66 protein-coding genes, 1 tRNA gene and 1 other RNA gene (2 of these 68 only partly in view) are annotated in these 54788 nt (G+C 47.9%); 34 read left to right on the top strand and 34 right to left on the bottom strand.

All coding sequences use genetic code 11. From position 1 onward, the window contains the following. Window positions 1-411 carry the 3' end of a hypothetical protein gene (locus tag ARCVE_RS03145; RefSeq protein WP_013683330.1) on the top strand. It extends 432 nt beyond the left edge of the window, so only the last 411 of its 843 coding nucleotides appear in the window; the start codon falls outside the window, past its left edge; the stop codon is at window positions 409-411. Here the strand turns inward: ARCVE_RS03145 and ARCVE_RS03140 are convergent. Beyond that, window positions 408-605 carry a ferritin-like domain-containing protein gene (locus ARCVE_RS03140; RefSeq protein ID WP_013683329.1) on the bottom strand — a complete coding sequence of 66 codons (198 nt, stop codon included), beginning with the start codon at window positions 603-605 and terminating at the stop codon, window positions 408-410. The two genes, ARCVE_RS03145 and ARCVE_RS03140, sit on opposite strands and share 4 nt — an antisense overlap. Window positions 606-712: 107 nt before the next feature. Here ARCVE_RS03140 and ARCVE_RS03135 point away from each other — a divergent pair, with 107 nt between their 5' ends. The 5 genes from ARCVE_RS03135 (at window position 713) to ARCVE_RS03115 (ending at window position 4330) form a co-directional block, all read left to right on the top strand. Then, on the top strand, window positions 713-961 hold the full coding sequence (locus ARCVE_RS03135; protein ID WP_013683328.1) for an AF1514 family protein: 249 nt from the start codon (window positions 713-715) through the stop codon (window positions 959-961). Between the two features lie 246 nt (window positions 962-1207). Next, window positions 1208-1570: an ArsR/SmtB family transcription factor gene (locus tag ARCVE_RS11250; RefSeq protein WP_013683327.1), complete on the top strand. Its 363-nt coding sequence runs from the start codon at window positions 1208-1210 to the stop codon at window positions 1568-1570. A 12-nt stretch (window positions 1571-1582) separates the two neighbouring features. Further along, a complete protein-coding gene (locus tag ARCVE_RS03125; protein ID WP_013683326.1) occupies window positions 1583-3430 on the top strand; it encodes a heavy metal translocating P-type ATPase in 1848 nt (615 codons plus the stop codon). Between the two features lie 45 nt (window positions 3431-3475). After that, window positions 3476-3640, top strand: coding sequence for a YHS domain-containing protein (locus ARCVE_RS03120; protein ID WP_083809315.1), 165 nt, complete (start codon window positions 3476-3478; stop codon window positions 3638-3640). Window positions 3641-3733: 93 nt separating this feature from the next. Continuing rightward, entirely contained in the window at window positions 3734-4330 is a 597-nt protein-coding gene (locus ARCVE_RS03115; RefSeq protein WP_013683324.1) for a superoxide dismutase, read from the top strand. A gap of 68 nt (window positions 4331-4398) precedes the next feature. On the opposite strand, the gene argC is transcribed toward ARCVE_RS03115, so the two are convergent. Beyond that, entirely contained in the window at window positions 4399-5400 is a 1002-nt protein-coding gene (gene argC, locus ARCVE_RS03110) for an N-acetyl-gamma-glutamyl-phosphate reductase (protein WP_013683323.1), read from the bottom strand. Window positions 5401-5458: 58 nt separating this feature from the next. Between argC and ARCVE_RS03105 the strand changes: the two genes are divergently transcribed. The 3 genes from ARCVE_RS03105 to ARCVE_RS03095 all read left to right on the top strand — a co-directional run bounded on the left by ARCVE_RS03105 (window position 5459) and on the right by ARCVE_RS03095 (window position 7455). Further along, window positions 5459-5866 (top strand): YkgJ family cysteine cluster protein, encoded by a 408-nt coding sequence (locus ARCVE_RS03105; protein ID WP_013683322.1) that lies wholly within the window; start codon window positions 5459-5461, stop codon window positions 5864-5866. Between the two features lie 240 nt (window positions 5867-6106). Next, window positions 6107-6808, top strand: coding sequence for an HFX_2341 family transcriptional regulator domain-containing protein (locus ARCVE_RS03100; protein ID WP_013683321.1), 702 nt, complete (start codon window positions 6107-6109; stop codon window positions 6806-6808). A 29-nt stretch (window positions 6809-6837) separates the two neighbouring features. After that, window positions 6838-7455 (top strand): hypothetical protein, encoded by a 618-nt coding sequence (locus ARCVE_RS03095; protein ID WP_013683320.1) that lies wholly within the window; start codon window positions 6838-6840, stop codon window positions 7453-7455. An 8-nt stretch (window positions 7456-7463) separates the two neighbouring features. On the opposite strand, the gene udg is transcribed toward ARCVE_RS03095, so the two are convergent. From udg to ARCVE_RS03080, 3 genes are all read right to left on the bottom strand, one after another. Continuing rightward, the gene (gene udg, locus ARCVE_RS03090; protein WP_013683319.1) at window positions 7464-8072 is read right to left on the bottom strand and encodes a type-4 uracil-DNA glycosylase; all 609 of its coding nucleotides are present in this window, start codon (window positions 8070-8072) and stop codon (window positions 7464-7466) included. A gap of 45 nt (window positions 8073-8117) precedes the next feature. Continuing rightward, window positions 8118-9410: an FAD-dependent oxidoreductase gene (locus tag ARCVE_RS03085; RefSeq protein WP_013683318.1), complete on the bottom strand. Its 1293-nt coding sequence runs from the start codon at window positions 9408-9410 to the stop codon at window positions 8118-8120. A 112-nt stretch (window positions 9411-9522) separates the two neighbouring features. Then, the gene (locus ARCVE_RS03080) at window positions 9523-12219 is read right to left on the bottom strand and encodes a DEAD/DEAH box helicase (protein WP_013683317.1); all 2697 of its coding nucleotides are present in this window, start codon (window positions 12217-12219) and stop codon (window positions 9523-9525) included. 111 nt (window positions 12220-12330) lie between these two features. Here ARCVE_RS03080 and ARCVE_RS03075 point away from each other — a divergent pair, with 111 nt between their 5' ends. Both ARCVE_RS03075 and ARCVE_RS03070 read left to right on the top strand, forming a co-directional pair. Beyond that, window positions 12331-13476: a metallophosphoesterase gene (locus ARCVE_RS03075; protein WP_013683316.1), complete on the top strand. Its 1146-nt coding sequence runs from the start codon at window positions 12331-12333 to the stop codon at window positions 13474-13476. Window positions 13477-13497: 21 nt separating this feature from the next. Continuing rightward, the gene (locus ARCVE_RS03070; RefSeq protein WP_013683315.1) at window positions 13498-15006 is read left to right on the top strand and encodes a replication factor C large subunit; all 1509 of its coding nucleotides are present in this window, start codon (window positions 13498-13500) and stop codon (window positions 15004-15006) included. A gap of 21 nt (window positions 15007-15027) precedes the next feature. On the opposite strand, the gene ARCVE_RS03065 is transcribed toward ARCVE_RS03070, so the two are convergent. Both ARCVE_RS03065 and ARCVE_RS03060 read right to left on the bottom strand, forming a co-directional pair. After that, a complete protein-coding gene (locus ARCVE_RS03065; RefSeq protein ID WP_013683314.1) occupies window positions 15028-16155 on the bottom strand; it encodes an aconitase X catalytic domain-containing protein in 1128 nt (375 codons plus the stop codon). Window positions 16156-16180: 25 nt separating this feature from the next. Next, window positions 16181-17416, bottom strand: a complete 1236-nt coding sequence (locus tag ARCVE_RS03060) for a UbiD family decarboxylase (RefSeq protein ID WP_013683313.1) — start codon at window positions 17414-17416, stop codon at window positions 16181-16183. A 110-nt stretch (window positions 17417-17526) separates the two neighbouring features. Here ARCVE_RS03060 and ARCVE_RS03055 point away from each other — a divergent pair, with 110 nt between their 5' ends. Next, a complete protein-coding gene (locus ARCVE_RS03055; RefSeq protein ID WP_048085540.1) occupies window positions 17527-18669 on the top strand; it encodes a cofactor-independent phosphoglycerate mutase in 1143 nt (380 codons plus the stop codon). A gap of 88 nt (window positions 18670-18757) precedes the next feature. After that, a complete protein-coding gene (locus tag ARCVE_RS03050) occupies window positions 18758-19147 on the top strand; it encodes a universal stress protein (RefSeq protein ID WP_013683311.1) in 390 nt (129 codons plus the stop codon). A 4-nt stretch (window positions 19148-19151) separates the two neighbouring features. Here ARCVE_RS03050 and thiL read toward each other — a convergent pair whose 3' ends face one another. Then, window positions 19152-20048 (bottom strand): thiamine-phosphate kinase, encoded by an 897-nt coding sequence (gene thiL / locus ARCVE_RS03045; RefSeq protein ID WP_013683310.1) that lies wholly within the window; start codon window positions 20046-20048, stop codon window positions 19152-19154. Next, window positions 20045-20683 (bottom strand): 16S rRNA methyltransferase, encoded by a 639-nt coding sequence (locus tag ARCVE_RS03040; RefSeq protein WP_013683309.1) that lies wholly within the window; start codon window positions 20681-20683, stop codon window positions 20045-20047. Before ARCVE_RS03040 ends, thiL begins: the two co-directional genes overlap by 4 nt. Before the next feature lie 51 nt (window positions 20684-20734). Between ARCVE_RS03040 and cobS the strand changes: the two genes are divergently transcribed. From cobS to ARCVE_RS03025, 3 genes are read left to right on the top strand one after another with little or no spacing between them, the layout of a single operon-like run. Next, the gene (gene cobS, locus ARCVE_RS03035; protein WP_013683308.1) at window positions 20735-21454 is read left to right on the top strand and encodes an adenosylcobinamide-GDP ribazoletransferase; all 720 of its coding nucleotides are present in this window, start codon (window positions 20735-20737) and stop codon (window positions 21452-21454) included. After that, a complete protein-coding gene (locus tag ARCVE_RS10750) occupies window positions 21439-22008 on the top strand; it encodes an NTP transferase domain-containing protein (RefSeq protein ID WP_013683307.1) in 570 nt (189 codons plus the stop codon). Before cobS ends, ARCVE_RS10750 begins: the two co-directional genes overlap by 16 nt. Next, the gene (locus ARCVE_RS03025; RefSeq protein ID WP_013683306.1) at window positions 21948-22613 is read left to right on the top strand and encodes a protein-L-isoaspartate O-methyltransferase; all 666 of its coding nucleotides are present in this window, start codon (window positions 21948-21950) and stop codon (window positions 22611-22613) included. The genes ARCVE_RS10750 and ARCVE_RS03025 overlap by 61 nt, the downstream gene beginning before the upstream one ends. Window positions 22614-22620: 7 nt before the next feature. Here the strand turns inward: ARCVE_RS03025 and ARCVE_RS03020 are convergent, their stop codons facing one another. The 3 genes from ARCVE_RS03020 to ARCVE_RS03010 all read right to left on the bottom strand — a co-directional run bounded on the left by ARCVE_RS03020 (window position 22621) and on the right by ARCVE_RS03010 (window position 24562). After that, a complete protein-coding gene (locus ARCVE_RS03020; RefSeq protein ID WP_013683305.1) occupies window positions 22621-23775 on the bottom strand; it encodes a glycosyltransferase in 1155 nt (384 codons plus the stop codon). 163 nt (window positions 23776-23938) lie between these two features. Beyond that, a complete protein-coding gene (pth2, locus tag ARCVE_RS03015; protein WP_013683304.1) occupies window positions 23939-24286 on the bottom strand; it encodes a peptidyl-tRNA hydrolase Pth2 in 348 nt (115 codons plus the stop codon). 3 nt (window positions 24287-24289) lie between these two features. Beyond that, entirely contained in the window at window positions 24290-24562 is a 273-nt protein-coding gene (locus tag ARCVE_RS03010) for a DUF5749 family beta-barrel protein (RefSeq protein ID WP_013683303.1), read from the bottom strand. A gap of 254 nt (window positions 24563-24816) precedes the next feature. Here ARCVE_RS03010 and ARCVE_RS03000 point away from each other — a divergent pair. Continuing rightward, window positions 24817-24891, top strand: a tRNA-Arg gene (locus ARCVE_RS03000). Between the two features lie 79 nt (window positions 24892-24970). Here the strand turns inward: ARCVE_RS03000 and ARCVE_RS02995 are convergent. Beyond that, window positions 24971-25264, bottom strand: a complete 294-nt coding sequence (locus tag ARCVE_RS02995) for a hypothetical protein (protein ID WP_013683302.1) — start codon at window positions 25262-25264, stop codon at window positions 24971-24973. 304 nt (window positions 25265-25568) lie between these two features. On the opposite strand from ARCVE_RS02995, the gene ARCVE_RS02990 reads away from it, so the two are divergent. Further along, window positions 25569-26096 (top strand): hypothetical protein, encoded by a 528-nt coding sequence (locus ARCVE_RS02990; protein ID WP_048085533.1) that lies wholly within the window; start codon window positions 25569-25571, stop codon window positions 26094-26096. On the opposite strand, the gene ARCVE_RS02985 is transcribed toward ARCVE_RS02990, so the two are convergent. The 8 genes from ARCVE_RS02985 to ARCVE_RS02950 are packed head-to-tail and all read right to left on the bottom strand — an operon-like array spanning window position 26085 to window position 32789. Then, the gene (locus tag ARCVE_RS02985; RefSeq protein WP_013683300.1) at window positions 26085-26639 is read right to left on the bottom strand and encodes a TIGR00295 family protein; all 555 of its coding nucleotides are present in this window, start codon (window positions 26637-26639) and stop codon (window positions 26085-26087) included. The genes ARCVE_RS02990 and ARCVE_RS02985 overlap by 12 nt on opposite strands. Next, the gene (locus ARCVE_RS02980) at window positions 26627-27706 is read right to left on the bottom strand and encodes a histone deacetylase family protein (RefSeq protein WP_013683299.1); all 1080 of its coding nucleotides are present in this window, start codon (window positions 27704-27706) and stop codon (window positions 26627-26629) included. The genes ARCVE_RS02985 and ARCVE_RS02980 overlap by 13 nt, the downstream gene beginning before the upstream one ends. Window positions 27707-27730: 24 nt before the next feature. Beyond that, a complete protein-coding gene (locus tag ARCVE_RS02975; RefSeq protein WP_013683298.1) occupies window positions 27731-28297 on the bottom strand; it encodes a hypothetical protein in 567 nt (188 codons plus the stop codon). Between the two features lie 3 nt (window positions 28298-28300). After that, window positions 28301-29260 (bottom strand): polyprenyl synthetase family protein, encoded by a 960-nt coding sequence (locus tag ARCVE_RS02970; RefSeq protein ID WP_013683297.1) that lies wholly within the window; start codon window positions 29258-29260, stop codon window positions 28301-28303. 1 nt (window position 29261) lies between these two features. Next, a complete protein-coding gene (gene fni / locus ARCVE_RS02965; RefSeq protein WP_013683296.1) occupies window positions 29262-30338 on the bottom strand; it encodes a type 2 isopentenyl-diphosphate Delta-isomerase in 1077 nt (358 codons plus the stop codon). A 16-nt stretch (window positions 30339-30354) separates the two neighbouring features. Continuing rightward, window positions 30355-31110 (bottom strand): isopentenyl phosphate kinase, encoded by a 756-nt coding sequence (locus ARCVE_RS02960; RefSeq protein ID WP_013683295.1) that lies wholly within the window; start codon window positions 31108-31110, stop codon window positions 30355-30357. Then, entirely contained in the window at window positions 31100-31972 is an 873-nt protein-coding gene (mvk, locus tag ARCVE_RS02955; protein WP_013683294.1) for a mevalonate kinase, read from the bottom strand. The genes ARCVE_RS02960 and mvk overlap by 11 nt, the downstream gene beginning before the upstream one ends. A gap of 31 nt (window positions 31973-32003) precedes the next feature. Beyond that, entirely contained in the window at window positions 32004-32789 is a 786-nt protein-coding gene (locus tag ARCVE_RS02950) for an MEMO1 family protein (protein WP_013683293.1), read from the bottom strand. Window positions 32790-32922: 133 nt separating this feature from the next. Here ARCVE_RS02950 and ARCVE_RS02945 point away from each other — a divergent pair, with 133 nt between their 5' ends. Continuing rightward, window positions 32923-33909 (top strand): 3-isopropylmalate dehydrogenase, encoded by a 987-nt coding sequence (locus ARCVE_RS02945; protein WP_013683292.1) that lies wholly within the window; start codon window positions 32923-32925, stop codon window positions 33907-33909. A gap of 23 nt (window positions 33910-33932) precedes the next feature. Here the strand turns inward: ARCVE_RS02945 and ARCVE_RS02940 are convergent, their stop codons facing one another. Both ARCVE_RS02940 and ARCVE_RS02935 read right to left on the bottom strand, forming a co-directional pair. Beyond that, on the bottom strand, window positions 33933-34709 hold the full coding sequence (locus ARCVE_RS02940; RefSeq protein WP_013683291.1) for a sulfite exporter TauE/SafE family protein: 777 nt from the start codon (window positions 34707-34709) through the stop codon (window positions 33933-33935). Window positions 34710-34875: 166 nt separating this feature from the next. Then, on the bottom strand, window positions 34876-35154 hold the full coding sequence (locus ARCVE_RS02935) for a PRC-barrel domain-containing protein (RefSeq protein ID WP_013683290.1): 279 nt from the start codon (window positions 35152-35154) through the stop codon (window positions 34876-34878). An 85-nt stretch (window positions 35155-35239) separates the two neighbouring features. On the opposite strand from ARCVE_RS02935, the gene ARCVE_RS02930 reads away from it, so the two are divergent. The 6 genes from ARCVE_RS02930 to ARCVE_RS02910 all read left to right on the top strand — a co-directional run bounded on the left by ARCVE_RS02930 (window position 35240) and on the right by ARCVE_RS02910 (window position 40064). Beyond that, window positions 35240-36298, top strand: coding sequence for a CBS domain-containing protein (locus ARCVE_RS02930; RefSeq protein ID WP_013683289.1), 1059 nt, complete (start codon window positions 35240-35242; stop codon window positions 36296-36298). Then, window positions 36291-37544, top strand: a complete 1254-nt coding sequence (locus tag ARCVE_RS02925) for a TraB/GumN family protein (RefSeq protein ID WP_232215824.1) — start codon at window positions 36291-36293, stop codon at window positions 37542-37544. The genes ARCVE_RS02930 and ARCVE_RS02925 overlap by 8 nt, the downstream gene beginning before the upstream one ends. A gap of 19 nt (window positions 37545-37563) precedes the next feature. Next, complete coding sequence (rlmB, locus tag ARCVE_RS02920) at window positions 37564-38247, top strand: 23S rRNA (guanosine(2251)-2'-O)-methyltransferase RlmB (protein ID WP_013683287.1); 684 nt, start codon at window positions 37564-37566, stop codon at window positions 38245-38247. Window positions 38248-38364: 117 nt separating this feature from the next. Then, the gene (locus ARCVE_RS02915) at window positions 38365-38574 is read left to right on the top strand and encodes a hypothetical protein (RefSeq protein WP_156786002.1); all 210 of its coding nucleotides are present in this window, start codon (window positions 38365-38367) and stop codon (window positions 38572-38574) included. A 64-nt stretch (window positions 38575-38638) separates the two neighbouring features. Then, window positions 38639-38888, top strand: an RNA gene (gene rnpB / locus ARCVE_RS10950) — RNase P RNA component. A gap of 102 nt (window positions 38889-38990) precedes the next feature. Then, a complete protein-coding gene (locus ARCVE_RS02910; RefSeq protein WP_013683285.1) occupies window positions 38991-40064 on the top strand; it encodes a formate--phosphoribosylaminoimidazolecarboxamide ligase in 1074 nt (357 codons plus the stop codon). 9 nt (window positions 40065-40073) lie between these two features. Here ARCVE_RS02910 and ARCVE_RS02905 read toward each other — a convergent pair whose 3' ends face one another. From ARCVE_RS02905 to ARCVE_RS02885, 5 genes are all read right to left on the bottom strand, one after another. Then, the gene (locus ARCVE_RS02905) at window positions 40074-40814 is read right to left on the bottom strand and encodes an ABC transporter permease (RefSeq protein ID WP_013683284.1); all 741 of its coding nucleotides are present in this window, start codon (window positions 40812-40814) and stop codon (window positions 40074-40076) included. Next, window positions 40778-41521, bottom strand: coding sequence for an ABC transporter ATP-binding protein (locus ARCVE_RS02900; protein WP_013683283.1), 744 nt, complete (start codon window positions 41519-41521; stop codon window positions 40778-40780). Before ARCVE_RS02900 ends, ARCVE_RS02905 begins: the two co-directional genes overlap by 37 nt. Next, window positions 41509-42471 (bottom strand): MetQ/NlpA family ABC transporter substrate-binding protein, encoded by a 963-nt coding sequence (locus ARCVE_RS02895; RefSeq protein ID WP_013683282.1) that lies wholly within the window; start codon window positions 42469-42471, stop codon window positions 41509-41511. Before ARCVE_RS02895 ends, ARCVE_RS02900 begins: the two co-directional genes overlap by 13 nt. Window positions 42472-42546: 75 nt before the next feature. Then, window positions 42547-43674, bottom strand: coding sequence for a geranylgeranyl reductase family protein (locus ARCVE_RS02890; RefSeq protein ID WP_013683281.1), 1128 nt, complete (start codon window positions 43672-43674; stop codon window positions 42547-42549). Window positions 43675-43776: 102 nt separating this feature from the next. Next, window positions 43777-45018 carry an ATP-binding protein gene (locus ARCVE_RS02885; RefSeq protein WP_013683280.1) on the bottom strand — a complete coding sequence of 414 codons (1242 nt, stop codon included), beginning with the start codon at window positions 45016-45018 and terminating at the stop codon, window positions 43777-43779. Window positions 45019-45110: 92 nt separating this feature from the next. On the opposite strand from ARCVE_RS02885, the gene ARCVE_RS11245 reads away from it, so the two are divergent. From ARCVE_RS11245 to ARCVE_RS02870, 4 genes are read left to right on the top strand one after another with little or no spacing between them, the layout of a single operon-like run. Continuing rightward, window positions 45111-45305 (top strand): hypothetical protein, encoded by a 195-nt coding sequence (locus ARCVE_RS11245; protein ID WP_156786001.1) that lies wholly within the window; start codon window positions 45111-45113, stop codon window positions 45303-45305. Then, the gene (locus tag ARCVE_RS02880; RefSeq protein WP_013683279.1) at window positions 45302-46279 is read left to right on the top strand and encodes a radical SAM protein; all 978 of its coding nucleotides are present in this window, start codon (window positions 45302-45304) and stop codon (window positions 46277-46279) included. Before ARCVE_RS11245 ends, ARCVE_RS02880 begins: the two co-directional genes overlap by 4 nt. 54 nt (window positions 46280-46333) lie before the next feature. Further along, window positions 46334-46852 (top strand): NTPase, encoded by a 519-nt coding sequence (locus ARCVE_RS02875; protein ID WP_013683278.1) that lies wholly within the window; start codon window positions 46334-46336, stop codon window positions 46850-46852. Then, window positions 46833-47891, top strand: a complete 1059-nt coding sequence (locus ARCVE_RS02870) for a tRNA (guanine(10)-N(2))-dimethyltransferase (protein ID WP_013683277.1) — start codon at window positions 46833-46835, stop codon at window positions 47889-47891. Before ARCVE_RS02875 ends, ARCVE_RS02870 begins: the two co-directional genes overlap by 20 nt. Before the next feature lie 15 nt (window positions 47892-47906). Here the strand turns inward: ARCVE_RS02870 and ARCVE_RS02865 are convergent, their stop codons facing one another. Next, window positions 47907-48137 carry a hypothetical protein gene (locus ARCVE_RS02865; protein WP_013683276.1) on the bottom strand — a complete coding sequence of 77 codons (231 nt, stop codon included), beginning with the start codon at window positions 48135-48137 and terminating at the stop codon, window positions 47907-47909. 71 nt (window positions 48138-48208) lie between these two features. On the opposite strand from ARCVE_RS02865, the gene ARCVE_RS02860 reads away from it, so the two are divergent. Both ARCVE_RS02860 and ARCVE_RS02855 read left to right on the top strand, forming a co-directional pair. Then, the gene (locus ARCVE_RS02860) at window positions 48209-49879 is read left to right on the top strand and encodes an ATP-dependent DNA ligase (RefSeq protein WP_013683275.1); all 1671 of its coding nucleotides are present in this window, start codon (window positions 48209-48211) and stop codon (window positions 49877-49879) included. Between the two features lie 93 nt (window positions 49880-49972). Then, window positions 49973-50653: a hypothetical protein gene (locus ARCVE_RS02855; RefSeq protein ID WP_013683274.1), complete on the top strand. Its 681-nt coding sequence runs from the start codon at window positions 49973-49975 to the stop codon at window positions 50651-50653. Window positions 50654-50748: 95 nt separating this feature from the next. Here ARCVE_RS02855 and ARCVE_RS02850 read toward each other — a convergent pair whose 3' ends face one another. Continuing rightward, window positions 50749-51477, bottom strand: coding sequence for a hypothetical protein (locus ARCVE_RS02850; RefSeq protein ID WP_048085526.1), 729 nt, complete (start codon window positions 51475-51477; stop codon window positions 50749-50751). 310 nt (window positions 51478-51787) lie between these two features. Beyond that, window positions 51788-51961: a hypothetical protein gene (locus ARCVE_RS11240; RefSeq protein ID WP_156786000.1), complete on the bottom strand. Its 174-nt coding sequence runs from the start codon at window positions 51959-51961 to the stop codon at window positions 51788-51790. A 282-nt stretch (window positions 51962-52243) separates the two neighbouring features. Between ARCVE_RS11240 and ARCVE_RS02845 the strand changes: the two genes are divergently transcribed. From ARCVE_RS02845 to ARCVE_RS02835, 3 genes are all read left to right on the top strand, one after another. Continuing rightward, window positions 52244-52672, top strand: a complete 429-nt coding sequence (locus ARCVE_RS02845; RefSeq protein ID WP_013683272.1) for a nucleotidyltransferase domain-containing protein — start codon at window positions 52244-52246, stop codon at window positions 52670-52672. Continuing rightward, window positions 52641-53048 carry a type VII toxin-antitoxin system HepT family RNase toxin gene (hepT, locus tag ARCVE_RS02840; protein ID WP_013683271.1) on the top strand — a complete coding sequence of 136 codons (408 nt, stop codon included), beginning with the start codon at window positions 52641-52643 and terminating at the stop codon, window positions 53046-53048. The genes ARCVE_RS02845 and hepT overlap by 32 nt, the downstream gene beginning before the upstream one ends. 338 nt (window positions 53049-53386) lie before the next feature. Then, window positions 53387-54031 carry an IS6 family transposase gene (locus tag ARCVE_RS02835; protein ID WP_013683270.1) on the top strand — a complete coding sequence of 215 codons (645 nt, stop codon included), beginning with the start codon at window positions 53387-53389 and terminating at the stop codon, window positions 54029-54031. Here the strand turns inward: ARCVE_RS02835 and ARCVE_RS02830 are convergent. The 3 genes from ARCVE_RS02830 to ARCVE_RS02820 all read right to left on the bottom strand — a co-directional run. Further along, entirely contained in the window at window positions 54023-54352 is a 330-nt protein-coding gene (locus tag ARCVE_RS02830) for a DUF5615 family PIN-like protein (protein WP_013683269.1), read from the bottom strand. The genes ARCVE_RS02835 and ARCVE_RS02830 overlap by 9 nt on opposite strands. Continuing rightward, entirely contained in the window at window positions 54336-54560 is a 225-nt protein-coding gene (locus ARCVE_RS02825; protein WP_013683268.1) for a DUF433 domain-containing protein, read from the bottom strand. Before ARCVE_RS02825 ends, ARCVE_RS02830 begins: the two co-directional genes overlap by 17 nt. A 199-nt stretch (window positions 54561-54759) precedes the next feature. Further along, window positions 54760-54788 carry the 3' end of a DUF5615 family PIN-like protein gene (locus ARCVE_RS02820; protein ID WP_013683267.1) on the bottom strand. The gene runs 331 nt beyond the window's last position, so 29 of the gene's 360 nt are visible here — the last part of the coding sequence; its start codon lies off the right edge, out of view; it ends in the stop codon at window positions 54760-54762.

Below are 54788 nucleotides of genomic sequence, written 5' to 3'. Positions count from 1 at the left end.
AAGGAGTTTTTTGAGAGATTGAGATACTTCGAATCGAAGTTCGAGCAGACGCTGAACGGAATAAGGGATTTGTTTACACTCATTTCTTTAAGGCTCGATACGCTCAGAAACAGAGAAAACCTGGATTTACAGAGGAGAACTGCATCTCTGCAGGCTGCAGCAGCGATAATTGAATTCGTTGCCATATTTTATTACACCCTGAAGACATGGGATTACTTCACACCTCTCGAAAATGTTCCCACTTCCATCTCGTTTTTGCTGCTACTGGTATTCACAACTTCTGTCGTAGCTTTCACGGAGGTCTTTGGAGAGTGGATAAGAGAAAGAAGAATATCGAAGCGGTTCGTGGTTATGGCAGCCGTTATAGTCGCCGTAACCTTTCTGATGTACTGTATACCTAATATCTTCTAATCTTTCAGAAGCCTGATGGCTTTCAGTCTCTCATTTATCATTTTAATATGCTCCCTCTCCTGCGCTATCAGGAAATCCAGTAAGTCTGCAGTTTCATGATCTGCATCCTTCTTCATTTTCGTGTATTCTTCAATCGCTCCTTTTTCCATCTCCAGAGCTTTTTTGAGGATTTCTTCGGCCTTTATACCTTTCACTCCTTATACTGCATGAATACCTCCATTTCTTCTGGTGTTTATGATTTCTGTAAGTCAATTAGACCATTTAACCCAAAATTAATAAAAGATTAAAGCCAGGTAGAAGTATGGAGGTAGAAGTTAAGATAAAAGACTATGAAATTGATTTCGAAAAAGCGACAAGTCTGGCAAATTCGATAGCATCAAACTTTGGAGAGGCGATGCTACTCTCCTGGTGCGATTATAAAAGAGGAGTGAGAAATCCAGACGTTGAATGCTGCGGTGAAAATAGCTGGGAAATTTACGCTAAGAATAGAGGTGGAAATTTAAAGATTAAGATAAACGAAGACTATGCATTTATGTTCAGAATTCAGTAGCGGTTGGAGAGGCAGGTGGAAAGACGAGTGAAGTGGAATAGCATCGAAACTGCGGGTGAAAAACAGAATGTGACGTCCGGGTCGCTCGAGAAAAGTTCAGAATGCCTGGAATGACCTGTACCGTGGTTGTAAGAGATGCCGGTGCTGAAGACGTTAGTGTAAATCTTACTGGAGAATTTTTTCGATGAATTCTCAATTTGACCTTCACCAGTAAAAGTTATAAAACAATTGAACAATTGTTCAAATATGGAAAAGTTAGAGGATTTGCCAACCTGCCAGGTAAAAGCAAACAAGATAATCAACGAAGTGATGTCAAAGTTACCACCAGATGAAAGAATAGCTGAACTATCTGAATTTCTCGAAGCTTTCAGCGATTTTTCGCGTATAAAGATTCTTCTCGCACTACGACAACGTGAATTACGCCCATGTGATATTTCAGCCATATCAGGCTTATCTGTTTCTGCCGTTTCTCATCAACTCAGGATTTTGCGCGATAAAAAGCTCGTAAAATATCGACGTGAGGGTAAGAACGTTTATTATAGCCTTGATGATGAGCACGTAGCAGCAATTCTGGAAACAGCCCTTGTGCATGTGACTGAAAAGAAATGAAAAGTGGTATTTATGCACGAGCATGGAGAGGATAAGGAAAATGTGGTAAAAGAGCTAATCCCAATTGCCGTTTCTTCCATTTTGTTCATTGTAGGGATGATTTTTAGAGAATCGTTACACGAAATTCCCGTATTTGAATACGGAGTATTCATTACAGCCTACCTCGTAGCAGGCTGGAAAGTGATATGGAATGCTGTAAAAAACGTAAGGACTGGCGTGATATTCGACGAGTACTCCCTGATGACCATTGCAACTGCTGGAGCAATTGCAATACACGAAATGCCGGAAGCTGTTGGAGTCATGTTATTCTTCAGGATCGGTGAGTTTTTTCAGGATTTAGCCGTAGATCGTTCAAGACGCTCTATAAAATCTCTACTTGAGATAAGGCCACCCTTCGCAAATCTCAAGATTGATGAAAGGATTGAGAGGGTAAAACCTGAACAGGTGAAAGTGGGAGATCTGATCATCGTTAAGCCCGGAGAGAGAATCCCGCTGGATGGAGTTGTTATCGAAGGTTCATCAATCGTTGACACTTCAGCCCTCACCGGAGAATCCAGGCCGAGAAAGGTTGGCGCTGGAGACGAAGTTCTGTCGGGCATGGTAAACGTCAGTGGATTGCTAACAGTCAGAGTAACAAAGCCATTCAGCGAATCTACGGTTTCCAGGATACTCGAGCTGGTTGAGAAGGCAGGTGTCAGAAAGGCAAAGGCTGAGAAGTCCATAACGAGATTTGCTCGGTACTACACGCCGGCAGTTATACTGTTAGCAGTAAGTATGGCAGTAATCCCTCCAGTGCTGTTAGCTGAGCCTTTTTCGCCGTGGATTTACAGAGCACTGGTTTTACTGGTTATCTCGTGCCCATGTGCCCTGGTTCTCTCGATACCTCTGAGCTACTTTGCTGGCATCGGCAAAGCCGCTAAGGAAGGTATACTGGTTAAAGGGGCGAACTTCATAGATGCGTTAAGCAAAGCTGGCGTTGTTGCCTTCGACAAAACCGGAACACTGACGAAAGGAAGTTTTAAGGTTGTAGGTGTGATTGCAAAGAACGGATTTAACGAAGACGATGTGCTGAAGTTTGCGGCTCTGGCGGAAATGCACTCAAACCATCCGATAGCGAAGTCGATACTCGAAGCCTGCAAAGTTAGCGGTTCTGTTGAAAGCTATGAGGAGATCGCCGGAATGGGTGTAAAGGTGAAGGTAAACGGAGACACCATAATAGCCGGTAACGATGCCCTTATGCACGCTGAAGAAATAGAGCACGACACGTGCAGGGTTGAAGGAACAGTCGTACATGTCGCTGTCAATGGCGTGTATGCCGGTTACATAATCATATCCGACGAGATAAAGGATGACGCTGCAAAAGCTGTTGAAGAGTTAAAGATGTTGGGATGCAGAGTGGTTATGCTCACTGGCGACAGCAGAGGAGTGGCTGAAATAGTTGCCAGAAAGCTGGGACTGGATGAGTTCTACGCTGAACTTCTGCCAGAAGGTAAGGTGAAGATTGTAGAAAAACTCGAAAGTGAAAATACAGTTGTTTTTGCTGGAGACGGCATAAACGATGCTCCTGCTATTGCCAGAGCAGACGTGGGCGTAGCAATGAGTGGACTTGGAAGCGACGCAGCAATAGAGGTTGCTGACGTTGCGATCATGGACGACATGCCGTCCAAGGTTGCTAAAGTCATCAAACTATCGAGAAAAACTCAGCGCATCGTCTGGCAAAACATAGCCTTCGCCCTGAGCGTGAAGGGACTATTCATAATTTTGGGGTCTTTCGGCATGGCCACCATGTGGGAAGCTGTCTTTGCGGATGTAGGAGTCTCTTTAATTGCTGTTTTCAATGCCATGAGGATACTCAGATAGCAATCGTTAAAATTGTGTTGAACAATTTATGATGGGGGTGAGATTCTGGCAATAGATCCCGTATGCGGAATGGAAGTGGATGAAAAAACTGCAAAATTCAAGACAGAGTATAAGGGCAAAACGTACTATTTCTGCGCCCCGGGTTGCAAGTACATGTTCGAGAAAAATCCCGAGAAGTACCTTAAAGAGGGGCCAGTGGGCATGCACTAATTCTCATTTTTGTATCTATCAATTCTTCTTCAAATTCCCGAGAGATACTCAAAACTTAAATACTTTAAAAAATAATGTGACTTAGGTGATAATATGTCCAGATACGTTTTGCCCGAATTGCCTTATGAGTACAACGCACTCGAACCATACATAAGCGAGGAGATTTTGAAACTGCACCACGACAAGCACCACAGTGCGTATGTGAAGGGGGCAAACGCAGCCCTCGAAAAGCTCGAAAAAGCGAGAAAAGGCGAAATAGAAGTGGACATTAAGGCAGTTCTTAAAGAACTCAGCTTCCACGTTGGTGGACACATCCTCCACACAATATTTTGGAACTGCATGACGCCCGAAAAAGGCGAGCCTTCAGGTGTACTCGCTGAGAAAATAAAAGAAGAATTCGGTAGCGTTGAAAGGTTCAAGGATGAGTTCAGCAAGGCAGCAAACAGCGTTGAAGGTTCTGGCTGGGCAGCTTTGATGTACTGCCCGCTAACGGGAAGGCTGATCATACAGCAAATTGAGAAGCACAACGTAAATCTCGCCCCCGGCCTGCACATTCTTGCGTGCATAGATGTCTGGGAACACGCCTACTATTTACAGTACAAGAATGACAGAGCTTCATTCGTTAAAAACTGGTGGAACGTCGTTAACTGGAATTTCATCGAAGAGAGGCTTAAAGAAGCTATGAAATAAAAATTATATTTAGTCATTAATTTACTATTTTAATTTTAAAAAGTCCAAAACCAAAAAAATCAAAAAAATCACGGAAAGAGTGGCGGGAAATCCAGACCCTCCTTCTCGTCAAATCCGAGCATTATGTTCATGTTCTGAATCGCCTGTCCGCTCGCTCCCTTAACGAGGTTGTCTATGGCAGATGACACAACAACCCTATCTTCTCCAGCGAATACTGCGATGTCGCAGAAGTTGCTGCCCCTCACCCAGCTCAGCCTCACCATATTCTGCATCCTGACGAAGTAGCAGTCTTTGTAGAACTCTTCGTATATTCTTCTAACCTCCTCCAAACTCACGTTCTCCTTCAGGAAGATATGAGCATTCGTCAGAATCCCCCTCGACCCCGGAAAAACCTGTGGTGTGAACGAGACTTTAACTCCATCCTGTAACTCCCCGATTTCCTGAACCATCTCGTAGTAGTGCCTGTGGTTCGTAACCTTGTACGGCACGATTGCCTCATGCAGGTTAGGGTAGTGTGTGAATTCCGTAGGCTTTATGCCTGCTCCAGTGATTCCGCTCTTTGAGTCAAAAACAACCCTTTCGATTAGCCCAGCCTTCGCGAGCGGTGCGGCAGCGAGAATGCATCCCGTCGGATAGCAGCCTGGATTTGCAACGAGGTCTGCTTTCGCAACCTCATCCCTGTGCAGCTCTGGCAGGCCGTAAACAGCCTCTCTGTAAGCCTCGTGCTCGAGCCCGTAGGCTTTTTCGTAAACATCCTTTTGAAGCCTGTAATCTGCAGAGAGGTCAACGACCTTTATCCCAACATCGAGCAGTTGCGGAACGTACTTCATCGCTTCACCATGTGGAACTGCCGTGAAAACGATATCACAGCCGTCAAAGTTCTTAATTTCCGGAGAGACGAACGTGAGATCGCAGAAACCCTTAAGAAATGGATGACACTCCCACACGGGCTTCCCTTCCCACTTCCTCGACGTTACTGCCACCACTTCGGCTTTGGGATGCTTGTAGAGTAGCCTGAGGAGTTCGGAGCCCGTATAACCGCTCCCACCAACTATTCCCACCTTCACCATACAGGCCACCTCAATGCCCTTGGTAAAAAGCTTTCTGTTTAGTCAACGCCATTTCTTTATGTACCTCTCTCCGCTGAATCTGATCCCCTGGAAGAAGATAGAGAGCTGGGCGTGTGTGCATTGCGGGAAATGCTGCTCAAGCTACGACATCCCCGTAACGTTTGAAGAAGAGGAGAGGCTAAAAAAGTATGGAAACGTTTTCAAAAAGGCTAAAATCGGCCTCTACCTCAGAAAAAAGAAGGGAAAATGTGTCTTCTGGAGAAAAAACAGGGGATGCACGATTTACGCAGAGAGACCTAAGGCGTGCAGGAGCTACCCATTTTACGTGAGGAAAGAGGGGGAAGAGGACGCGTACTTCGACGGATTCTTTATATACATCGATGCTGAATGCAGAGGAATTAATAAAGGGGACCCAAATAGTTTATTGCAATGGATAAAATACGCAATCGAGATAAAAAATAGTTAAATTGACGTAATGATTGGTTGTCAGATGTTCCACAAAATTGAATAACCTACCACAAAATGGAAAACTTAATATACTGTAATTTTAACGAGGATCAAATCTGCATATGAATACACATGTGAACATCATCAACAGGAAGAATCTGATGGGTTACTTTATCGGATTAATATTCTCTACCTTCATGTCTTTCTGATTTTTAGAAACATAGAAAAGTTTATTTAGTTGATATTGCAAAGCATTACTATGAGCAAAGTAGTACACATAATGCCGGTTGGTTTAAACAAAGAGAGGTTGCTCGAAAGCATAAGAAGAAGCGGTTACCCGATTCAAAAGGTATATCTGGTTCTGGGAAATGACAAGGGACTTAGCGGTGAAGAAGACGTTCACAAAGCTGCAGAAGAGATCGAGAAGACGCTGAATGTACTCGTAGAGGTAGAGAAGATTTACGTTGATAAACTCGACGTCTACTCTGCAGCGCTCGACATGTTGAAGGTAATAAAGACGGAGCTGGACGAGGGTAACGAGATACTCATCAACGCAAGCGATGCGCCGAGGACGCTCTGCATCGCGTGCTATATAGCTGCCCAGCTTTCGGGAAGCAGGCTGTACATAGCAATGCCGAAATATGAGGGTGGCAAGGAAGTCGGCATCGAAAAGATCGTAGAGATACCGATTCCACCGCTCAAGAGGATTAGCGACGACAAGATAGTGATAGTGAAGACAATTCAGGAGCAGGGTGGAGAGGTAGAGTCCATCAACAAGCTCATCGAACTCCTCGAGGGCAAGACCGAAGACCAGAAGAAGTACATGGCCCAGAGAGCAAGAATGAGCTATCACCTCAAGGGACTTGAAGAGGACGGACTTGTTGAGATGCGCAGAGAGGGCAAGAACGTCAAGATAAAGCTGACTGAGCTTGGTAAGGCCTACGCCCTGATGGCCGCTTAATTTTTATACCTCTTTTTTAATTTTTGTGTATGCTTAACTGTGCCATCATCGGCGATGGATTCAGAGAATTGGAGGAGCTTTTGCTTGCTCACGATTTTACCGTCGAAGTATGTAATATCAGCAAAAAGCTTGAGTTTGAAGCAGATGTTGTTTTTCTCCTTCAGGAACCGCTCGAATCTGAAATACCCCTCGTTTCGAGACTCGTGAAGTACAAACCCATTATATGCCAGCCCGATGCGTTCACACTCCTCGAAAAGTCAAAAAGAAGGGAGCACTGGCTGAACATGCATGGCATACGCCTGGAAGAAATCCTGTGGGTTGACGGTGATGAAGTTCTCCTTTCAGCAGCTTCAATGAGAGGAAAGCACACATACTTTGCAGGAGTTGAATACATCGCAGCGATAAAACCATACCACCTCTACTCCGGCTGGGAGGTCGTGCTTAACGGTAGCGAGGGATGTAAGGCGATGCTTGGAGACCTTGCTGTTAGAACGGGGAAAGACGTCATCCTCGGTCAAAGGAAAGGAAATCTCGTCGTATTTTCCGCAGACATTCTGTCCGACAGAGCCTTCAAACTCGGAGATAACGACCGCTTCGTGCTTAATCTACTTTCGGATATGCTCGGAAGTGCCGAAGTTTTTGGTTAATCAGAACATCAGTCAAAGAAGTCCAGCAGAGTTGGACTTCTCTTTTTCTCCCTGAGCAGCCCTGCTATGACCGCGAAATCCTCCTCAAACATCTCCCTGAGCTGAGGCCGGTAGAGGATTGCCGCCGGATGGTATATTGCTATCAGCCTTACCTTCTTCCCCCACCGCTCAACCTCCTTAACTCTCCCCCTCTCCTTCGAAATTCCTCTGAACTCGATGCCGAAGAAGTTGAAAAGGAATGATGCTGAGTGTCTGCCAAGGCACACAATTATTGAAGGCTTTATAACATCGAGCTGTCTTATCAGGTACGGGCTGCACGCTTCAATCTCCTCGGGCAGAGGATCCCTGTTATTCGGCGGTCTGCACTTCAGTATGTTACCGATGAAGACATCTTCTCTCCTGAGTCCGAGTTTTTCAATCATTTCTGTAAGGATCTTACCGGCGTTGCCAACGAAAGGTCTGCCCTGCCTGTCCTCCTCCCTGCCAGGAGCTTCACCAACAAAAACGACCTCTGCTTTTGGATTTCCCTCTCCCGGGACGTAGTTAGTCTTTGTTTTCCACAGATTACACTTTTTGCAGCTCCGTATTTCTGCCTCGATGTCTTCAAGGCTTTCCATGACAGACGGGGAACTTAGCTCAATAAAAGCTTTGAGCTTTGCTCACTAAAACCTGAGCTTTCTCGCCGCAACAATCAACGGGTCCCACACAGGTGAGAAAGGTGGTGCGTAAGGTAGGTCTGAGAAAAAGACGTCTTTAGTAGTCAGTCCGTTTTGAATTGCGATGGCTGCAGCGTTAATCCTTGGAAAAACGCTTTTTCCAACGGCCTGAACTCCCAGTAGCCGTTTGTTTTCGTCAACCACCATTTTGAGCCATATCTCACCGCTTCCGCAGTAGTGCGCCTCTGCCCGGGTCTTTATCATCACAGACTGTACATCAAGTCCTTCTTTTTTCGCCTCCGTCTCGCTCAAACCCGCCTTACCTATTTCCAAATCGTGGAACCTCGTTATCTGTGCTCCTATCGCTCCTGGAAATTCCAGACTTCCGCCACACGCGTTCACTCCTGCTACGTATCCCATTTTGTTCGCCACGGGTGCGAGGGGAATCCAGTCCTTCTTTCCGGTCACGAGGTTAGTCGTCTCCACACAGTCACCTGCTGCAAAAACCTCATCAATGTTCGTTCTCATGTGCTCGTCGACTTCTATCGCCCCGGTTTCACCCAGTCTGACGCCTATCTGCTTCGCCAGCTCTACATTCGGCTCTGCCCCCACGGCCAGAATAACAAAGTCGGCTTTGTACTCCCCCTTATCCGTAATAACCCTCTCAACCCTGTCCTTACCCTCAAAGGCCACAACTCTTTCATTCAACCTCAGATTTACTTTTTTCTTCACCTCTTTTGTAACAACAGACGCAATATCTGCATCAAAATTGGGGAGAGGGTGCTCGAGCGTCTCGATTACGGTCACTTTTTTGTTAGAGAGTGCTTCCGCCATCTCAAGGCCAATGTAACCCGAACCAACGATAACAACGTTTTCTCCTCTGGCCCGGATTATTCGCTCTGCATCTGGCGGTAAGTCAACGGTGAATATATTTTCAAGCCCTACACCATCTATGCGAGGTATCACGGGCGAAGCTCCAGTTGCAAGAATTAGAACGTCCCACCAGTACTTTTTCTCTTTTCCGCCTTCTTCAACCAGCAAATAGCCGTAGCCTGCTTCAACAACCTTTGCGTTAGTGTGAAGGTCAATTCCCCTTTCCTTAACGAAAAACTCTGGTGGGTAGTACATGAGGCCATCAACATCAGTAATTCCCGCTACTGCATATGGGATTCCACAGGGAGCGTGGCTAACAAAGCTCGATGCTTCAAATACAGACACCTTCCACTCCGGTTTTATGGCTCTGATTCTCGACGCAGCGGTCATGCCTGCTGCGCCACCACCAACTACGGCTACATGCATACTGATAGTACGCCTTCAAAATACAAAAGTGTGCTGCTATAATTATTCTAAATCACAATTAAAGCTCAAAATTAAAACCACAAGCCATTAAATTCGTCATATACAATACCCGTCAATCCCAGAACTTCCTCGTCCTGATGTACCTTTTCTCCGCCTCCAGCAGTTCCAGGAAAAAGTCTCTTTCGCTTGGATAAAACCTTGCAAGTATCCTCGCAGCGTTCTCAGCCCCAACGCCGTGGGTGTTCATCGCATAAACGGCCTTTTTGCCGTAGCTCATCACGAGATTTGCGATCCTGAAGAGTTCCTCCTTTTTGAACTCCTCGATGCTCCTCCTCGCGTTTACGCATGCGACGAGCTTAGATCCGCACCTAATACACCTGACTTCATCTATAGAGCCTACCCTTTCTCGAATCGTGCAACCGCAGTTAAGGCAGTGGAGGATGCAGAACTCCTCGTCGAGTCTCCTCCTGAAAACAGCAAGAATCGCTTCTGTAGGCTTTGATGGCATTAGCAGGTCGAAGGCCTGTTGCCTCGGAACGAGAGAGATAGGACTCAGGCTGCCGTAAACAGAGATGCCAATTTCACTTCCAAGCTTTGAGACGATTTCTTTTACCCTTTCAACATCGAATCTCTCGACAAATATTTCCCTGACCGCCTCGCTGTATATTGGCGTGTCCTTTAGCCTCAAAACGAGGTTTCTGAGGTTCATCCTGCTCAAATCAGCATCCTTGCTCAGGTATCCGAACTTCCTCGCAGCGTTGATTACCTTCCACTGCAGGAGCTTCGTGTCAATCAAAGCCCTTTCCGCAAGCCATTCAACCGCATCGCTATCTATCGAAAGCAAAACTTCTTTAACTTCTTCTGCCCTTGCGGGCGAGAGCTTTATCCTGTATGGGTCGATCTCAACGGCAACGTTGCTGCCCCTCCTTGCAGACAGAAGCATTGCCACGATTCTACCGAGTGCCTCGTTTACTCTGTGCCCGAAGCAGGCGTTGATGATTGCCACCCCGCCCGACGATTCAATGGTTATATGCCTGTCAGAAGACACTTCGAAGTTCTTTATGTGCTCCTCGATTACGTCAAAAACCTCCAGGCATGCAGCCCTGTTCGTTCTGAACTTCTCCATAAGAGCTTTGATGGTCTCCTCTCTGCCTTCGTTCCTCAGCATGTTTGCAATCCACAGTCGGAGCAAGCCAACATCCTGGGCAACTTCGTAGGGTACAGGAATTTCCTCGCCAGCCCACGACGGGATATCACCCTCTTTTGCCACAGGCTCAACTTTTACGACGTCATCAACGGATACAACTCTCCAGAGCTCGCCTTTCATGGCAAATACTTCACCGCTGAAGGTTGAGAGGAAGCTCTCGTCGAGAACACCTATCGTTTTACCCGTCGTGATGTCAACGACCCTGTAGTGCTTCTCATCGGGAATCATCGATATGTTGTCGTAGAAATACCTCCTCGTCTTTCTCAAAGGCGCTATTTCCTCGCCGTCGAAGGCAATTACGTTCCCGTCTGCGAGGAACTCGCATATCTCAACGAACTTCTCGTAGCTCAAACCCCTGTAGGGATACGCCCGTCTTATAATCGAATAGACCTTTTCAGCCCTAATCCGGCCATATTCGAGGGCTATGGCAGCTATCTGATTTGCGAGGGTGTCAAGGCTCATCACGTGCATCGTTTCGTCTTCTATCAGCCCCTCCTCAGCCCTTTTGACGATTACCCACGACTCAAGGATTTCGTCGAAGCTCGAGGCAATTATACAGCCCTTCGAAACTTTGCCAGCCTTATGCCCGCTCCTGCCAACCCTCTGGATAAGCCTCGAAACTTGCCTCGGGCTGTTGTACTGGATAACGACATCGACGTGGCCGATATCTATACCGAGCTCCATGGAGGATGTACAGATCAGGGCTTTGAGGTCTCCTCTGGCAAATCTATTCTCGCTCTCAATCCTCGCCTCCTTCGACAGAGATCCGTGGTGAACTTCAACGCTTAATAGCTTTTTCAGCTTCAAACCGAGAGCTTCGGCGGTCTGGCGGGTATTGACGAAGATTAAAGCGGACGTGTGTTTCTCAGCAATTTCCCTGATAAGTCTGAGCTGTGCAGCTATTTCGGCATCAACGAACAGCTCTTCTGCAAGCTTTGAGTCCTCTTCGCAAACTTCCGGCTTTACAACCTCGTACTGGTAGAGCTTCTCCTCTCCGCCCTCAATTACCTCCACATTTCTACCAAGGAAGGCTGCAATCCTCTTTGGATTGCTTACTGTTGCGGAAAGGCCGATAGTCTGGAATCTCGCAAGCTCCCTAAGCCTTTCAAGGGCAACGCTGAGCTGTATACCCCTCTCGCTGTCTGCAAGCTCATGAACCTCATCAACGACAACGTATCTTACGTTTTTCAAAGCATTCCTGAGATTCTTTCCGAGAAACAGAATCTGAAGGGTTTCGGGTGTCGTTACGAGGATGTGGGGAGGTTTTCTGGATTGCTTTGATCGCTCGGACTGGCTCGTATCGCCGTGCCTTACGGCAATTTTAAAGCCGAGTTCTTCGGCAATAGCTTTGAGCCTGCGGAGCATGTCACGGTTGAGGGCTCGCAGCGGGGTTATGTAGACGAGAGCTATACCCTCTGGTCTCTCCTCAACCATCCGCTGCAGAATGGGGGTTATTGCAGCTTCCGTTTTTCCAGAGCCTGTGGGAGCTATTATGAGCAGGTTCCTTCCTTCAAGTACTCTTTTCGCCGCCTCCTCCTGCAACCTGCTGAGCTTTTCAATTCCTGCATGCTTCAGAGCTTCGAGGACCTGCTGGGAAAGCATCGTAATCTGTTTGTATGCTAATATGGTTTTTAAAAATGTACTGCTGGCCTGCTGTTCTAACACGGAAATGTTAAGTGTCACAAAATACAACTATTGCAGTTGGTGGTTGTTATGAAGATCGTTCACATCTCAGACATTCATTTTGGTGAAGAGCTCGTTAGAGATAAGGTCAGAAAGGCTGTAAGGCAGATAAACGAGATGGACCCTGACCTAGTCATAATAACCGGTGACTTAACATGCTGGGGGACTCACCACGAAATGAGGGATGCTTACGAGGAGCTGTCCAACCTCACGCCCGAGTTCGTTGCGCTGCCCGGCAACCATGATGCGAGAAACATAGGTTACGAGTACTTCAAGCTTTACTTTGGAAAGACGAAGAAAGTTCTCGATTTCGAGGATTTCAGGCTGATAACGGCGGATAGCACCCAGCCAGACATCGACGAGGGACACATTGGGATAGAGCAGAGAGAGTGGATTGAAGGGAACATAAAGAAGGGAAAGATCAACGCAATAGCCCTGCACCACCACATCGTGCCGATTCCGGAGACAGGAAGGGAGAGGAACGTTCTGATTGATGCTGGGGAGATGGTCGAACTGCTCATAAGGAACGGTGTCAGCTTCGTGCTTGCCGGTCACCGCCACATGCCATACTCCATAAGGCTGATGAGGACGCACATAATACATGCTGGCTCTCTCGGCTCCTTCAAAATCCTCGGCATGCCCGATCACAACTACAACATCATAGAGATAGAAGACGACAAAATCTCGTTAACACTCAAATTCGTCGATTACGGAGAGGTGAAGATAGGCGAGTACAGCATCCATACAACTGTTCCTGAGTCCGTGGACATATACCGCAGGATAGCTAAGCCCAAGAAGATACTCTTCGTTTCCAGAAGAAACGCCTGCAGAACCCAGATAGCTGAAGCGCTGTTCAACAGGCTCTCTCCTCACAACATGCTCGCAGTAAGCTCGGGACTGGAGCCGGCGGAGAGGATAGACGATTCTGCAAAAGCTCTACTTGCTGAACTTGGCTTAAATTCGGACAGAAGGCCAAAGAAGCTTCCCGAAGGCGAGGACTTCGATCTCGTAGTATCCTTTGATGAAGATGTGAATGCAGACGAGTACTGGAAAGTCAAGAGTCCGGAAAATCTGGATGAGTGTAGAAAAGCTGCGAAAGAAATTGAGAGAAGAGTCAGGGATTTAATATCGAGACTGATAGCTTGGGAATATCCTGCGAAAGCCAAACCCTTTTAACCCCCTGCGACAAGTAGATGTGTGCTCTGGGTTGAGAAGTACCGGCCGAAGACGATAAAGGACGTGGTTGCGGATAAGAAAGTATTGGAGAAAGTCGTTACGTGGGCGAAGAACTGGGAAAAAGGTATAGTTCAAAAGCCCCTGCTTTTCGCCGGTCCTCCGGGAACCGGCAAGACATCCCTTGCGCTCGCCATAGCCAACACCTTCGGATGGGAAGTTGTGGAGCTTAACGCCAGCGATCAGAGGAACTGGAGGATAATCTATCATATAGTTGGAGAGGGAGCGTTCAGTGAGACGATAAGCGATGAAGGAGAGTTTCTCTCCATCAGACAGGGTAGGCTCAAACTGATCATACTCGATGAGGTTGACAACATTCACAAAAAGGAAGATGCTGGTGGAGAAGGAGCCCTTATCAGGCTGCTCAAGAAGAAACCGAGGCAGCCTATAATTCTCACTGCAAACGAACCCTACAATCTCTCTGCAGAGCTGAGAAACCTCTGTGAGATGATTACTTTCAGGCGTCTCGATGTCAGGAGAGTTGTAGCAGTTCTCGAAAGAATCTGCGCCCAAGAAGGAATCAGGGCGGACAGAAGGGCGCTCGAATCGATAGCGAGGAACGCTGGAGGAGATTTGAGAGCGGCGATAAACGACCTTCAGGCGATTGCAGAAGGGAAGACTGAGATAAGAGTTGAAGATGTCGTAACAGCAAAAAGAACCCAGGAGACTGACGTTTTCAAGGTAATGCAGAAGATCTTCAAAACCACGAGTTCGGCAGTTTACAGCGAGGCGATGCTCCTGGACGAATCGCCCGACGATTTCATAAACTGGATAGATGAAAATCTCCCACTTGAGTACAGCGGAGAAGACCTCCTGAAGGGATACCTCGTCCTTTCGAGAGCCGACATATTCCTCGGAAGGGTCAGAAGGAGGCAGTTCTACAGGCTGTGGAAGTACGCCACGTACCTCATGACTGCTGGTGTGCAGCAGGTGAAGAAGGAGGCAAGAAGGGGCTTCACCCGCTATCGAAGACCGGCAATATGGCAGATGCTTGCTGCGAGCAGGCAGAGAAGAGAGAAAATGAAGACAATCCTCGCAAAGATTGGTCGCTATTCCCACCTTTCGAAGAAGAAAGCTTCGACGGAAATGTATTTCACCATCAAATTCCTGCTGTCAAAGACCGAAATCCCGATTGCTGCAAGTGTTGCTGCTTTTTACGATTTCAGTGAAGACGACATCAAGTTCATTACTGGTGACGAGGAGAGAGCAAAGGAGATTATGAAGTATGTAAAAGAGCACAGGCTCCACAGAGTTGAGGACGAGAGCTTCCTCACAGCGTTTGAAATGCTCGAGAGAGAAGAAGAGCTTGCTACGGCAGCCGAAGCGGAAGAAGAAAAGCTTATCGAAGTTGTTAGCGAAGAAGGAGATGAGAGCGAGGAAGAGACAGAAGAAAAGGTGAAAAGAGAAAGAAGAGAAAAGCGAAGGAAGAAAAAGTCGAAGGGGAAGGAAGTCACCCTCGACTTCTTCTCTTAATTATCTCTGAGTTACAAAAACTTATGAAATTGCCACTTTTATGCATTCCTCGAGGCTTCCAAAAACTGCCTTTACCCCCCTGAGTTTTGGAATGTACTCCAGAGCTTTTCCTGAATTCACCATTACACACTCGAAGTTCTCCGTTGCTGGCGACACAACCATGCATGTATCGCAGAAGACCTTCGCTCCACTCCTTTCGATGCTCTCAACGATGCTCCTGCATTCCTCTGCAAGCTTTCTCGAAGTGAAGACCCAGAATTCCCTTTTCACCTTTTTACCTCTCAGTAATTCCACAATCCTCAAAAGCTCTTCCCTGGATAGATGAGGGCAGCCAATAGCAACCAGATCCGGCTCGCAGGTTTTTTCAACCTCTTTCACGTCGATTTCGAGCTTCTCCGACGGTCTTTCGAAGTCATCCCACTCGGGTGTCTGACCCTCAACATGGAAAATTGCCTTGTTCCCCGTTGCAGCCATCGCCGCCCCCATGAGCTTCAGCTCGTCGTTGCTGAACTTTCTATCTGCGACTATGAGGGGGATTTCGTCGTGCTTCAACAGCTTTCCAATTTCGTAGCCTATGAGGGATGCGTTATCCCCCCCCACTTTCACGAGAACGTTTGGTGCTCTGTTCCCCTTTACGTGCATGCCGTAGCGGGGAGTTTTTCCTGTTATTCCCGCAGCTATCGCACTTATCCCGCTCTCCCTGTTCGTTCTTGCCCCCAGAACAGAGTTTGCGTAAATAACGGCGTTGCTTTCCGCCCACGCAAGGTGGTCACCTTTAGATACATCAGAGAAGTAGTAGGGTGTGCACGTCAGGCTCATTTCTGCCCCTATTCTTTCGAGGGCCTTTAAAATCCGCATCTGCTTTCTGTAGAAGCCCTCATCGATTCCCATTTCCTTCCATCTAATTACATCCATGCCCGCGGGGTTTACAGTGGTGGGAACAGCAACCCTTGCGTTCAGACCTTCGAGCCACTCAAGGCCCGCATCACCTATATTCTGGTAAGATATACCTGACACGTGGGCCGATTTGATATCCACAAGGCGGTCAGCTCCGTATATTTCGCCGAGGGCTACGAGAATCTCCATTGATTTCGCAACCGTTGGGTTATCGCTTTCGAGCAGTTTCTCCTCTTCCCTGCTGAGGTACAATCAGACCACCTTTCAGACCGCCTTCTCAGACAACTCTCTCGAAGTCCTCACGCCTCGAGAGCTCCTTGGTTGCGTCGATACCCCACTTTGCCGTCAGGCCCTTATTCGACGATGGGTCGAGACTGCTACCCCTCGCGTTCGGAACTATTACGAGGTCTCTGTCTGCCTGGAAGCGCGTCGCTATTGCGTATTCAACATCCTCGCTGCTGTAGATGTCTATGTCATCGTCTACTACTACAACATGTTTCAGGCTGTGATGGGCTGCAAAGGCTGCAAGGATTGCGTTCTTCCCGTCTCCCTCACTGTGTTTTTCGATTTGAACCACGGCATGGAAGTAGTGCATTCCTCCGGGGCTCATGGCAACGTTCTTTACCCTGCACACCTTCGCAACGGCTCTGTATATCTCCGGCTCGTACGGAATGCCCATGAGTACCTGATGCTCGCTGCTCGCCGGAGTTATGGAGTAGTAAATTGGGTCGTCCTTCGCGTAGATTGCGTCGATTTCGATGACAGGCTCCTTCCTTACGAGGTCGTAGGTTCCGGTTATGTCCACAAACGGCCCTTCGTCCGCAAGCTCTTTGGTTATCCTTCCCACGAGGACTATCTCAGCGCTGGGGACGAGCATATCCTCGATTATGTTCAGGTCGAGACCGTTCATGAGCGAGGCAGCATAACCAAACTCCTTACCTTCCGGCACCCTCGTGGCTGAGGCGAAGAGGAAGAGGGGGTGCACGCCTATTGCTATGGCAACGGGCAAGTCCTCGCCCCTTTCAACGGCCTTTTTCCAGAGCAGATACGTGTGTCTCGGCTTAACGAGTCTCGCAACGAGTCTCTTTTCATCGAGGAGCATCAGGCGGTGAATGCACGCGTTGTACGAGTTTGTGTCCTCTACATCCCCCCACCTCGCTATGACAACTCCAGCAGTAACGTACCTACCGCCGTCGCGGGGGAAGTACCTGAGAATTGGAAGATCGAGAAGATTCCAGTTCTTTCTGCTGAGTTCTGCCTTTCCAATTCGTATTGGGCCATCGTAACCAGATTTTGCGAGGTAGGGGGCAAGCTCCTCCTTTTTTATGCCGAGGTAGCTGCAAAGCCTTTCTCTCGTTGAGATGAAGTTCATGGCAACCCTCTTTCCCTCAACGTTGAGAATGAGCGGAGTTTTCTCATATCCATGCTCTTTTACAAAGTTCGCAACCTCGTCGTGCTTGAGCTCTTCATCATGGACAACGACATCTGGAGGGATTGCATCTCTCAAGCTCATACTGTTCCGTTTTCCGGTCAATATTTAACGTTATGCCGATTGCGGGCCTGATGCTGATAACGTCAGGCAAGACCAGTAACAGTTATCTACCCCTGAACAATCGGAGGGCTATGAAAAGGCTCATTCTCATCCCTGACGGCATGGCTGACTGGAAAAGTGAAAAGCTCAATGGAAAAACCCCCCTTGAATATGCTGATACTCCAAACATGGATTATATCGCGGACGAGGGAGCATGTGGCTTAGCCAAGACCGTTCCCGACGGTTTTGAGCCGGGAAGCGACATAGCAAACCTCACGATTCTCGGGGTTGACGTTGCGAAGTACTACACGGGCAGGGGGCCGATCGAGGCCCTTGCGAGGGGTGTAGAGGCAAAGATGGCATTTCGGTGTAACCTCGTTTACGTTGAAAACGGCGTAATGGTGGATTACAGCGGGAGAAGGATAGGCGACGATGAAGCAAGGAAGGTAATAGAGGTGCTGAACAAGGAGCTCGCAACTGACTGGCTTCACTTTCACGCCGGGCGGGGATACAGACACATCCTCGCTTTTGACAGAGAGTTTGAACCTGTTAAAACAACACCTCCTCACGACATAACGGGAAAGGAAATTTCTTCCTACCTGCCCCGGGATGGAGAGCTCGCAGAATTGCTCAGAAACCTCATGGAGAAATCGACAGAGATCATGCAGAGTGTAACGGAGAAGGCAAACATGATATGGCCCTGGAGTGGTGGAAAAATACCCTCTTTCCCGGACTTCGAAAAAACGAGGGGTGTTAGAGGGGTAATGATCTCGGAAGTGGATTTACTTCAGGGGATAGGCAGGGGCCTCGGATTTGAAGTGGTTGAGGTTGAAGGGGCAACAGGCTACGTTGACACCAACTACAAGGGCCTCGCAAAGGCAGCACTGAGGGCCCTGAAAAGAAGAGACTTCGTGGTTCTGCACACCGAAGGAATCGATGAAATAAGTCACGAGGGCGACCTGGATGGTAAAATCGAGGCAATCGAAATTTACGACGAAAAAATAGTTGGCTACCTGCTCGACAGGCTCGACCTCGAAGAAGTGAAAATACTGCTGCTACCCGACCACCCTACGCCGGTTAAAGTGAGAACGCATGTTGCTGAGCCTGTACCATTTGCCATCCACGGCGTTAAGAGGGATGACGTGAAGAATTTCTCGGAAAGAGCATGTAAAAAGGGCAGATTTGGCCTGATTGATGGGTTAAAGCTTATGGACGTCTTTTTTGATTCCCGTTAGATTTTATCTTCCCTGCATACTCAATGCTGTCTTCAACCATCATCCACTAAACAAAAAAATTATATCTGACAGACCTCAGGAGCATAATATGATACTTGTTGGCCTCGACGGAAGCAACGCGAGCTTCGCTGCCCTCGATTTTGCAATAGAGGAAGCAAAGATAAGAAACACAAAGGTTGTTGCAATACATTCCCTTTTTGGCGGGGACAGAACAAAGTCCGAAGACGTTATCAGAGGTGAAGAGATTCTTGAAGAAGCGAGAAAGCGGGCTGAGGAGGCGGGAGTTGAAATAGAAACCCACCTCCTCGTCAGGGGCAACGAGCCGGGATACGACATAGTTAGTTACGCGGAGGAAATCGACGCATCACTCATCGTCGTGGGTGTGAGAAGGAGAAGTGCCGTGGGAAAGCTTATCCTTGGAAGTGTTGCTCAGTACGTTATTCTGAATGCGAAGCGGCCGGTTGTTGCCGTCAAGTAGTTGTTCAGTCTGGTTTATGCATGTATCCCCTGAACTCGATTTCCTCGCCATCGATCCTGACACCTTTTTCTTCCACGACCCTTCCGATAACAAATCCGTGAGTGCATTCATTTGAGGTGTAAACAAGCTCGTAATCTCCTCCAGAGTACAGAAAGAGCTCAAGGGCTTTTTCTTCACCAACGTAGGGAGTCAGGTGGTCAAGTGGAAGCAGATCACTCCTGATTTCAATTCCTACCCTGCTCTTCTCTGCAATGAGATGTAGCGATATTGCGAGGCTGTCGCTTATGTCTGTCATTGCACCCGCATGCTTTGCTACCTCCATCCCCTCCCTTACCCTTGGTTCCGGCGTAAAGAGGCTTTCGGGATACGCTATCTTCTCTCTACTCATGCCGGAGAATAGCTGTTCCAAGCTAAGCTGGGCCTTTCCGAGGGGGCCGGTAAGGCAGACGAATTCGCCAGGCTTAGCACCGCTCTGAGTAACGAATCTATCGGCAACCCCAACTGCAAAGCCTGCAATGCTGAGCTCATCACCAAAGTCTATGTCTCCTCCTACAACCGCCACGCCGTACCTCTCTGCGAGCTTTTTCATCCCTTTCATCATATCTTCGAACTCGTTAATCCACTTCCGGCTTAGTGTTACAGTGTGGATAAAGTAAAGGGGTTTTGCACCCATGGCTGCAAGATCACTCAGGTTCACAGCAAGGCTGAGGTGGCCTATCTCTTCAGCCTTTATGCCTTCGGGAAAGTCAGTCTTCTCGTGCAGGACGTCTGCAGTGAGCACGATGTTTTTTCCGTTTATCTCTACAACCGCGCAGTCGTCTTCTCCCGGGCCTACGATGACGTCTTGCCTGTCTGTGGAGAAGATTCTCGATGCTATTCGTATCAGCTCGAACTCGTTCATAGGATCACCTCATAGCTGCATATTACCTTGTACGTGACGTAGAGGCTCGTGTAGTGCCTGTTTCCTATGGATGCCTGCCTGGCATTGCACCTTTCGAGGACTTCGAGAGTTGAAGGATCAAAATCACCGTGTGGGAACGCACCTATGCATACGGTTCTGGCATCAGGCCTGAAAGCCTCACCACCCTCCCTCATCAGAACAGTAGGCTGGAGGATAATGCTTTCAAGGCTTGAATCCAGGATTTCCAGCAGTCTAACGCCGTCAGCCTCTATAACCCTCTTCCTGAAAAGGTCTTCCATAAGACCCACGAACCTGTTGTAGTTCCTCGGAATCCTTGTCTCACCACTTACTCTTATTATCTCCCCTCCGATGGTGTGGATGAAGATTTCGAGCTGGCCTGCCTGATTCAGCTCCGAATCGAGGGCAGCGAGCAGACATGCGTGGACTATGTCCGGCCTTCCCCTCTTTTCCCTGTTTGGCAGGTTCTTCATCGCCGCATGATGCTTCGAGTCGTCGAGTATAATCTCAGTGGGCTTTTTCTTCCTCCTCCTGGCGTCGCTAACCACTGCAGGATGTCTCGCTATGGATGCGGGAACCCTTTCGAGGGAAGCTTCGAGAAGCACGAGTCTGAGCATCCAGTGATAATGGCCGGAAAACCATATTAATGTATTTGTCCAAGTCGTGCCGTGGATGCTTTGCGCGGAGCTCTTGGCTTTTTCACGACACTACCCGTGGGGAGAGATATTGAAAGTTATGAGAGTCTCCGCAGAAAGCTCTTCGTAATACCCATTGCGGGCTTTATTGCCGGTATCATCGCCGGTGTTGCTGCATATGGTCTTGCGCTTGCCAGCCTCGGTTTCCTGTCTATCGTGGCTATCCTGCTGGTTGAGGGGATAAACCACATTGATGGCCTTGCAGATTTTGGTGACGCGCTCTTCGTCGATAGGTCGAGGAAGAAAGAGGTTTTGAAGGACACCCGCCTTGGAACTGGAGGGTGTCTCTCCATCTGTCTGTACATAGTAGCAGTCTCTTTTTCATCCGCATTACTTGAACCCATCCAGCTCTGTCTCACCTTGATAGTCCTTGAGGTTTCAGCAAAGCTCGCAATGCTGCTTTTACTTACCACATCGAAACCGCTATGGAGTGGTCTTGCCAGCAGCATTATGGAGTTCGCAAACGTGAGGCAGTTCATTTACGGCCTGATCATCGCTGTCATCCTTTTGATACCCATTCAGCTCACATTTCCAGCCCTTCAGCTCCTGGCCTTTTCCATTGCCCTTGCCCTTGCATTTAGAGCGTACGTGATGCGCGCATTCGGCGGCATTAACGGAGACATCGCTGGAGCGCTTAACTGCCTGACCATTGCTGCTGGCCTTTGCGTGGTGGTTGCATGCTCGCACTTGTAATGTGCGGTGGAAAGGGCTCACGCCTCGGCATGGGCGAGAAACCCCTCGTGAAGGTCTGTGGAAAGAGACTCATCGAGCACGTTCTCGATGCTCTATGGCCGTGCGAAGAGGTGCTTGGGGCAGTAACCGATTACACGCCCGAGACCGCAGCATTCCTGAGAAGAGAAGGAATAGAGGTCGTCAAAACGTCTGGAGCTGGATTTGTTGAGGACATGTGCGAGGCAATCACCAGCCTGTCCATTGCCGAGCCTGTTCTTGTTGTTGCGGCAGACCTCTTCTTTCTGAAGGACGTGATTCCCGAAGTGATCAACGCGTACTATACGGTTTCAACACGGGCTCTCGCCACAGCCTATCCCGATGGAGAATATGCTGGCATTAATGTTGTAGACGGAATGTTTTTAGGGGATGAGCAGGAAGAAGTAATTTACAGAGTTGGAAGGAATGAAGTGCTGAACATCAACACACCCGACGATTTGATAAGGGCTGAGGAATTATGGAAGGCGTGGAAGACAAGCTTTACGATGAGAAAAGAAGGAGAATGGTGGAAAGACTGAAGGACGAGCTCAACCTGAGCGACAGGGTAGCCCAAGCTCTGCTTAAGGTTCCACGTCACCTCTTTGTACCTTACCAGTACCGCAGCGAATCTTATGTCGATACACCCCTTCCCATTGGAAGCGGGCAGACCATAAGCGCGCCACACATGGTGGCCATAATGTGCGAACTCCTCGATCTCAAGCCTGGAGAGAAGGTTTTAGAGGTTGGTGGTGGAAGCGGCTACCACGCTGCCGTGGTTGCGGAAATTGTTGGCAAAGAGGGAAAGGTTATTGCAATTGAGCGCTATCCGGAGCTTGCAGAAAGAGCGAAAAAACTGCTGGAGGAGTTAGGCTACGACAACATCGAAATAGTCGTTGGAGACGGAAGTAAAGGCTACGAGAAGGAGGCACCCTATGACAAGATATACGTGACCGCTGCAGCACCAGACATTCCTGAACCGTTGATAGAACAGCTAAAGCCTGGAGGTAGAATGCTAATCCCCGTAGGCGACTATGTACAGTACCTATACATAGTTGACAAAAAACCAGACGGGAGCATTGAAAAGAAGAGATGGGGTCCTGTTCGATTCGTGCCCTTGGTTGGAGAGTACGGTTTCAGACGTTAAACGCCAGTCAAATACTGGAACACGTCAGCAAGTTCTGATATAGTTTCAGGTGGCGGTGAGCCATCCTTATCCACTGGGTTCTCGCAGCATATCCATAAAGTTCGGTCATGTAAGCTACGGCATAATCGTAATTTTCCACAAGCCAGGCTATTTTTCTGGCGAGCTCTCCAGGCTCTCCGGGAGGAACTGTCAGGCGGGGGGCGAATTGATATAGCTCCACGAGCCTTGGAGTTCTGCTGCCAACTATTGGCTTCAGCCCTCCCATGGACAGATGAAGTATCCCGCTGACAGCGTAAGCTCCGTGCCTGTCCCTGTATGGCAGAACTATTGCATCGGCCAGCGCTACAACACGCAGTATTTCGTCACTGGAGAGGTACTTCTCCATAATTATGGTCTTGGCCGAAGTGCTTGCAGACACGAGGTCGTGCACCTTCGGGTCTTTGGACTCGCCGGCTATTAGAAGGGTGAACCTCATGTCTCTGAGCATTTCCAAGGCATCGAGCAGTACATCTATGCCCTTATCCCTTCGTAGAAAGCCGGGCACAGCAAGCACGACTCCACTGAACTCATCCTGCAAGCCGAGACTTTTTGCTAAATAGCTTCTCGTGTAGCAGAGGTATGGGTTGATGAGCGTTCCGTGCGGTATCCTGTGCAGTCTTGGGGCTTCGACTCCCTGTATCTGCAGCTCGAACTCCTGTAGAGGGCTGTGAACGATTACAGCATCTACACTGTTGAGAGAGGCCTGAAACTTCAGTGTATCCTTCCTTTCAGTGTATGGATGGTCTACAGTGTGCATGGTTACAACGGTCTTTTTTGCAAGTCCCTCCTCTTTCGCCTTCGAGAGAGCGTTGATTACTTCCCTGCCCATTCCATAGATACCGTACTCGTGCTGGAGGTGGAGAACATCAACGGAAACTTCCGACAGTGCGTTGAGCAGCATGGAGTAGTCAGATGCAAATCGGGGATAGCATGGTATAACATGAACACCAAGCTCATCCTGCCAAGCCTCATTGCCCGCTTCATCAGTCGAGAAGACGTACACTTCAAGCCGGGGATTGAGGGAGCGAAGGGCCGATACTACCATCTTCGTGTATTCCGCTACGCCGCAATGCACGGGAGGGTACCTTGAAACGAGGCCCACCTTCTTGATTGAATGTTCCAAAGGAGCACACCTCCAGAAAATAATAGAATTTCTTGCTCTTAAGTTTATGCCTCTGGCTAAACAAGATCTTGAAGAGTGATGAATCGTGGCTGCAGTGACTTACAGCTTTCGGTATATCTTTGGCTCAGCTACGAAATTTATAGATATATACAGCCAACTTCAATTATTTTAAAAGAGGAAGATTTCCCGTTATTTTATCGATGCGCCTTTCTTCGTCCGGGCCGATAACCACCGCAGTAACGGTTCCGGGTGGAACTTCAGTAAGACCAGCATCTCTAACAACAGCCGTCGGAAGGCCAGATTTTGCAGCCTTCTCTTTTATCTCCATGAGCTTCTGAATATTTTCAACCCTCAGAACTATCTTTTTCTGGCCCTCTCTTTTCCACTCCTCAACAGCCCTCCTGTCTGCAAGCTCGTAGCCGAGTATGGCTGCGTGCGCAACCTGAACGGCGAGCTTACCCCTTGACAGATTCAGGTCGTCTCTTACGACGATGACCTGCTTGTACCCCATAGTTCAGCTTTCCTCACCGAACCCATAGGCTTTGAGCTCTTCGAGACTTACAGGCTTCGATTTTTCCTCAATCCACTTCTTGCCCTCTTCTATAGCTTCCTTGCTGTCAAAGTCCTTGATGTATACCTTATCGCCCTCAACCTTCTCCACCCTATCGAGAGAAACGGCGAAAAAGTCCGTGCCAACCTTGATGATTAATCTATCTTTGTAAACGTCTATACTCTCTCCGAACTCCTTGCCGTCCTTATACACGTATTTGCAGATTAAGTCCTGCATGGCTCCACCTCTCTGGCTCTTAAATGCCTATGCAAAGGCCAATATAAGTTTTTTCGAAGTTGCTTTACGAGATTGTTTTGGGGGGTGGCATAAGGGTCTACAGCTTGGTCTTTTAAATCTATACTTGAGTCTGGACAATCTTACAACAGGCCCTCAACTCTTCAGGAGCAAGATACCGGTGTGTTATGATGCACCACACGAGAGAAAAATCTTAAATTGCGAGGGTTAAGGAGTAGTCGTAACACAAATTCAAAGGGCCCGTGGCTTAGCATGGATAAAGCACCGGCCTTCTAAGCCGGGGATCGCGGGTTCAAATCCCGCCGGGTCCGCTTTTGTTTTTATTCAGTTTTGCATTCGTTCAACAGGCCAGCATTAGAAATTTTGAAGATGGTTACTGAGACAAAAACTTCAGGCCTTATCAACGAGTCTAACGCTAACCTCGACGACATCTCCGACCTTCAGCTCAAGTTCATAGTACTCGTCGTAGCTCATGGTAAGCACAGCATCGTCGCTAACTGCACTCTCGATTGCCTTCATATACGCCATGCCCATCTGCTTGCTCAACTCCATAAACTTGAACGGGTCTCTGAGAGCCTCACTCACGTCAGCCGTTGCTATTGCATTGCTGCTTTCCACGCGCTTCATGTGCACAGCAACGCATTCCTCATCCTTCATCTCGATCTTCACAACTCTATACTTCATCTTTGCATCTCCTCCTTATTACGTCGAGAAGTCTGTCACTCTCCTTCTGGAGAGTCAGGGCAAGAACGAGTCCGTCCATAGATATACATCCATCCTTCCATTATTAACGCTTATAGGTGCTCCACAGGAAATCGACTTCATTGCACGGAGCATCATAATCATCCTTCTAATTCATAGTTTTTAAGAAGTTATATATTATGGCAGTACGTTAGCCCGTGCAGATATGTCAATCCCCCTGCAGTCTGTCCTCTCAAACCTACGGCCTGGTGTAAGCGTATTAGTAGAGTACAGCACAGTAACACCAGTGCCAGCGATCCTCAAGAAAATTACAGACTTCTTTTCAGAAAAAGAGATTTCGTTCATATTTCTAAGTGAAACCGCCGTAAAAAAGGCCAGAAACTTTGTAGAGAATTTCGAACGCATTCCAGAGTTCGTAAAAAGGGCAAACTACTACATCGTTGGCGGAGACTTCCCCTTTGGAAATGTTACGCTGATAGAGCCAGACGTGTGCAGAACGATACTCGATGCGAAAGGAGAAGTCGTCTTCTGCTTTGGTCTAAACTATCACCTTACTTTCGATGAGATTGAAACCACCAGACAACTTCTTTCCGCAATTTCCAGACTTAACGATAAAATCCTCGTCACATTTATACTCAGAGAACTTCTTAATTCGAGGACAGGGCTACTTATAAGGCAATCTCACGACCTCGTTATTCGCCTGACGAGCCAGCTCGACGGATACATGCTTGAAATAGTTGATTCAGTCATCCCAGGGGTTCCGTCGGTTTCAATTGATTTCATTGGAGGGAAACACAGGCATTCAAAACTTTAATCCAGAAACTCTCTCGATTTCTGCCTTCAGTCTTACCGCCCTTTCCTTGCTTCTCTCAACTATCCACCTGTTCTCCTGTATGCTGTCGAGTCTCTTCATAAACTCCTCGAAGCTACCCACCCTATCGCCAAAGATGAGGTTGTCGGCAAACGCGACGATTTTTTCTTCGAGGGTTTCAGGCATGAAATCTTTCGCTGGCAAACCGAGAGCTTTCGCCTCCTCTGCAGTTATTCCGGAAGAAAAGTGCCTTTCAGCAATTCTGATTATCTTTTCGTCCAGTCCTTCCTTCCTGAGTATTTCCCCGCTTATCACGAAGTGATCGAGTCCATGGCTGTAGGCTCTTCCTATATCGTGCAGCAGAGCGCCAAGTCTCACCGCTTCGATGTCAACGTCGTAGCCCCTTACCCTCGCAGCCTCCGCTATCCTGACCGCAAGTTCCGCAACAGCCCTGCAGTGCATCCTAACGTTCTCAGGCAGATTGTACTTATCCCAGAGTCTCCCAACGACCTCAGGAAGCTCTAAGCGAGGTTTCAGAAGAAGCACCCCCAGTAGGTGGAATGTATTCTCTTTACCTCCTGAATTGTCGCTCTAACTGTTTCGATTGCACTCTCCTTTTTTCTCCACTTCAGCTCATCGGCATAGCTTTCCGGTTCCCTGATGCACGAGATGTCCATCTCTGCCATGGCTGCTATTATTGCCAAGTTCGTATAGGGCAAAGCCTTCTCGACGCTGTAACCTCCTTCAAGGACTGCAAAAAGTCGCCCATCGCAGAGCTTCTCCGCAAGTCTCCTCGCCCTCACCATAAGCTCCGCGTAGCCTCTTGCGGTTAAAGCGAGGCTCGTCAGCGGGTCGGTGAAGTGGTTGTCCTGTCCTGCAGATACAGCTATGAAATCCGGCTCGAAGTCGATGGCAACAGGTTCGATTATCTCATCGAAGACCGTAAGGTAGCACTCGTCACCTGCACCGGGCGGCAAGGGGACGTTTATTGTGTAGCCCTCCCCTTCACCCTTTCCATATTCATGAGGGTAGCCCGTGCCCGGATACAGTGGCATCTGGTGAAGAGATATGAAAAGAACCGAAGAGTCTTCGTAAAATATCTCCTGCGTCCCGTCACCGTGGTGCGCATCCCAGTCGAGAATGAGTATTTTCTTAAAGCCGTTGCGCTGCAGCCATTTCGTCGCTATCGCAATATTGTTGAGGTAGCAGAATCCTGCGCCCGTGTACGGTCTCGCGTGATGTCCGGGAGGCCTGACCATGGCGAATGCGTTGTCCACCTCGCCTTCTGCCACTGCCTTTGCAGCCCTTATCGCACCGCCGGCTGCAAGCAGAGCCACATCTATTAGGCCAACTGGAATGCTCGTGTCCCAGTCAATTACACCGCCCTTTCTGCTTTCCCTCTTGAGAAACTCGAAGTATTCGGGTGTGTGAACGGCAAGAACATCGCTTTCTGAAGCTTTAAAAGGTTCGAGAAGAACGATTTCCCGGTTTTCGAAAATTCCTTCCTCCATAAGCTGGTCGAGTGTGTACGCAAGGCGCTCTTTCCTCTCCGGATGCGTCGGCGTCTGCTCGTGCTCGAGGTATTTTGGATGGAAGACAATTCCAGTTACCATTGCTCAACTATCGCCTTAACGCTATTAATCTTTAACCGTAGGGCGAGGAGTTCTGAATCCAAGTTTTCGTAGAATCTCTTCAAAATCTTTCTCGGCATATGTGAGCTTGTACTTTCCGAGAACCTCTTTTATATCGTCAAAATCCACTCCAAGTCTCTTCGCTACATAAACGGCGAACTGAGTCACGTTCGACGGCTTGCTTGTTTCATGGGCTCTTTCGAAGTCTATGAAGTAAGGCTTGCCGTTCCTTACGATGATATGTCTGTCGGGTCTGTGCATCTCCTCCTTCTGAATTCCAAGCCTGTCGAGAGTATAGCATATTTCGAAGCACCTCTCCACTATTTTCCTGCCCTCTTCGCTTCCCATATCGATGTCTCTGATATACTGGCCTTCTATGAACTCCATTTCAATTTCGAGGTTGCGATCATCGTAACCGTAAAGTCTGGGGACAAAACCGTAGGGCTGAAGCTTTTCGAGGAAATAAACCTCTTTCCTGAAATTAACCTCAAGTCCGGGTTTAAACCTCTTGATAGCTCTATCTCCAACTCTAAAAACCGTGGAGTGTCTTCCCCGATACGCCCCACCGTCCATTCCTCAATACTCCCTCGTCACGAGGTAATCGGCAAGCTCAATTAGCAGGGACTTCGCCTTCGAATCGGGAAGTACATCCAGCTCCCTCTTCCCTCTTTCCACGTACTCCTGTGCCTTCTGCCTCGCGTAGTCAAGAGCTCCGCACTCTTTAAGCTTCTCTACGGCCTCTTCTATCTCTTCCACGCTCGCACTGCCTCTGCCGAAGATTTCAATCTCAACGCCAAGCTCCATCGCCTTTATCATGATGAGTGTCTTCTTTCCCTCGACGATGTCGCTTCCCCAGTCCTTCCCAATCTTGTCCTTCCCCGTTATATCCAGAACGTCGTCGTGTATCTGGAATCCAATGCCGCTGTATATTCCGAAGTTCCAGAGAGCTTTAGCGTAGCTGTCCATTCCGAACAGAACTGCGGGCATGGCGCATGCGCTGGCTATAAGCACAGCAGTCTTCTTCCTTACCATTTCGAGGTACTCACTCTCGCTTATCTTTTCCCTTTTTTCGAAGCTCATGTCGAGGTACTGCCCCTCACAAATTTCTATGCAGACGTCTGCGAGCATTCTGCTCGCCTTAACGAGGTTTTCCGCCTCGACGTTGCAGGAAGAGAGTATCTTGAATGCTTCAGCAAACAAAGTGTCGCCAGCAAGAATTGCCGTAGGCTCGTCGTAGGCAACATGAACTGTAGGAACTCCTCTTCTTAATTCATCTCTGTCCATAATGTCATCGTGAATGAGAGTGAAGTTGTGTATAGTCTCAATAGCCACTGCAGCAGGAATAACACTTTCAACATCTCCTCCAACAGCCTCGGCAGAGATTAGGCACATAACCGGCCTTAATCTCTTCCCTCCAGCGTTTATGAGGTGCCTCGCTGCATTGTACAGGCCTTCCGGTTCTTTAACAGGCAAGTACTCTGATATAGCCCTGTTTATGATTTCAGACCTTTTGAGTACCTCTTCTTTTATGGACATCTTAACTCCTCCCCTGCCTCTTCAGGCAGAACTCTCTGGTATTAATACCTCTCAGCTCAAGCCATTCTTTAAACTTACCAAACACACAGAGCTCCGCCTTTCTGAGTTCCTCAATTTTTTGGCATCCGGTCAGGAACATCGCAACCTTCAGGCCGTGGAGGAAGTACTCGAGTTCGAGCTTAACTTCTTCGGCCGACTGCGTGGCTGGGCGGAGGAACGGCAGAGCAGCACTTGCAGCAAAGGCCCCTATTGCAATGGCCTTGGCCGCATCAAGACCACTCCTTATTCCCCCAGTCGCAATTGTCGGCAGCACATCACCACATTCTACGACGCTGAATGCAGTCGGAATCCCCCAGTCCCAGAAGTCGAGGCCCACGTTCTTTGCTATGATATCGCTGGTTCTGTAAACCTCCACTCCGCTCCAGCTCGTACCGCCCTTTCCTCCAACATCTATTGCCTCAACGCCTACCTCCTTAAGCTTCAACGCAACGCTTCTCGATATGCCCGCTCCGGTCTCCTTCACAATAACGGGCACCTTTACAGCTTCACAGACTTCCTTTATCGCCTCAATACAGCCCTTCGCATCAACGTCTCCTTCCGGCTGAATTACTTCCTGAAGGAAGTTAAGGTGAATTGCAACTGCATCGGCATCAATCATCTCAACAGCCTTTTCGACGAATTCTATACTCTGCTTAACCTGTGCCACACCCACATTCGCGTAGATAAAGGCATTGGGAGCAGCATCCCTAACAACCGTAAAGCTGTCCGCAAGCTTCTCGTCTTCGATGGCAGCTCTCTGGCTGCCAACACCCATACCGAGGCCGAGTTCTTCAACTGCAATTGCAAGGTTTCTGTTGATTTCCTTTGTGTCTGGATGTCCACCCGTCATGGAGGCTATGATGAAAGGAGCCGAGAGTTTTTTCCCAAACATCTCGACGCTTGTATCTATTTCCTCGAAATCGACCTCAGGAAGGGCGTTGTGTACGAGCATGATATCTTCGAATCCTGTGTAGCTCGATTCAACTTCCTCTTCGAGACATATCCTTATGTGGTCGAGCTTTCTGTTTGACGTGTTCATTTCACTCACAACCTATTTACAGCCTGATTTTGGTGCCTACGTGCTCTCCAGCAAGAAACTTCGCAACGTTTCCAGGCTCAAGGCCGCTAAATATAAAGACTTCTGATGCCCTCGCGACTTCGAGGATAGCGATGACCTTGCCCCTCATACCTCCCGTAACGTCCGATTTGCTCGTTTCGCTGTTAAGTTCGGCCAGAACAGAATCGACGTTGGCTGCAGTAACCTCCTCAACGATTTTACCCCCAGCGACTATGGCTGTATCGCTCGCAAAACCAATCTTTTCGGCTTTGAACACTCTTGCAAGTTCAACAGCGATTTTATCTCCCGAAAGAACCTCGTAGCCATCGTGTGAGCGAACCATGTCGCCGTGGATGACGGGAATGAAACCATCATTAACGAGGTCTGCAATGAATCCGGCATCGAATTCAAGAGAATCTGTTAGCCTGAAGGACGAGAAGGGATGAATTGGAGCCGGATTCAGGCCGGATTCTGCCAGAGCTTTGCATACGATGCAGCAGAGCCTCTCACACGCCAGGTGTGTTTCTGCAACACCTCTTACATTTCTCCTGTCCTGCTTTAAATTGTACTTCTCCACATAGGGATGGCCAAATGAGCCAACTCCATGGATGAGAATGAGTTTTTCCGGGTTTGTGGCTATTTCCTTTGCTATTTTCTCGATGACATCTTCCTTAGCTCTATCGAAGACGCCCCGCGATTTATCGGTGATCAGTGCTCCGCCAATCTTCAGAATTCTCAGGCCATCAATCTTCAACCCTCGCTCCCTCCCTTTCAGGCTCGACAATTATGCCGCTAAATAGCTTAGCAGCACGCTGAAGAGCTTCATCGCTACCAACTCCGACAACGCTACCTCCTCCTCCCGCTCCGGTTATCTTGGCAGCGATCCCGAGTCCTTCGAGCTCTTCTACAATTTCGTCAATTCGCTTTGTGCTGACACCAATCGCTTTAAGCATGCACTGGTTTACGGCCATCAAGCGGCTGATTTCTCCTTCTCCCGCGAAGGCTTTGAGTGAAATTGTATCAATAACGTCGAATATCCTCTCGACGACGTCTCCAAGCTCATCTCTCAGTCTTGCAACTTTTGCAACCATCTCAGAGGTTATCGACTCCTCTCCGCTGTTTACAATGAGCATCCTGAACTCTCCCAGATCAAGGGGCTTTCTTTCAGGAATGAGCCACGCGCCTCCATACGTGGAGACGAAGGGGTCTGTTCCGCTCCCCCTGCCCTGTACATCCAGCTCAACTTTTCTCGCGAGCTCAAACAGCTCCTCGTCGCTCAATCCAGCATCGAATTCAGCATCGAGGGCCTTGAGAACAGCAACTGTAACTGCTGCAGAGCTTCCAAGGCCAGAAGCGATTGGAATCTCACTTTCAATTTTTATTTTAACTCCATCTATAGGCTTTACTTCCATGAACCTCTTTATCGCATAGCTAACATAGGGATGCTTCTCAAAATCGAGGGATGTTGTGGCGATTGGTGACTCTATTCTGAAGGTACTGCTTTTTAATGCCTCAGCATAGCATCTTAGATTGATTGCAGTCACGACAGCGTGTCTGCCGTAGACCACCGCGTGCTCGCCAAAGAGGATTACTTTTCCCGGAGCCGAAGCTTTCATTTGCCCCGCATTGCCGGTAGAAAACTTAAGCTTATCGCCTGAAGGCGATTGCAGCATATCCAACAACGCTGCTCTTATCCGCAACGTCTCCGCTCGTTGAGTAGTCCACGAGGCTCGCGTAGCAGTTGTGGTGCTTTGCGTAGATCATTACAACGCCTATTGCCCCATACCCGCAGACACTCGCCTGCATGTCGTATATCGTCTGGTAGTATCTCGCGACATCCATCGAGAGAATGGCATCGATAACCTTCGCATCCGCCTCTCTGCAGGTTCTGTCAGGCAGATAGTGGTGCATGTCGCTCGAAGCTATGACTACTATCTTTCTGCCCGTCCTCTCCTCAGCGGTCAGGATCTCGTGGGCTACTTCTCTTGCAGTCTCCTCATCCTGCATGCCGAGGCATATGGGTACTATCTTGAAGTCCTTGTGAACATACTGGAGGAACGGTAGCTGTACCTCTATGGAGTGCTCATAGCGATGAGCTATCTCGTCCATGTCAACGATGACCTTTGGCATCGCCTCAATGAACTCAACGTCTGGCTCAATTTCGCCAAGAGGAGTAAGCCAGGTGTCTGTTGAAACGGCAACCATAGAGCCGTAGCCCGTGTGATTTGGGCCGAGAATGACGTACGTTTCGGCTTTGGGTATGAGAGAATAGATCTTGCCCGCGGTTCTGCCCGAATACATGTAACCCGCATGTGGAGCCACGCACGCAGCTATCGTAGGATCGGGACTCGGGCGGACGAATTCTGCAAGCATCGCGAGCAGGGAGTCCGGATTTGACGGGTAGAACGAGCCCGCTACAACCGGATGTCTCATGGCATATTATTGTCCGGTTTCTACTTAAGCTTTGCCTGCTGCTGTGCTGTCGCCACTATTCAGCCGCAGCTTTTGAACCAGAGAAATCCATAACATCACAACTTTTTTATTTTCCGCAGCAATCGTGGGTTTAATGAAGCGGATAACGGTCATTCCGGGCGACGGAATCGGCAAAGAAGTAATGCAGGCCGCGATGCTCGTTCTGGAAGAGCTCAACCTTCCGTTTGAGTACGTATGGATGGAGGCAGGAGATGAAGCATACGAGAAGTACGGAAAAGCATTGCCGGATGAAACTCTTGAAGAGTGTAAAAAGAGTGATGCTGTCCTTTTCGGCGCTGCAGGCGAAACTGCAGCAGATGTTATCGTCAGGCTCAGGTTTGAGCTCGAAACTTTTGCCAACATAAGGCCCGCAAAGTCCTACAGGGGCGTGAAGTGCCTTTACGATGGTGTGGACATAGTCATTGTAAGGGAGAACACCGAGTGCCTTTACAAGGGGCTTGAGTTCGAAGTTGCGGAAGGTGTTACGGAAGGTATAAGGGTGATAACTCGAAAGGGCAGCGAGCGCATTGCCCGCTTCGCCTTCGAGCTTGCGAGGAGAGAGGGCAGAAAAAAGGTGACTGCATTACATAAAGCAAACGTCATGAAGAAGACGTGCGGACTGTTCAGAGACGTCTGCAGAGAAGTTGCCAGAGATTACAGCGACATCGAATTCAACGATTACTACATAGATGCAGCCTGCATGTACCTTGTAATGGACCCGCATCGATTTGACGTCATCGTAACGACGAACATGTTCGGCGACATCGTCAGCGACCTCGCTGCCGGCCTCGTAGGCGGACTCGGCATGGCTCCGTCTGCCAACATTGGAGAAAGGCATGCGATATTCGAGCCAGTCCATGGCTCGGCTCCGGACATAGCGGGTAAAGGCATTGCAAATCCTTCGGCGATGATTCTGACTGCAGTTATGATGCTTAGACACTTCGGCTATCTCGACGAGGCTGCGAGAGTGGAGAAGGCTCTCGAGGAGGTCATAGTCGAAGGGAGGACCACTCCAGACCTCGGTGGAAACCTAAAAACCATGGAGATGGCCCAGGAAGTCGTTAATAAGCTGAAGGAATAAAAAACAAAGTTCAGGCCAAAAAATCAGGTGAGGCAGGAGTATCCCTGCCAAACAAATTTAAGCGACACGTACAGGAACACAAACCCGAAAATAGCCTTAATGACCCACGGAGGTACAGCTTTTGTTAGCCTTGCTCCTATCTGCGCACCTGCTGCCGTTCCCACTCCAAGACACACCGCTGCTACGATGTCAACGAACCCCTGATAGAGCTTGAAAGCCCCGCTCACCACAGCCATACTGATGAACGATGCGAGGGAAGTCCCAACGGCTATTTTAATGGGCGAGCCAAGCAGATAGATGAAGGAGGGAACTAGTGCGTAACCACCTCCAAGTCCGACGATTCCTGTTATCACCCCTATGCAGAAACCTATAACACCTTTCGCTGCTGCTGAGCCGGGAACTTCCTTTCCATCCATTGCCCCCATCTTCCTCCTGAAAAGTCCCTCGTATATCATCCTGATCGATACGTAGAGGAAAGCGAAGCCGAGCACAAAGTTCAGAAGCCATAACCGGTTTGCTATGTAGAAGAACATGATTGAGCCCACTGCAGCACCAGCAGCCCCAGTTGTGGCCACAACCCTTGCCGTTGAAAAATCAACGTTTCTCATCTTGATATGCCCAATCGCTCCAGAGGATGCTGTTATTATCACCGCCGTTATCGTCGTGCCTATTGCAAACGGAAGTGGGTAATCAAAGAGAAACGTGAGTGCAGGAAGCATTATTACGCATCCGCCTATTCCAAGCAGTCCACCAAGTATTCCGGCCATCAGACCTGTTATGAACAATAATATTTCGATCACTCCGTCACCTCCACTGTTCCAATGGTTCCTGTTTACTTTCTAATTTTATTAAATTTTTTTGGTTTAAAAATTAAACTACAAAAAAAGACATTCCAGAGCTTTCTTTAAAGCCGAACAAAGTAAGTATGAATTTTTGAAATTATTATTTATAAAAATAACTATTTACTTAAGCTTCGACAACCTGTGGTTCTTCTTTTTTCCTCTCCTTCTTGAACTTAAAAATGTCCTTTACAATTACAATGTCACCCACGGACTTTACGAGTCTGTAGGGGATTATTATTCCGGGTGCACGAGAGTCTATGAGGCTCCTGTTGAAGTCACCGAGGGCGAGCCCCCTTATCTGCCTCCTCTCGAGGTCGATCACCACATCGTCAACCCTGCCTACGTACCTGCCCTCGTCAGTGTACACCCGAAGCCCGAAAAGCGTTGAGATTTCACTAATCATCACACTCACCAATTTTTGTTTAAGGAGACAATATATTAACTTTTTTGCCCGTACACTTTTATACTCCATACTCTAAGTTGAAGTTATGGAGTTATCCTTCAGCATTGGTAAAATTGCTGGAATAGAGGTCAGAGTGCACGTAACTCTCTTCATCATACTCCCAATATTCAGCTATCTTCTCTACTACAACCCATATCCCTACGGGTTTCAAGATGTCAGCCCAGAGTCGCTGAGAATTGCCCTGTCCATTGCCGCCTCGATTTCCCTATTTGTTGCAGTCCTTATTCACGAACTATCTCACTCAATTCTGAGCATGAAGAGTGGTATTAAAGTTAAAGGGATCATCCTCTTCATTTTCGGCGGAGTTTCGATGCTCGAAGAAATGCCGAAGGAGCCGAATAAGGAGATTTCCATCGCCGCTGTTGGCCCTCTATCGAGTCTCGCCCTTGCAGCCCTTAGCTACGGAGTAGCCTATATCGGAGTTATCCCGACATTCTTTACTGTATTCGGAAACTTCAATCTGATTCTCGCAATCTTTAATCTTATACCGGCATTCCCCCTTGATGGCGGTAGAATCCTTAGAGGCCTTATCGCTAAAAGGACGAGCTTTTTAAGGGCAACCCAGATTGCTGCCGAAACTGGCAAGGCATTCGCAATAGCCATGGGCGTTCTTGGCCTCTTTACGAGTCCCTGGCTTATCCTTATAGCTCTGTTCATATACATGGGGGCGAGCGAGGAGGAGAAGGTTGCTTTGATTGAAAACGTCCTGAAAAAGATAAAAATCGCGGACATAATGACTCCCAATCCTATATGTGTCACACCTGATATGAAGGCCAGCGAGGTTCTCGAGATGATGCTGAAGTACAAGCATCTCGGCTATCCGGTCGTCGAAGATGGCAAACTCGTAGGGATAGTTACTCTCAACGATGTGGCGAAGGCAAAGGACGCTTTGGTCAGAGACGTGATGACGAGGGAAGTCGTGACTATTGGCCCCTTCGACTCCGCTTTTAAGGCCTTCAGATTGATAAATGAGTACCGTGTTGGAAGACTGCCGGTCGTCGAAGATGGCAAACTCGTAGGGATAGTTTCAAGAACCGACCTCGTGAGAACACTGGAGATAGTAGGGGCGATCGGCAGTGAGTGAAGGGCCAAAAGTCTGCAGACCAGAGTCAGAGGGTATGAGCGAGGAGAGAGTGGATAGTCAAGAGGAAAGGGAAAAGAGGATAATCATAGTCGGTACAGCACACGTCTCTCCAAAGAGCATAAAGGATGTTGAAGAAACAATCGAGAGGGAAAAACCGCAGGCCGTAGCTGTCGAGCTGTGCATGCGCAGATACCTTGCCCTGAAGGGCGAGAAGCAGGACATCCCTGTTGTTGACATCATAAAGAGGGGCGAGGCACACCTTCTCCTTTTCCAGCTTCTCCTCAGCTACTTCCAGCGTAAGATTGGCGAAGAATACGGAGTAAAGCCAGGCGACGAGATGCTTGCAGCAATTAAAAAGGCTGAAGAGGTCGGTGCGGATGTCCTTCTCATAGACAGAGATATCGCCATCACCTTCAGGCGGTTCTGGAACTCCCTTTCCTTCGTTGAAAAGCTTAAAATCGTTTACAACCTCCTGAAGGGCTTATTTAGCAAGGACGACGTTGATGTGGACGAAATGCTAAAGGAGGATGTTCTCGAAGTGATGGTGAAGGAGTTCAGAGACATAGCCCCCTCCGCAGCGAAAACACTCATAGATGAGAGAGACGCGTTTATGGCCGCAAATCTGATAGCAGCACTCAAAAAGTACGACAAAATTGTCGCTGTCGTCGGAGCAGGTCATAAAAAGGGACTTGAGAGGTTTATATCCAATCCTGCATCCATCCCACCCATCGAGAAACTTCTCGAAGTCAAGAAGGGCATCAACGTTATGAATATCTTGGGGTACACAATTGTTGCCTTTGTAATCATGCTGTTCATCGCGGTCATCGCTACCCTCAACACCGGCATAATTCTCAAAGCCTTCGCGTACTGGTTCCTCATAAACGGCATCCTTTCAGCCATAGGTGCAGCAATAGCCGGAGCACATCCGCTTTCGATACTCACAGCCTTCTGCGTTGCGTGGCTCACATCCCTTAATCCGGCAATTGCGGCCGGATGGGTTTCGGGACTCGTGGAGGCGTGGAAGAGAAGCCCAACATCCAGAGACATTGAGGAACTCTCGAAAGCTGAAAGTCTTTCCCAGCTCGTGCGAAACAGAGTTTTCAGAATTCTGCTCGTCGCAGCCCTCACAAACGTTGGCAGCATAGCCGGAACAATCATTGGAGCATGGTATGTTATGCAGGTTACTGGTATTGACATCGTCGAAATTCTGAGGGAAAACTTCACCCACCTCCTGCAAATTCTTTAACGCCAGCAGGTGAGGATACATGAGAGTCTACGGAGTCAACAGCGTCGTCGAAGCCCTAAAAGCCAAGAAGGCAAACAAAGTTTACTTAGCTACCGGGAACAGACGGGATAGGCTGGAGCGGATGGCAAGAAGGGCAGGCGTGCCGATAGTTTATGTCCCAAAGGAAAAACTGCCTCCCGACTCACAGGGCGTGGCAGCGGACATTTCACCCATCAGATACCATGATGTTGATTACCTCATAGAATTGTGCCTTCGTAAAAACTCCTTTCTTCTGTTTCTCGATGGTGTTGAAGATCCCAGAAATCTGGGAGCTGCGATCCGTACTGCCGAGTTTTTCGGATGTGCCGGGGTGGTTATTCCAAAAAGGAGAGCTGTACAGGTAAATGAGACCGTAGTCAAGGTATCTGCCGGTGCAGCGCTACACGTCAGCATAGCGAGGGACAACATCACAAATGCGCTAAAAAAGGCGAAAAAGTTCGGAATAAAGGTTATAGGGGCCGAACTTGATGGAGAAAACATAGAAAATGCCGACCTCACTCCCCCTGCCGCTCTCGTTATTGGTGGAGAGGACAGAGGGATATCCCAGCCTGTCAGAAAGCTCTGCGATTTCCTCGTAAAGATACCTGGGAGAGGCAAAGTCGGAAGCCTCAACCTCTCGGTAGCGGCTGGGATACTCATGTACGAATTTTCAAAGAGTTTATAGATATCATTCACAGAAATTTATTGTCTTCATGCATTCAATCAGGTTAAACTGTCAAAGTTGCCAGCACAACAATATATTTCGAAAAGCTTATATACTATTAATGATGATGATTTGTAAGTGATGGTTATGATGAGTAGCGTGATGAGTGACGTTATGAAGAAGTTTGCCGAAGAACTTGGAAAGATTGCCGAGGGCAAAAGCAACGGAAAGGAGCCAGAAGAACAGCTTGCAGAGCTCCTCGAGTACATGGGCATACTCGAAAAAAGTGAGGAAGGTTACAGGCTTACAGAAGTCGGAGTTAAGTTCCTTAAACTTACAGAAGCATAATTTTTATTTTAGACAGACAAGGAGTAAAACGTTATTAAGCACTTCTGAGAAATCATACTGTGGGGAGCGGCGGTGGGCGGCTGACCCGAAAGGGAGGAAAGTCCCCCCACCGCTAAAAGGCGGATCCCTGCAAGGGGATACCCCGAGAGGGGTGGCAACGGCACAGAAACGACACCGGCTGGAGGAAATGCGAGGAGGCCGAAAGGCTGAGGTCACTCCAGCCGGATGAAACGCGCCGACCCCGCCGGTGCAAGGGCGTAAGCCCGCTAAGACTAATGCCGCCTGAAACAAAAGGGGGCTTACTACCGCCACTCCCCTTTCCAAGCTTTTATTTGCTTTTTATTGGAAACCTCTCAAGCTCGTTAATTTAGCAATTAATCCCGAATATTTTAATACAACCCCTCCCAACTCCGGCCATGGACAGAAGCAGGATCATCGAGGTTCTCAGCCAGTACGACAAGGAAAGACTCACCATCGCAACTCTCGGCAGCCACTCAGCCCTCAACATCCTTAGAGGGGCAAAGGATGAGGGGTTCAGGACGATCTGCCTCTGCAGAGAAAGGGAGAGGATAATTTACGAGTCTTTCGGCGTTGCTGACGAGATAATCGAGCTTGGGGATTACTCCGATTTGCTTGATAAAAGCATGCAGGACGAACTCATTGAGAAGAATGCCATTATCATCCCACACGGCACATTCAACGCATACATCGGCAGGCTCGACGAGCTGAGAGTTCCCGTTTTTGGAAACAGAGTGCTCATGCTGTGGGAGGTGGACAGAGAAAAGCAGAGGAAGTGGCTGCTCGACGCTGGTTTAACCCTCCCCAGAACCTTCGAAAGACCAGAGGATATAGACAGGCTTGTAATCGTCAAGTACCCCGGAGCGAAGGGCGGAATGGGCTACTTCCTCGCATCAAGTCCCGAAGAGTTCTACGAGAAGGCGAAACAGATGGTCGAAAAGGGTCTCATCGATGCAGGAGATGTCGAGAATGCACACATTCAGGAGTACATCGTCGGGGCGAACGTTTACTTCTCATTCTTCTACTCCCCCGTCTTTGGCAGAGTGGAGCTGATAGCCGTCGACAGGCGTTACGAGTCGAGTGCAGACGGGCTTGGCAGGATTCCTGCAGAGCAGCAGCTCAAGGCAGAGATTACGCCCACGTACACAGTAATAGGGAACTTTCCCGTCGTGCTGAGGGAGAGCCTTCTTGCTCAGGCCATAAAAGCTGCGAGGAGCGTCGTTGAGGTGTCAAAGCAGATAGCATATCCGGGAATGGTCGGCCCCTTCTGCCTCGAAGCAGTTTTCGACGAGAACGCCCGCATGGTTGTTTTCGAGATATCTGCGAGGATAGTTGCGGGGAGCAACGTCGGCATACCTGCCTCACCGTACTCCTACGTGCTGTTCGGAGAACCAATGTACATGGGCAGGAGGATTGCAAGAGAAATCAGGCTTGCAGCCGAGAAGAACATGCTCGAAGAGGTAATCTACTAACCTTGCTGGCTACACCCACCTGCAGAGTCTTCTTTCAATCACCTCGAGAGCCATGTACAGGCTGAAGCCGAGGAGGGCCATGGCAACTATGCCCGCATAAAGGGATACGTAGTCAGCCCTGCTCCACGCTGTCATTATCAGGTAGCCCAAACCAGTTGTGGTGGCGAAGGATTCGGCAAAGAACAGCACTGCTATTGCCGTTCCAACGCTTATGCGTAAAGCCGTAAGAATCTTTGGCAAGCACGCGGGAAAAACCACGTGTCTGTAGATGTCCTTCTTGTCCGCACCCAGCGATAGAAGGGAGTAGACGTAATACTCGTCGATATTCCTTGCAGCATCTCTCGTCGTTACGAGTATCTGGAAGAAGACTATCATTCCTATCAGGATAACCTTTGAAACATCGCCGATACCAAAGAGGAGAATTATGAGTGGAAGCAGAACAATGTGGGGGATCGGGTAGAGGAGGTACAGGAAAGGAGCAATGAATCTGTCGATTTTCCTCTCGTGACACAGCAGCCCGATTGGAATCGCAAGAGACAAAGCGAGGAGTATGGAGTATATCGCTCTGCAAGCGCTTATGGCCATGTGGATAGCCAAACCTTCTCCAAGCTGCGCTATAAACGCTGCAAAAACCGTCGAAGGATACGGAAGAGCGGGCGATTTTACAAAGTAGGCGAGAACGTGCCAGATGATAAAAAGAACTGCTCCTGCTACTACGTAGCCCCAACGCTTCTCCTCACTTCCCGGCATTTCTCGAAAAACTCCCCCCTGTTTCTGAATTCTACGCTTCCGGCCATGGGGTTTTCTATTACCTTCACCACCCTCCCCGGTCTGTGCGAAAGGACAACTATCCGCTTCCCGAGAAAGACCGCCTCCTCTATGCTGTGGGTAACGAGGAGCATGGTCATTCTTTCCTTCATCCACAGCTCAAGCAAAAAGTTCTGCAGTTTTTCCCTCGAAAGCGCGTCGAGAGACGAAAAGGGCTCGTCCATGAGCATTATCCTCGGTTTTATGGCAAGAGCCCTTGCAAACGCAACCCTCTGCTGCATCCCTCCAGAGAGCTGCTTCGGATAGTGATTCTCGAAGCCCTCGAGTCCAAGCTCCCTGAGTATTGGTTTTACAGCCTTTCTTGCATCCCTCGCCTTCACCCCCCTGATTTCAAGGCCCAGGGCAGCGTTCTCAATTACCGTTTTCCATGGGAAGAGTCCGTAGTTCTGGAGTATCAGGGCAGCATTTTTCGGCGGAGCAACGACCTCCTTTCCCTCTATGAGGGCTATACCCTCCGTTGGCCTCAGAAGTCCTGAAAAAATGAAGAGAAGTGTTGTTTTCCCGCATCCCGAAGGCCCGATGATGGCGCAGCTTTCCCCCTCTTCGACGCTGAAGCTAACGCCTTCGATAGCCCTCGTCCCATCGGGATAGACCATTCCGAGCTTTCTTGCTTCGATTACTGGAGCCATACCACTGCTTCTTCGTAGGGTATCTCCTTGCTCAGCAGCCCCTTCTCCACAGCCCACTCGTGCACCTCTTCGTAGAACTCCTTCGGATACTGCTGCGGATGCGGATAGTGAGGCATCTTGTAGTTTTCGGCTATGTCCTTCGGTATTCTTGCTTTCTCTATGAACTCTTCTCTATAGCTCTCAGGGTTTGCGTTTATTTTCTCCGCAGCTTCTCCGTAGGCCTTGAGGAATGCATTAACCGCATCGGGCTTCGAATCGACGAGTTCTCCTCTGAACACTATGACTGTCTGGCTTATGCTCCTGTCCATCATGGCATCGCTTAAAACGAGCTTCGCCCCTCTGAAGGCTGCGAGGCTTGCGAGCGGCTCTGGAAGTGTGGCAGCATCGACCTGTCCGGCGAGGAGTGTCTGCATTCTGACAGGAATCTGCTTTATCTCAACCTTCTCGACGTTTTCAACTCCGTAGCTCTTCAGCATGATGTCCGTAACGTACTCGATTATTGTGTTGCTCGATATCGCAATCTTCCTGCCTTCGAGGTCTTTCACGCTGTTTATGCTGGAGTTGGGGGCTGCAAGGATTGCAAAGACTCCTTCCTCAGGCGTAGCCCCAAGGCACAGCGAGACTATGCGGACATCGTAGCCTGCGTTGCGGAGCAGAATGACAGCAAGGGGGTCAGCAATGCATGCGTCGATTTCTCCTGCCTGCAGAGCAGCATCTCTTTCAAGAGCGCTCTGGAATGGAACGATTTCAACTTCTACACCGTACTTCTCGAACAGTCCTCCCTCTTTCGCAACTGTTACGGGAAAAGTGTCCTCGATTGGCAGCAGTCCAATCCTTATCTTTACTTTTTCAGTAGCTTTTTCACTCGTAACACTTTCAGGCTTCTCTGTCTGACAGCCAGCAAACAGCACGGCGATGGCCAGCAGCGCAATAATCAATTTCCAGCGCATGGAGAATGCTCGCCTGCATGACTATAATATTTGCGCAAAGATTTTGGTAGAATCTCTGGTCAAAACTACTGGCACCTAAAGCCCCATTAAAAGCGCCCTGCCAAACTTTGCGGAAAGCCTTGGGTTTGTGAGCAGGCGGATGAACCTGGGTATTACCTTCAGGAGAGATGACGGCGAGTCCATGTGCAGCTCTGCAGCAAGCTCTTCGGCCCCCTTTCCAATTTTTACGAGGTTTACGTAGTCGTCGTCAGTCAGCAGGCTGTAAAGCCTGGCTATCCTCTCACCCATCTTGTACTCGTAACCCATCTTCTTCATGTATATGCGTCGGTAGGCGTCGAGGTCTGGAAATGTCTCGCCGAGTGTCTGGGCTGCAATGTAGTGATAGTAAATCCCGCCGCCTGTGTAGGGCTTAACCATGCCAGCCGCATCTCCTATAAGTGCGACGTTGCCCCTTGCAAAGTTTATGGGCTTGACGGGAATTGCTCCGGTGTTAAGCTCGATAACTCCCCCCTTCACCCTTTTAGAGACGGACGGATGTTTTTCGAGCAGGTTCATGAGGTATTGCTGGGGATTCTCTGATGCTACAACGCCAATACGGGCGGTATCGCCCAGAGGCACTGCATACCCGAAAAAGCAGTCTGAATAGTCCTTTCCAAAGTAAAGCTCCACCATGTGTTCGTCCATTGCTTCGAACCTGCACTCCACCTGCATGGCCAGCAGCGTTCGGGGGCGAGGAAAACCGAAGACCTTAGCTACAGTCGATGCCACACCATCTGCCCCGATTATTGCGTCGTACTGCAGAAGTTCTTCGCCATTCATCCCTCTAACGAGGGCCTTCTTCCCGTTACAGTTCATGAACCTCGTCTTGATCCGTACGTCGATGCGATCCATTTCCGCAGCCTTTCTTAGGAGTTCGCTGTCGAAGATCTTCCGTTCCACAACAACGGCTTTGCTTCTCCCCTTCAGCTCCACGTAGCTCCCGTCGGGAGCGAGAACAAACGCACCCTCGATCCTGTTCAGGAGGCATCTATCAGAAACGTAATTTCTCAGTTCGGAGTAGCACGTATCGCTGATGAGGCCAGCACACTGAACGGGGAAGCCCGCTGAAGGGTGCTCCTCCACAATGGTCACGTCTGCCTTCTCAGCGAGATGCAAGGCTGCGAGGCTTCCAGCTGGCCCTCCACCTACAACGAGTACTCGCATCTGCTTGACGTTGGAGCACGGGTATATAAAACTTTATAACGTGATTCTAAAAATTCGAAATCGGAATATACTTTTAAAGCACGACAAAGGCAATCACCGTTCTCAAGCCCCCGACATCAGCCACCTCCAGAGAGGTACGACTTTGATTTCCTTGCTGTTTTCTCTGAGTACATCATCCAGATTCCATGTTATTATCAGCAGATTATCACATCTCAGCTTTTTGCTTGCCTTAACCAGTCCTTTCACCTCCCTCTCATAGTTTTCTCCATTAAGTTCGTATGTCACTTGAATGAGCTGCTTTGTCTGGTTCCCTTCCCTAACAACAAAATCAACCTCACAGTCTTCAGACATGTAATAGTAAAACTCCAGAAGTTTGTTTTCGTAGTGCTTTTTTCTCAACAACTCTATGAAAACTATATTTTCCATCTTCCTCCCCGTATCCAAGCCCTTGAAGAACAGGTTGGAAAAACAGGTATCCACGATGTAAACTTTCCTTGGACTTACCATTTTTTCTTTTTCGGAATAGCTAAATTTGTAAAGAGGAAAGATCAAAAAGGCATCTTGCATGTATTTCAAATAACTCATAACCGTTTTCGTGTCGAGCTTTACTCCAAGTGCCCCAAGGCTTCTCCTTAAAGCATTGTAGGTCATCCTGTTGGCGTAATTAGATATGACATAATAGAAAACCTCCTCAAACAATTTCACATTCCTTACACGGAATCTCTCAATAATGTCCCTGTAAAAAATGGTCTCCAGAATGGATATTATTTTCTCTCTGGATCTCGTTGTCCAGACTTCAGGGAACCCACCGAACTTGACGTAATCTTCCATGAGCCTTAGAGCTTTTCCTTTTTCTCTAAAAGTTTTCAACTCGAAGTCTGCTATTTCAGAGAAGGACAGGGGCAAAAGGAGTTTTGAAGTGTACCTCCCTCTGAGTCTTGAAGGTATCTCCGAGGACATCAGGACTGAAGAGGAGCCAGAAACGAAGATTGTAAAATCCTTAACGTCATGAAGCCACCTCAGATTAAAATCCCAATCCTTCCATTCCTGTATTTCGTCCAGAAACAGGTACACTTTCCCTTCGGGATACTCTTTCCTGACAAGGGTTGCGAAGTCCCTCACTGGAATGTTCTTTAATCCCGGTTCATCAAAGCTAACGTAGATTACATTTTTTTCCATGTTCAATAACTCATCTGCTTTTTTCAGCATTAAAAAGGTCTTTCCAACTCTCCTGGGGCCCATCAGTGCATAGATGTCCGGGCTCACCATTAACTGGACATTTCTCTTAATTTCATCTACAAACTTCAGCGAGTCTATGTATTCGAATGTAATCTCCTTTAGCATATGGAGTGATATTCCATAAGATTTTTAAAATTTATGGAGTTCTACTCCAAACTCTACATTGAACAACTTGCAGCTTGGAGGGATATCCGTGCTTGGCAGAGTTAACACCGGAGGTGTATTCCCTCGCCGATTTTCACGACCTCGCCATTGAACTATTATTTAAGGTAGTCAACAACCTTGCCGTGAGGGAGCTTAAACATCTGGTTGACGAAGTCTGGCAGACCCAACATTCGAACCTGCCAATCAGGAAAACCTTATCTCCATCAAAAACCAACTTCAGGAGATGAAGCTGGGATACATACAGGTTGAGGTTACTTCGAGATGTGGCATGAACTGCCTGATGTGCCCAACACGGCTCGAAGAGTGGGAAGGCAGTGATATGGACTTCAATCTTTTCAAGAGAGTCAGCGAGAGCTTCTCAAACGCTAAACTCATCCATCTGCAGGGCTGGGGAGAACCTATCCTGCATCCAGACTTTGAAAAGATGGTCAGAATTGCTGCGAAGCACGCAGCGGTAAGCTTCACAACGAACGGTTACCTTATCGACAGGCTTTCAGATGAAACCCTTGAATTGTGCGATTTCGTCGTGATTTCCATTGCAGGGGCAAGCGAGGAAACGCACAGAAAGATAAGAAAGTGTAGCTTAAAACCATTAATCGAGAATGCCAAGAGAGTGAACAGGCTGACGAACCTCAAGCTGTCATATATGCTCACAAAAACGAATATACATGAGCTGGCAAACGCTGTTGAGCTTGCCGCAAATCTCAACGCCGACTTCTTTGCAACAAACCTTGATTATGTTTTCGATAAGATGAGCGATGAGCTCAGAGTTTTCTCCACACCAGGAATGGAAAAATTTGTTGAAAAAGCAAGGGAAAGGGCAAAGGAGTTTGGTGTAAAAACGAACTTTCCACCACTCGAACCCGGAGAAGTGCTTGTGTGTGCGGAAAACCCTGTTGAGAACGTTGTTATCTCATCCGATGGTCTCGTCTTCCCCTGTGTATACCTTGCACTCCACCTGAATCCGATTCCAAGGCTTTTCAACGGAAAGATGTATTACATCGAACGCAGGAGTTTTGGAGATCTGAATACAGAAAGGCTGGATGACGTATTGGATAAAGAATCCTACAGAACATTAAGGGAGACGTTCAGGAAGAGGCTCTGGGGTCTTGAACAGATAGCCATATGGCCTGGAACACAACCAAGAATTCCTCAACTCCCTGAAACCTGCAGAACCTGCTACAAGGCTTACGATCTCTGATTTTTTCCTGCCAGCACTCGCAACAGATAAATTGTCCCCTGCACTACAGCAGGTATGCTCAGAATTGCTGTGACTGGCAGGCCGGGAATCGGAAAGACCACATTCTGCCTTCGCGTTTATGAGAAGCTCAAAGACACCCTCGACATCACTGGCTTCATAACAGTGGAGGTCAGAGAAAGGGGTAAAAGAGTTGGCTTCAGACTGAGAGACCTGAGGACTGGCGAGGAAGCGTGGCTCGCAAGAGTTGGCCTTCCCGGGCCTGCCGTTGGTAAGTACGGCGTTGACGTTGCTGCAGTCGAATCCTTCGCTTCGAAGCTCAAATGCGATTGCGAGCTCGTTATTCTGGACGAAGTTGGGCCAATGGAGCTCAAGAGCGGTGCGTTCATCAAAGCCGTCGAAGAGCTGATAAACGCTCCAGTTTGCTGCCTTTTCTCTATACACCTCAAGGCGAGGCACAGGCTGCTCGAGCGCATAAGAAGGGAATTTAAAGTGATAACTCTCGATGAGAGCAACAGAGATGCGCTGGTTGATGACGTTGCCGGGAGGCTGATAGATGCTTGTAAGGGAAGGTAAGGCAGAGGTTTTCGTGGAAAACGGCGTTTTCTACAACCCCCGCATGAAGTTTTGCAGAGATGCGGATATGGTCGTTTTTTCCTGCATGGATAGCCACGAGTACCTCGACGCTCTGGCGGCTACGGGCATAAGGGGGATAAGGGCATGTCTCGAAGCGGACTTTAGGGCAATTTTTAACGACAGAAACCCGAACGCCGTCAGGCTCCTAAGGAAAAACCTCGAACACAACGGGCTCGAGTGTGAGGTCCTGAGAAGGGACGCTGCCGCACTGATGAGGGAGAGAGGCTTCGAGCACATAGACCTCGACCCCTTCGGCTCTCCAGCAGAGTTCATAGACTCTGCCTGCTCCTCCGTAAAGCGATACCTGAGTGTTACAGCAACCGACACTGCTGCTCTGTGCGGCTCCGCAACTGTTTCAGGGCTTCGCAAGTACTCGAGTTACGCGGAAAAGACAGAGTTCTACCCTGAGCTTGGACTGAGAGTTTTAGCTGGAAAAATTGCGAGAGAGGCTACAAAGTACGACAAAGCGATGGAAGTCCTCATTTCGTGGGCAAGGGAGCACTATTATCGCATCCACGTCTTCTTCAGGCGCTCTCCTCGGAGAGCTGGAAAGGTTTACGAGAAGCTTGGCTACCTGTTCTACTGCACAAAGTGCCTCAGGAGAGAGTGGAGGCCAATGGATGGAAGCGTAGTTGAGAAATGTGTGTGCGGTAACAAATATACAATGATGGGGCCGCTGTGGCTTGGAGAGCTACACAACGAGGAGTTTGTATCAAAAGCTGTTGAAAAAGCCGTGGAGATAAGCAGTGATGAGGTGAGAAACCTTTTCACGAGGATTGCAGAGGAGATAGATGTACCATTCTACTATGAACTCCACATCCTTGCAAAACTCGCAGGAAAATCGCCTCCACCCCTGCAAAATGTCATCGAGGGGTTGAAAGATAGAGGCTTCAAAGCTTCGAGGACGAGGTGTTCCGGAACCGGGTTCAAAACCGATGCGGACATTGAGGACATCATGTCCATACTGGAAAAATTGTAATACTACTGCCGAACTTCAGGCTGAATCCATCATGAGCTTCAGCTCTCTCAGCTTTCGCTCGCAGAATTCGAATATTTCTATACCTTCTTCCTTCGTAAGGCTTCCATCAGCAAGATACGAGCCTATACTCGGATACACGATGTAGTCGAGTTCCCATCTCACCCTCTCGTAATCGACGTTGTCTCTCGCAAAGCTCTCAAAAAGCTCCTCGACAGCCCTGAGGATTTCTCTTTTCACGTCTTCCATGTTCTCCTGCCAACGCGGATGAAGTTAAAGCTATCGAAAAAAGCATAAACATTCAGCACCCAGAGATATACATGCTATTCAAAGAGTTCGCTGAATTCTGCTCAGTGATAGAAAAAATTTCATCAACTCTCGAACTTGCCGCGAGAATTGCTGCCTTTATAAAGGGCATTGAGGACGATAACGACCTGTACAACGTCGTTCTCTTTCTCATGGGCAAGGTTTACCCGCCGTGGGATGAGAGAGAACTTGGCGTTGGTGTTGGGCTCATCTACGAGGCGTTACGTGTGGCAACGGGGACGAACAGAAGCAAGATTGAAGAACTGATAAAAGAGACAGGCGATCTCGGAATCGCTGCAGAAAAGCTTCTCCAGACGAAAACGCAGCTTACACTCTTCGAAGAGGAGCTTACCGTAGCGAAGGTTAGGGAAGTGTTCGACACCATGAGCTCTCTGACCGGAGAGGGTAGCCAGAAGAGGAAAATCAGGTTGCTTGCAGATCTCTACTTCTCCGCAACACCGATTGAGGCGAGGTATCTGACGAGGCTCATATTGAGCGAAATGAGGCTCGGAGTTGGTGAGGGTATTGTTAGGGATGCGATAGCGAGGGCGTGGGGAATCGAGGAAGCGCTGGTGGAAAGGGCTTACATGATAACCAACGACTTTGGGAAGGTTGCCGTCGTTGCGAAGAATGAAGGGAAGGAAGGTCTCGAGAAGATGAAAATAGAACTGCACGTGCCTGTGAGAATGATGCTCGCCCAGGTTGCTGAGAGCATAGACCAGGCAATAAGAGAGATGAGTAGAGTTGCTGTAGAATGGAAGTTTGACGGCACGAGGGTTCAGGTTCACTGGGGGAATGGAAAGGTAACGATATACTCGAGGAGACTGGAGAACGTAACGAGGGCGCTGCCGGAGATAGTGGAGGAGATAAAGAGTAACGTGAAAGAGGGCGTTATACTCGACGGCGAGGTTGTTGCCATGAAGGAGGGCAGACCAATGCCCTTCCAGCACATTCTGCGACGTTTCAGGCGGAAATACGAGGTCAGCAAAATGATGGAGAAAATCCCCATTCACGCGCAGTTCTTTGACATCCTCTACTGCGACGGCAAGGAAGTGATAGACCTGCCCCTTGAGGAGCGCAGAAAGCTTCTCGAGTCTGTCGTAAGAAGTTCAGACAGAATATGGGTTGCGAAGCAGGTTGTTACGAGCGACGCTGCCGTCATAGAGCAGGTTTACAACGAAGCCTTAAACGCTGGCCATGAGGGAGCGATGCTGAAAAATCCCAAGTCGCCGTATATACCGGGGAAGAGGGGCAAGCACTGGCTGAAGCTAAAGCCAGTGATGGAAACCCTCGACCTCGTTGTTATTGGTGGAGAGTGGGGAGAGGGCAAGAGGAGCCACGTGATAAGCTCTTACGAGATTGCGTGTCTCGACCCCACAACGGGAAAACTCTTACCCGTTGGAAAGGTTGCAACCGGATTCACGGACGAGGAACTCGAGGAGTTCACCGAACTTTTCAGACCCTTGATAGAGTACGAGGAAGGGAAGAAGATTGTTCTCCAGCCAAAGTACGTGTTTGAGGTAGCGTATCAGGAGATACAGAAGAGCCCGAAGTACGAAAGTGGATATGCGCTTCGCTTTCCACGTTTTGTGAGGCTGAGGGAAGACAAGGACGTTGGCGAGGCTGACACGATAGACAGGGTAGCGAGGCTCTACGAAAGCCAGTTTAAAGGTAAAAAGACCTGACTTAAATTATACACTCTTTTGATTTCATTCCAATTACTTAATTAACTAAGGAAAAAACAAAAAATATTTAATAATTAATCTGCTAAAAATAATATGGAACTTGCAGAACTTGTTCCGAAACTTGAAAACAGAAGGGTACGAATAGCCTACGATTCGCCCTACGCCGCTATAAACCTCCTCTTCTACCACATCCTCCCAAACTTCCCACCCGAAAGAGTTCACTTCGTAATCTACTCGGACGTTGTCTGCAGAAGGCTCAGGGAGACCTACGAGTCCATTAGAAGGGAGTCACCAGAGGTTGCGGAAACTCTTGAGGGTGTTAAGCTCGTTAAGATAGGAGAGAAGAAGTGCTTCCCTTTTGGAAGTGAGTGTGTGAAGAACGACGGTATTTCTATTCCTGAGAGCAAGTTCTTCGGCGAAGAATTTCTCAGGATCGCCAGGAGGGCCAGAGACGACGACGTATTCGTTTTCGTTGGCTTCTACATAATTCCCGCTATATACGGTATAGATGCCGTCAGGCACATCTACAGGTTTTTCAGCTGCCTTCCAGAGAAGATTACCGTATTCTCCCTATACTCAGAGGATTCCCTCGACAACTTAACGAACAAGCTGATGGAAAAGCTGTACGATGTTGTTATCCGAATCAACAAGGAGAGTCACTCTTTTGGTGAGGACGTTTACTTGCTCGGAATAGAACAGAGTATAGTGAGAGAGATACGGCCGGGATTTGCAAGGTTCAGGATTGGAAAGAACGGAAGACTTGAATCCATATAGATTATACTGCCTTGCCAGCAGATTCCTCTTGCTTTTTTCTGTCTGACAAGCCCCGGCCTCAAATTTCTCACTAATCAATAAAATAAAAATATCATTTAAGAACGTACCAAAGTCCCAATTCTTTCAAGTCTGAGCTCGGGAATGACTCGAACCCGCATGTATCCAATAGGGATTTTGGGTGTGAAACTCTGCACTATTCCCACAAGGAATGTATCTTCTCCGAAAGCTACGAATTCTTCTTCAGTGCTGATCTTTATCACAATGTCATACAGCTCCTGAAAGAGCACGTGATGGGACGTTGGGTATATCTCAGAGGGAACCATTGAGACCATTGTTAGATCGTCTTCCAGAACATCAAAAAGTTTGAGAATTCTCTCGACGCCCTTAGACCCATAAACAGCTGAGACAAGATGTAGGCCGTAAATCACGAGAAGGACGTTTCCATCAAAATTCGACAATTTTGTGGTCAGTTCGTCCATTATAGTATCCAGATCGGTTAACTGAATGTAATCTCCGAGCTTGCCAAAAGGTATTTTTTCATTTGATCCAACTTTTATAATCCTTGCATTGTCGAGAGCATCTTTTATTTTCTGCTTTTCAGGATCCATTTTCTCAAAAAATGCCTGATATTCTACTTCGAGTTTTCTCGCTAAACCTTCTGAATACAGGAGAAAAACTATTTCCTTTTCTTTTCTGATGAAATGTGGCAGGTAATGGTGGAACAAAAATGCGAGCGCAGGAATGTGGACACTGTAAATAATGCGCACTCTCTTTCCATTACAAAATTCGATAAGCCCGTCTATATCCATCTCGACTTCTGGCATATATTTAATAAACTTGCATCTTATATAAGCGTTTGGCATGATTTAATATATATTTTAATAGTAATTCACCATAATGTTGTAGCAACGTGAACATTCCTGCAGAAGTTATTCCAGTACTGGGGCCTACTCTCTTCCCCTTTTATACGCTCAACGCAAAGCACCGTGTTTGGACCTGATTTAGTTTAGCTCTACAATACGGCGCTACTGAATCGCCCGTACCCATTTAAATTTCCATAATCGTTATAGAAACTGGCGAGTATCTCTATCTCAAATAACTTGATCATTGTTGCAATTGTGCAATCGGTAAAACTCACCTTTGATTCTCTGAATATCTTCCAAGCCTATTGAATGCTTCATCATTAACTTTTAGCACCTCTATGTCCGAGTCCAGTAAAAATTCCCCAACTTCAACAGCTTCTCCAAACTCGTTCTGAGCATAACTACAGTAACTATTTCCAAGTTCTCCCTCATCTAACCTCTTCATCAGATTAACTGCTCGCTTATGACTGATATCGCTCAGACATTTAACTCGGGAGCTTTTTGACGCCTTTCTCCCGAGATTCCCTTTATGGGCAAGCGACTCTCTGTTAAACGCCTAACTTCTTCAGTTTTCGACTTCTGGTGTGGTCAGAGATGATGACGTTAGCGGGTTTCGAGCGGCTCTTGCCTGTTGTAGACTGGTGATGTGCCCGCATCTTCATGAGATCTTGCTAGTACGACTGAACGGCAGGAAAAGCTTAAGAAATATCATGGCATATTTCGAGACGTGAAGAAAGAGCTGAAGGAGCTTCTTCGAGAGCTCAGGGAAGACTTCAGAGAGTTTGCTACAGATTGTCTCGGTGTACTGCTTTACGGCTCCTACGCGAGGGGTGAGGAAACAAAGAGGAGTGATGTTGACGTTTGCCTCGTTATGCCATCAAAGCAGGCAATAAGCAGAGTTTTTGGCAAACTGGGTGGGAAGTATGACATCAAGGTCTTCGAGGAGCTCCCACTTTACATCCGTGTGGATATTGTGAGAAATCACGTTAAGGTATACTCAAAAGATGAACTCGACCTGTACCTCTACAGGCAGATGAAGATATGGAAGGACATGGAGCACAGAATAAAGGAGAACTCATTTGAAAGCATAGAAGAAAAACTCAGACTCAGGAGGAGATGGCTCAATGAGAAGAAAAAGATACTCGGAAAAACTTGAGTGGGTAGAAAAGGAAACTATCTTCATGTCTGAACTGGCTGAACACGCAATGGAGGACGAGGTCAGCAGAAGGGCTGTTCTCTACTCACTGCAGACTGCCATCGAAGCTGTCATGGACATCGTTGCCATGCTTGTTAAGGATGTGGGTCTGGAAGTTGAGGACGATTACACAAACATATCCAAGCTTGTAGACGAGAGAATTATAAACGAGGAGGAAGGAGATACGCTAAGAAGATTTAACGGTCTGAGGAATGCTATAGCTCACCACTACAACCATCTGGATCTCAGCAGGGTTGAAGAGGCGCTTGATTTTGTTGACGAACTGTACAGGATTGCCGTAAAGCTCGTGAAAACGGCTGAAAGTTTTGTGGAATAACATGAAATATTATTGGTCCTGGAATATTTGTCAAACTTCGTCTTCTTCATTCTCTACATCAAATGCATCAATTCCAAGGTTTTTGGCAATCTCGGCAAGCTGCTTATCAGCAGTTAAGAAAACTTCAGAAATTACGGTTGATAAAATGATCTGAATCGCACTTCGTAGATGTGGTATCTCGGAATTATGTCCAGTGAGTTGGCTATTATGTCGGAATGGAACTTTAACATGGAGATATATAATGAAAAAACAATCAAGGCTTTATAACTCTAATTTTTGTAGGTTTAACAGGTGCTGTCAAGAATAGCAATAAAAAATAAATAGTAGAAATACAATATATGCTCCCCACACTTAGGCAATTGGTAGATTACGTCAAGGCTACAAAAGTCTTTCGGAGGAACAAGAAAAATGTGGAATTAAAGATATTAGCAGCTCTATTATACTTCTTCGGTCTCTCTTTAAGAAGGACAAGCGATTTTCTATCTCTTTTCGAGGAAATAAGCCGCGAATCTGTTAGAATTTACTACCATAGGCTTAAAACAGCTCTAAAACCTCCAAGAAAGAAGAAAAGAAGACTTATTGCAATAGATGAAACAAAAATTAAACTTGAGAAGAAGCTAATCTTCGTATGGGCTGCTATAGACGTTGATACTAAAGAATGCTTAGCCATATGGGCTTCAGAAGGAAGAGGAAGCTTTGAAGCTTACGTTTTCTTAAGAGAGATGCTTAAACACTGTGAAAACAAGCCAGAGATCGTTGTAGATAGGGGGTTCTGGTATCTGTGGGCTTTGAAGAGGTTGGGATTGAAATACAGACATGAGACGTTTGGTAATAGAAATGCTGTTGAAGGGTTCTTTTCGAGATTTAAAGATAGGACGTTAAGATTCTGGAACAGATTTCCGTTTAGAAGCTCTTTTAATTCTGTTCAGAGCTGGGTAGAGAGCTTTATGGCTTTCTATAACTACTGGAGGTGTTTATCTTGACATGTCCGGTTTAACAACAATTAGACCTTCTTTTTCCTGTATAACTTCTACAGATCTTTCTAATAAGCATACTATTTCATCTGGTATTGACCTGTGTGGTCTTAGAACTATTATAGTCCCTTTTTGGAATTTGAGGAATAGATATCCAAAATCCAGATCAAGTGTTATCACTGCGAAGCCATTTTCAATAGCGTATCTATAGATGGTTTCATCATCTGCCCCCTTCAGACCAATTTCAAACAGCTTAACCGCCTCAAGTCCTTTCTTCTGAAACCATTTTTTTACGCTATAAGGAACATTATCATCAAGCAGGAACTTCATGCAGCTCCTCTCTGCTCAAAAGGTAAGATGCATATCTCACTGCTTCCCTGACATCTGCCTCCTCAAGCTCGGGGTACTCTCCGAGAATGTCTTCAATACTCATCCCTTCCGCGAGCATTTCAAGAATCAAGTGGATGGGGATTCTTGTTCCTTTAATTACAGGTTTACCACCCAGTTTTTTTGTGTCAATCTCAATTCTCTCAAACATGCTATAATGTCATTCCGATGCTTAATATATGTTTGCCTGAAGTTGGAGTTTATCAAACACTTACAGATTCCTCGTTTCCAACCTGCTGCAAACTTCGAAAATAGTATTGGTGCTGGGTATGTTTATGGCAAAATTTCTTAGTAGATTGTTCTCAGAAAATAACATCCAACCCAGCTTGCCAGTTAATTATCTGTTCTGATTATTTTTTATCTGTACTTTCAAATACTA

It is taken from the genome of Archaeoglobus veneficus SNP6 (assembly GCF_000194625.1).
GTDB classification, from domain to species: Archaea; Halobacteriota; Archaeoglobi; order Archaeoglobales; family Archaeoglobaceae; genus Archaeoglobus_C; species Archaeoglobus_C veneficus.
Note: the sequence above shows the minus strand (reverse complement) of the source record. Positions and strands in the feature narration are given on the sequence as shown.

Coding starts and splice junctions, on each gene's coding strand:
- ARCVE_RS03135 (WP_013683328.1), top strand. CDS start 713: ATGGAGGTAGAAGTTAAGATAAAAGACTATGAAATTGATTTCGAAAAA.
- ARCVE_RS11250 (WP_013683327.1), top strand. CDS start 1,208: ATGGAAAAGTTAGAGGATTTGCCAACCTGCCAGGTAAAAGCAAACAAG.
- ARCVE_RS03125 (WP_013683326.1), top strand. CDS start 1,583: ATGCACGAGCATGGAGAGGATAAGGAAAATGTGGTAAAAGAGCTAATC.
- ARCVE_RS03115 (WP_013683324.1), top strand. CDS start 3,734: ATGTCCAGATACGTTTTGCCCGAATTGCCTTATGAGTACAACGCACTC.
- argC (WP_013683323.1), bottom strand. CDS start 5,400: ATGGTGAAGGTGGGAATAGTTGGTGGGAGCGGTTATACGGGCTCCGAA.
- ARCVE_RS03105 (WP_013683322.1), top strand. CDS start 5,459: ATGTACCTCTCTCCGCTGAATCTGATCCCCTGGAAGAAGATAGAGAGC.
- ARCVE_RS03100 (WP_013683321.1), top strand. CDS start 6,107: ATGAGCAAAGTAGTACACATAATGCCGGTTGGTTTAAACAAAGAGAGG.
- ARCVE_RS03095 (WP_013683320.1), top strand. CDS start 6,838: ATGCTTAACTGTGCCATCATCGGCGATGGATTCAGAGAATTGGAGGAG.
- udg (WP_013683319.1), bottom strand. CDS start 8,072: ATGGAAAGCCTTGAAGACATCGAGGCAGAAATACGGAGCTGCAAAAAG.
- ARCVE_RS03085 (WP_013683318.1), bottom strand. CDS start 9,410: ATGCATGTAGCCGTAGTTGGTGGTGGCGCAGCAGGCATGACCGCTGCG.
- ARCVE_RS03080 (WP_013683317.1), bottom strand. CDS start 12,219: ATGCTTTCCCAGCAGGTCCTCGAAGCTCTGAAGCATGCAGGAATTGAA.
- ARCVE_RS03075 (WP_013683316.1), top strand. CDS start 12,331: ATGAAGATCGTTCACATCTCAGACATTCATTTTGGTGAAGAGCTCGTT.
- ARCVE_RS03060 (WP_013683313.1), bottom strand. CDS start 17,416: ATGAGCTTGAGAGATGCAATCCCTCCAGATGTCGTTGTCCATGATGAA.
- ARCVE_RS03055 (WP_048085540.1), top strand. CDS start 17,527: ATGAAAAGGCTCATTCTCATCCCTGACGGCATGGCTGACTGGAAAAGT.
- ARCVE_RS03050 (WP_013683311.1), top strand. CDS start 18,758: ATGATACTTGTTGGCCTCGACGGAAGCAACGCGAGCTTCGCTGCCCTC.
- thiL (WP_013683310.1), bottom strand. CDS start 20,048: ATGAACGAGTTCGAGCTGATACGAATAGCATCGAGAATCTTCTCCACA.
- ARCVE_RS03040 (WP_013683309.1), bottom strand. CDS start 20,683: ATGCTCAGACTCGTGCTTCTCGAAGCTTCCCTCGAAAGGGTTCCCGCA.
- ARCVE_RS10750 (WP_013683307.1), top strand. CDS start 21,439: ATGCTCGCACTTGTAATGTGCGGTGGAAAGGGCTCACGCCTCGGCATG.
- ARCVE_RS03025 (WP_013683306.1), top strand. CDS start 21,948: ATGGAAGGCGTGGAAGACAAGCTTTACGATGAGAAAAGAAGGAGAATG.
- pth2 (WP_013683304.1), bottom strand. CDS start 24,286: ATGGGGTACAAGCAGGTCATCGTCGTAAGAGACGACCTGAATCTGTCA.
- ARCVE_RS03010 (WP_013683303.1), bottom strand. CDS start 24,562: ATGCAGGACTTAATCTGCAAATACGTGTATAAGGACGGCAAGGAGTTC.
- ARCVE_RS02995 (WP_013683302.1), bottom strand. CDS start 25,264: ATGAAGTATAGAGTTGTGAAGATCGAGATGAAGGATGAGGAATGCGTT.
- ARCVE_RS02980 (WP_013683299.1), bottom strand. CDS start 27,706: ATGGTAACTGGAATTGTCTTCCATCCAAAATACCTCGAGCACGAGCAG.
- ARCVE_RS02975 (WP_013683298.1), bottom strand. CDS start 28,297: ATGGACGGTGGGGCGTATCGGGGAAGACACTCCACGGTTTTTAGAGTT.
- ARCVE_RS02970 (WP_013683297.1), bottom strand. CDS start 29,260: ATGTCCATAAAAGAAGAGGTACTCAAAAGGTCTGAAATCATAAACAGG.
- fni (WP_013683296.1), bottom strand. CDS start 30,338: ATGAACACGTCAAACAGAAAGCTCGACCACATAAGGATATGTCTCGAA.
- mvk (WP_013683294.1), bottom strand. CDS start 31,972: ATGAAAGCTTCGGCTCCGGGAAAAGTAATCCTCTTTGGCGAGCACGCG.
- ARCVE_RS02950 (WP_013683293.1), bottom strand. CDS start 32,789: ATGAGACATCCGGTTGTAGCGGGCTCGTTCTACCCGTCAAATCCGGAC.
- ARCVE_RS02945 (WP_013683292.1), top strand. CDS start 32,923: ATGAAGCGGATAACGGTCATTCCGGGCGACGGAATCGGCAAAGAAGTA.
- ARCVE_RS02935 (WP_013683290.1), bottom strand. CDS start 35,154: ATGATTAGTGAAATCTCAACGCTTTTCGGGCTTCGGGTGTACACTGAC.
- ARCVE_RS02930 (WP_013683289.1), top strand. CDS start 35,240: ATGGAGTTATCCTTCAGCATTGGTAAAATTGCTGGAATAGAGGTCAGA.
- rlmB (WP_013683287.1), top strand. CDS start 37,564: ATGAGAGTCTACGGAGTCAACAGCGTCGTCGAAGCCCTAAAAGCCAAG.
- ARCVE_RS02910 (WP_013683285.1), top strand. CDS start 38,991: ATGGACAGAAGCAGGATCATCGAGGTTCTCAGCCAGTACGACAAGGAA.
- ARCVE_RS02905 (WP_013683284.1), bottom strand. CDS start 40,814: ATGCCGGGAAGTGAGGAGAAGCGTTGGGGCTACGTAGTAGCAGGAGCA.
- ARCVE_RS02900 (WP_013683283.1), bottom strand. CDS start 41,521: ATGGCTCCAGTAATCGAAGCAAGAAAGCTCGGAATGGTCTATCCCGAT.
- ARCVE_RS02895 (WP_013683282.1), bottom strand. CDS start 42,471: ATGCGCTGGAAATTGATTATTGCGCTGCTGGCCATCGCCGTGCTGTTT.
- ARCVE_RS02890 (WP_013683281.1), bottom strand. CDS start 43,674: ATGCGAGTACTCGTTGTAGGTGGAGGGCCAGCTGGAAGCCTCGCAGCC.
- ARCVE_RS02885 (WP_013683280.1), bottom strand. CDS start 45,018: ATGCTAAAGGAGATTACATTCGAATACATAGACTCGCTGAAGTTTGTA.
- ARCVE_RS02880 (WP_013683279.1), top strand. CDS start 45,302: ATGAAGCTGGGATACATACAGGTTGAGGTTACTTCGAGATGTGGCATG.
- ARCVE_RS02875 (WP_013683278.1), top strand. CDS start 46,334: ATGCTCAGAATTGCTGTGACTGGCAGGCCGGGAATCGGAAAGACCACA.
- ARCVE_RS02870 (WP_013683277.1), top strand. CDS start 46,833: ATGCTTGTAAGGGAAGGTAAGGCAGAGGTTTTCGTGGAAAACGGCGTT.
- ARCVE_RS02865 (WP_013683276.1), bottom strand. CDS start 48,137: ATGGAAGACGTGAAAAGAGAAATCCTCAGGGCTGTCGAGGAGCTTTTT.
- ARCVE_RS02860 (WP_013683275.1), top strand. CDS start 48,209: ATGCTATTCAAAGAGTTCGCTGAATTCTGCTCAGTGATAGAAAAAATT.
- ARCVE_RS02855 (WP_013683274.1), top strand. CDS start 49,973: ATGGAACTTGCAGAACTTGTTCCGAAACTTGAAAACAGAAGGGTACGA.
- ARCVE_RS02850 (WP_048085526.1), bottom strand. CDS start 51,477: ATGCCAGAAGTCGAGATGGATATAGACGGGCTTATCGAATTTTGTAAT.
- ARCVE_RS11240 (WP_156786000.1), bottom strand. CDS start 51,961: ATGAAGAGGTTAGATGAGGGAGAACTTGGAAATAGTTACTGTAGTTAT.
- hepT (WP_013683271.1), top strand. CDS start 52,641: ATGAGAAGAAAAAGATACTCGGAAAAACTTGAGTGGGTAGAAAAGGAA.
- ARCVE_RS02835 (WP_013683270.1), top strand. CDS start 53,387: ATGCTCCCCACACTTAGGCAATTGGTAGATTACGTCAAGGCTACAAAA.
- ARCVE_RS02830 (WP_013683269.1), bottom strand. CDS start 54,352: ATGAAGTTCCTGCTTGATGATAATGTTCCTTATAGCGTAAAAAAATGG.
- ARCVE_RS02825 (WP_013683268.1), bottom strand. CDS start 54,560: ATGTTTGAGAGAATTGAGATTGACACAAAAAAACTGGGTGGTAAACCT.